Here is a 57,671-nt window from a genome sequence, read left to right on the forward strand (position 1 = left end):
GCATCCATTTGCGCATGCGCAAACAGGCCGGCCAGCCAGCTGCGCGACGGCAGGTCGGGACGGGGGGAGACATACACGCATTGCGCGATGCGTCCCTCGTCCAGGTGCACGGCGCGGTACACGCCGGCGCTGGCATCCGCGTAATCGAGCCAGTCGGCGTTGTCGTCCGTGACGCCGAGCAGCGCGCGCGCCCAGGCGCCGAGATCATCGATGCGCTGGCGGCCCGCCAGTTCGTAGCGCAGGAACTGCTCGCCCTGGATGCGCGTCCAGTGCGCCACGCCGTCCAGGGCCAAGGGCGTGCGGCTCAGGACAAACGCATGCCAGTGCACGCGGAACTGCTCGATGCGCACCGGCGTGTGCTTGAATTCCGGCTCGCCCGAGACGGGGTCGACGACCGGATTGACGACGGCGCCCACGCGCGCGTCGGACGCATTCGCGTCGCTCCAGTGGATGGGCACGAAGACCTGGCCGCGCGCGATGCCGCCGCCATGCACGACGCGCGCCACCATCGCGCCCCAGGCGCTGGTGATGCGCGCCAGTTCGCCTTCGCGCACGCCGTACAGCAGCGCATCCTGCGGGTGGATATCGATGAACGCTTCGGCGACATGGCCCGACAGTTTGGCCGCCTTGCCCGTGCGCGTCATCGTATGCCACTGGTCGCGCACCCGGCCCGTGTTCAGGATCAGCGGATAGTCCTCGCCGGGCATGTTGTGCGGCGCGCGCGGCGCCGTCGGCACGAAGCGCGCGCGCCCGTCCGCATGGGCGAAGCGGCCGTCGCCGAACAGGCGCGCCCGGCCCTGCGGCCACTGCTGTGGCGCCAGGGCGTCGTACTGCGCCGCATCCAGCTTGTCCAGGCCCGCCAGATTGAACAGCCGCGCCGTTTCCGCCCCGTTGCGGAAGGTCGACAGCCGTGCGTGTTCGGCAAAAATGGCTTGCGGCGCCGCGAAATCGAAGCCGTCATAACCCATGCGGCGCGCCACGTCGCACAGCACGTCCCAGTCGGCACGCGCCTCGCCCGGCGCCGGCAAGAACGCGCGCTGGCGCGAGATGCGGCGCTCGGAGTTCGTCACCGTGCCGTCCTTCTCGCCCCAGCCCAGGGCCGGCAGCAGCACGTCGGCATGGGCATTCGTGTCCGACTGCGCGCTGATGTCCGACACCACCACCAGCTCGCACTTGGCCAGCGCGCGGCGCACCTGGTCGGCGTCCGGCATGCTGACCAGGGGATTGGTGGCGATGATCCACACGGCTTTGACCTTGCCCGCCTCGATCGCGTGGAACAGGTCCACCGCCTTCAAGCCCGGTTTGGCGGCGATGCGCGGAGAGTCCCAGAAGGTTTGCACGGTGTCGCGGTGCAGCGGATTGTCCAGTTCAAGGTGCGCCGCCAGCATGTTGGCCAGCCCGCCCACTTCGCGCCCGCCCATCGCGTTCGGCTGGCCCGTGAGCGAAAACGGTCCCATGCCGGGCTGGCCGATGCGCCCCGTCGCCAGGTGGCAGTTGATGATGCTGTTGACCTTGTCCGTACCGGAGGACGACTGGTTCACGCCCTGCGAAAAGGCCGTGACGACCTTGCGCGTGGCGGCAAACGCCTGGTAAAACGCCAGCAGGGCTTGCGGGTCGACCTTGCAGATGCGCGCCACCTGCAGCGGGTCGCCGCAGTCCGCGTGGGCGGCCGCCAGCGCCTCGTCGAGGCCGCGGCTGTGCCGCGTGACGAACTCGCCGGCGATCACGCCCTCCTTCGCCAGATAGCACAGCAAGCCGTTGAACAGCCACACGTCGGTGCCCGGTTTCACGGGCAAATGCAGGTCGGCCAGCTCGCAGGTGGCCGTGCGGCGCGGGTCGATCACCACCAGCTTCATCTCCGGCCGGGTTTCGCGGATGCGGGCGATGCGCTGGAACAAAATCGGGTGGCACCAGGCCGTGTTCGAGCCCACCAGCACGACCATGTCGGCCAGCTCCAGGTCTTCATAGCAGCCGGGCACGATGTCTTCGCCGAACGCGCGCTTGTGGCCGGCGACGGCCGAGGACATGCACAGGCGCGAATTGGTGTCGATATTCGCGCTGCCCACATAGCCCTTCATGAATTTGTTGGCGATGTAATAGTCTTCCGTCAGCAGCTGGCCCGAGACATACAGGGCGACGGCGTCGGGGCCGTGCTCGTCGATGATGGCGCGCAGGCCGCCGGCCACCTGGCCCAGCGCGGCATCCCAGGAAGCGCGCCGCAGCACGCCGTCGGCGCGCACCTGCGGGTAGAGCAGGCGCTGTTCGAGGTCCAGGGTGTCGCCCAGGGCCGAACCTTTCACGCACAGGCGGCCCAGGTTGGCCGGGTGCGTTGTATCGCCGGCGATGCGGATGGCGCCGTCGGGCAGGCGTGTCGCTTCTACGCCGCAGCCGACGCCGCAGTACGGGCAAGTGGTTTTCACGGGCGTGCAGCTGGTCATGGGCGTATCCTGTTGGTCGCTGTCAGGCGGCCTGGGCGCACAGCGCCTGGCCAAACAATAAATGGGCGCGCAGCTTGCTGATGTCGCGGCGCTGCTGGATCAGGTCGAAATACCAGGGACCGTCCTGCACGTCGCCATACAGCACGGCGCCGGCCAAGCGGCTGCCCTGCACCACGAGCCGCTTGTAGACGCCACGCCTCGGATCGCGCAGCACCAGGTCTTCGCTGCCCTCGCCGCCGATGATGTCGCCGGCCGAATACAGGTCGATGCCCGTCACTTTCAATTTGGTGGCGCTGGCTTGCTGCACGTAGCGGCGGTGCCCGGCGCCGGCCAGATGCGCGCCGCACACGCGCGCCTGTTCCCAGATGGGCGCGACCAGACCGAAGGTGGCGCGCCGGTGCTGCACGCATTCGCCCACGGCGTACACGCGCGGGTCGTAGCTTTGCAGGCAGTCGTCGACGACGATGGCCCGTTCGCAGTGCAGGCCGGCCGCTTGCGCCAGCGCGATGTTGGGGCGCACGCCGGCCGTCATCACCACCAGGTCGGCGGGAATGCTGCTGCCGTCCGCAAACTGCACGCCTTCCACGCGGGTCCTGCCCATGATGGCGGAGGTTTGCGCCTGCATCAAAAATCGCAGACCGCGCGCTTCCAGCGCCGATTTCAGCAGCATCGATGCGGGCGCGTCGAGCTGCTGGTTCATCAGGGCGCCGCTCATGTGCACCACCGTCACGTCCATGCCCTGGCGCTGCAGGCCGTTGGCCGCTTCCAGTCCCAGCAAGCCGCCGCCGATGACGACCGCGTGGCGGTGCTGGCGCGCCGCCCGCAGCATGGTGTCGACATCGTCGATATCGCGAAAACCGATCACGCCGGGCAGTTCGTGGCCCGGCACGGGCACGATGAACGGGGTGGAACCGGTGGCCAGCAGCAGGCGGTCATAGCGCACCTCGATGCCCGACAGCGCCTGCACGGTGCGCGCCTGGCGGTCGATGCGCACCACGGGGTCGCCCGCGTGCAGGGTGATGCCGTGCTGCGCATACCAGTCGCGCGTGTGCAGCATGATGTCGTCCACCGTCTTTTCGCCGGCCAGCACGGGAGACAGCAGGATGCGGTTGTAATTGCCGTGCGGTTCGGCGCCGAAGACGGTGATGTCGTACAGGTCCGGCGCGAGTTTCAGCAATTCCTCGACCGTGCGCATGCCGGCCATGCCGTTGCCGACCACGACTAAAGACGGCCGTGCGGCGGTGTTCACAGGGCCACCCACACCATGCCGCCGAACACGCGCGCCGGCCAGGCGGCCACCGAGTGTTCAGGCGCTTCGATGCACTCGCCGCTGGCCAGGTCGAAGTGCTGCTTGTAGATGGGCGACGCCACCACGACGCGCTCGCCGATGCTGCCCACCAGCCCGCGCGAGAGCACGGAAGCAGCGGCGTTCGGGTCGACATTGTCGATGGCGTACACGCGCGGCGCGGCATCGCCGACGCGGAACACGGCCACGTGCCGGCCGCCCAGCAGCGCGCACACGCCCGTGTCGGGCACGATGTCCGTCAAGGGGCAGATGGCCACCCAGTTGTCGGCGCTGGCGCTGTTCAATTCATTCATCGCATTCATGGCTCACGCCTCCACGGCAAGGATGGGGATCACGGTGTTGCGGCGTTCAAGGGGCGTGGCGGGCCGGATCTGGCCCCGCTCTTCCACGAACACGACGTTTTCATCGTTCTTCCCGCTGTTGACGAAATGGCGGAAACGCTGGCGCACGGCGGGATTCGAGACGGCTTCCTTCCACTCGCAGGCATAGGTGTCGACCACGTGCTGCATGTCCGCTTCCAGCTCGTGGGCGATGCCCATGCGGTCGGCCACGACGACGGCTTTCAGGTAGTCGAGGCCTCCTTCCAGGTTGTCGCGCCACACGCTGGTGCGCTGCAGGCGGTCCGCCGTGCGCACGTAAAACATCAAAAAGCGGTCGACATAGCGCACCAGGGTCGCTTCATCGAGATCGGATGCCAGCAGTTCCGCGTGGCGCGGCTTCATGCCGCCGTTGCCGCACACGTACAAATTCCAGCCTTTTTCCGTGGCGATCAGGCCGATGTCCTTGCCCTGCGCCTCGGCGCATTCGCGCGTGCAGCCGGAGACGCCGAACTTGATCTTGTGCGGCGTGCGCAAGCCCTTGTAGCGGTTCTCCAGTTGAATCGCGAAGCCCACGCTGTCGGCCACGCCGTAGCGGCACCAGGTGGAGCCGACGCACGATTTCACCGTGCGCAGCGACTTGCCGTAGGCGTGGCCCGACTCGAAGCCGGCCGCGATCAGCTCTTCCCAGATGGCCGGCAACTGATCCACGCGCGCGCCGAACAGGTCGACCCGCTGTCCGCCCGTGATCTTCGTATAGAGACCGTATTTTTTCGCCACCATGCCCACGGCGATCAAGCCGTCGGCCGTCACTTCGCCGCCCGGCATGCGGGGCACGACGGAATACGTGCCATCCTTCTGGATATTACCGAGAAAATAATCGTTACTGTCCTGCAGGCTGGCGTGCACGGGCGACAGCACGAAATCGTTCCAGCAAGACGCGAGGATATTCGCCGCCACGGGCTTGCACACATCGCAGCCGAGACCCTGGCCATGCGCGGACAGCAGTTCGCCGAAGCTGCGGATTTTCCCCACGCGCACCAGATGGTGCAATTCCTGGCGCGAATACGCAAAGTGTTCGCACACGTGATTGTTGACGGCCAGGCCCTGCTTCTGCATTTCCGCCTTCATGATCTGCGTCACCAGCGGCACGCAGCCGCCGCAGGCCGTGCCGGCTTTCGTGCAGGATTTTAATGCGCCGATGCTGGTGGCGCCATCGGCGACGGCCGCGCACAGCGCGCCTTTCGACACGTCGTTGCACGAGCAGATTTGCGCCGACTCGGGCAAGGCGTCCACACCGAGTCCCGTCTTTTGCTGGCCGTCCGCCTGCGGCAGGATGAGGAATTCCGGCGATGCCGGCAGCTCGATCTTGTTGAGCATCATCTGCAAGAGCGTGCCGTATTCGCTGGCGTCGCCCACCATCACACCGCCCAGCAGGTACTTTCCGCAGTCGGAAACGACGATCTTCTTGTAGATCTGCTTGCGCTCGTCCATGAACTGGTAGGAGCGGCTGCCCGGCGCATTGCCGTGCGGGTCGCCCAGGCTGGCCACGTCCACGCCCATCAGTTTGAGCTTGGTGCTCATGTCGGCGCCCTTGAACGACGCTTCGCCCTCCTCCTGCAGCAGGTGGCGGGCAGCGATGCGGGCCATTTCGTAGCCGGGCGCCACCAGGCCGAACACCAGGCCGCCCCACAGCGCGCATTCGCCGATGGCATAGATGTCCGGGTCGGACGTGACGCAGCTGTCGTCGATGGCGATGCCGCCGCGCGGTCCCACCTCCAGGCCGCAGGCGCGCGCCAGCTCATCGCGCGGGCGGATGCCGGCCGAGAAGACGATCATGTCCGCTTCCAGGTGGCTGCCGTCGGCGAACTGCATGCGGTGCGTGGCAGCTTCGCCGTCGACGATGGCCAGCGTGTTCTTTTGCGTGTGCACGGTCACGCCCAGCTCCTCGATCTTGCGGCGCAAGACACGCGCGCCGCCCTCGTCCACCTGCACGGCCATCAGGCGCGGCGCGAATTCCACCACGTGGGTGTCGAGCTTCAGGTCGCGCAAGGCTTTCGCGCATTCGAGGCCCAGCAAGCCGCCGCCGATGACCACGCCCGTTTTCGACTTGGCACCCCAGGCCAGCATGGCTTCCAGGTCTTCGATGGTGCGGTAGACGAAGCAGCCATCGCGCTCCTTGCCCGGCAGCGGCGGCACGAACGGCGTCGAGCCGGTGGCGAATACGAGTTTGTCGTAGCTCAAGACCTCGCCCGTGCTGGCAGTGACGGTTTTCGCCGCGCGGTCGATGGACACGGCGCGTGCATTGAGCTTTAACACGACGTTGCCCTTGTCGAAGAAGCCGGGCGCCACCAGCGACAGGTCCTCGGCCGATTTGCCGCTGAAAAATTCGGACAGGTGCACCCGGTCGTAGGCGGGGCGCGGCTCTTCGCACAAGACCGTCACGGACAGGTGCGGCGCGTTGTCCAGGGCCAGGCGTTCGAGGAATTTATGCCCGACCATGCCATGGCCAAGGACGACGATGTTCAAGGGGTGGTTCATTGCGCTCTCCTCAGGCCGCGGCCATGTTCGGTTCGGCCGCCAGGCCCGTGAAACGGGCGGCGATGGCGCACAGGGCCGAAATCACCACCAGCGCGCTGAGGATGATCAAGGTCTGGCGGATGTCGCCCGTGCCTTTCATCAGGAAACCGGCCGCCACGGCGCCCACGTTGCCGCCCGCGCCGATGATGCCGGCCACGCCGCCGAGAGCCTTGCTGTCGATGAAGGGCACCAGCGCGTAGGTGGCGCCGCACGCCATGTGGGTGAACAGGCCGAAGACCAGCATGGCGATGACGGCCCAGGTGACGCTGTCGACCTTGGCAAACCACAGCAAGCCCACGCCTTCGCCTATCATCAGCATGAACAGCAGGGTCACGCGGCTGTTCAGGTTGCCGCGCAGGGCCAGTTTGTCGGACAGCCAGCCGCCCAAAGCGCGGGCAAACAGCGCCAGCAGGCCGAAGCTGCCGGCGGCCAGGCCCGCCGATTTCAACGACAGGCCGAAATGGTCGACGTAGTAGACGGCGGCGATGTTGTGGATGAAGATTTCTATGCCGAAGCAGGCGCCGTAGGTGACGAACAGCAGCCAGACGCGATAATTGCTGCTGGCGGCCTTGAAGCTGTCCCAGCCACCGCTTTTACCACCACCTTTACCGCCTTCGATGGCGGTGCCGGCGGCGCGCAAGTCCGAATAATTACCTTCAGGGCAATCCTGCGTATAACGCCAGTACAGCACGGCCATCACCAGCATCAGCACGCCCGGCACCAGCAGGGCCACGCGCCAGCCCAGCGATTCGGACACGCCCAGCATCAGCACGGCGCCGAGCAGCAGCGGCATCAGCGCCTGCGCCGCGCCGCCGCCCGCATTGCCCCAGCCGGCGGCGGCCGCGTTTGCCGTGCCGACAACACGCGGGGCGAACATCACGGAGGTGTGATATTGCGTGATGACAAAGCTGGCGCCGACGGCGCCGATGCCCAGGCGGAAGAACAGAAAGCTTTCATAGCTTTGCGACGCGGCCACGCCCAGCACGGGAATGGCGCCGAGCAGCAGCAAGCCCGTGTACGTCTTGCGGGGGCCGTAGCGGTCGCACAAGGGCCCGACGATCAGGCGCACGAGGATGGTGATGGCGACGGCCGCGATATTGATGTTTGCCACTTGCGCCAAAGAAAGGCCGAACTCGCCCTTGATGACAGGCATCAGCGGGGCGCAGGCGAACCAGGCGAAGAAACACACGAAAAATGCCATCCACGTGAGGTGGAATGCCCGCATGGGCGGCGTGGCGAGGGAGAAGAGCGCGATGCGCGTTGCTTTTTGGCTGGCCATGATGGTTTCCCGAAGTATCCCGAAAATAACAAAGATGCAAACAAAAACGGCGCCCGCCCCCGCCGATGAAAAAATCAGCCAGAGCGGACGCCGTTGTCCAGGTGGTCCGTCGTTGGACCGTTGTGCGTTTATTCAGGGGATCGCCGTTGATCCGTACCTTCTGTTTAGCAAGCCCCGTGCCAGGCCCGTCCCAGGGGCAGGGTGCCTATTTGTACGGACTTTGCGCCAGGTCATGGCACCTGGCGGTGCAGGCACGCCTCTTCTTGGTGCGTCGGGGAACTCGAAAGTGCAATGTTTGTCTAATTGATATTGAGTTCATGAAGCGGAGGCCGGCATGTTCGGGCAACTGCGGCAATGGCAGCCACGGCGCGGCTTGGCGCGCGCGCTGGCATGCGTCTGCGTGGGTGCGCTCTTGATCGCCTGGAGTAACACCGCCGCAGCGCAAGATGGCTCTCCCGAACCGAGGGAGCACAGCGAGCTGGACGCGACCGTGTTCGCACCGTTCCACGCGGCGCGCGGCGAACGGGTCACGCAGGCGCGCACATTCGTCGTGCGCCTCACGTATCCGGACGAAGGCCGCGCCCATGCCGTGCGCTGGACCCTGACCTTGTCCGGTCCCGGCCCGCAAGGCGCCGTGCTGCGGCGCTGGTCGGGCACGGAACAGGTGGGCGCCGGCGGCAAGCGCGTCAACTTGCCCTGGGATGGCCGCGCCGATGCCGATGCGCGCGAACGGCGCATGCTGGCGCCGGACGGCTTGTACGAGCTGCGCCTGCTGGCCGTGGCCAATGCCGGCACGCCGCGCGAAGCGCAGGTGGAACAGCAATGGCAAATCGCGGTGCAGCGGGGCGCCAGCACGGCGCCCCGGGTGCCCGCCTTCCAGGCCGGCCTGCAACAACTGTCTCGCCTGGATGAGGAGCCCGGCTACCGCATCGTCTACGCCAACCTGCACAGCCAGACGCGCCACAGCGACGGCGGCGCGGCGCTTGATGCCTGCCATGGCGCGCAGGAGCCGCAAACGGCGCCGTTCGGCCCCATCGACGCCTATAAATATGCGCAGGATCACGGCCTGGACGCCCTGCTGACATCCGAGCACAACCATATGTATGACGGTTCGGACGGAACCAATCCCGCAGCCACGCCTGCCGAAGCGAAGGCCTTGTACCAGACGGGGCTGGCCGAAGCGGCCGCCTATACAAACGCCCACCCCGGTTTCCTGGCCCTGTACGGCATGGAATGGGGCGTCATCAACAAGGGCGGCCACCTGAACATCTTCAATAGCGACCAATTGCTGGGCTGGGAAAGGAATGCCCGGGGCGAATTGCTGGCCGACCTGGAAACGCCGAAAAACGACTACGCCGCCCTGTATGCGCTGATGCGCGAACGGGGCTGGATCGGCCAGTTCAACCACCCTGCCTATGCGGGCCAGTTTCTCGTCGATGGCCAGCCGCTCGGCTACACGCCGGACGGCGATGCGGCCATGGTGCTGTGCGAAGTGATGAATACATCCGCGTTTTCCACCAACGACCAGGAAACGGAAACGCGGCGCAGCAATTACGAGGCGGCCTGCAACCGTGCCCTGGCGGCCGGCTACCACGTGGCCTTCAGCAGCAACCAGGACAACCACTGCGCCAACTGGGGCGCGTCGTACGGCAACCGCACGGCCGTGCTGGTGGCCAGCCCGGCCGCCGGCATGCCCGTGTCACGCGACAGCTTCCTCGACGCGCTGCGCGCGCGCCGCGTGTTTGCCACCATGGACAAGCACGCGCAGCTGCTGTTCACGGCCAATGGCAAGCTGATGGGCGAACGTTTCGACAACCACGGGCCGCTGCAACTGTCCACCCATTTCAGCAACAGCGCGGGACGCCAGGCGGCCGCCGTCGCCATTTTCCACGGCGTACCGGGCGGCAACGGCTCCGTTACGCAAGTATCGGACCAGGCTGAGCTCACCGTCACGCCCGCGCCCGGCCCCCATGTCTATTACGCGCGCCTGACGCAGGACGACGGCAACATCGTCTGGTCGGCGCCCGTGTGGGTCAATCAGCTGCCGTGAACGCCGCGCATCAGGGCACGGCAACGGCACGGACTGGTACACCAAGTGCCGCAGATTCTACGGCCCTGCTCTTTTCCAGCAAACAATATTGGAAAAGTAACTATTTTTTCAGGTAGCCGTCCATAGACACTGGTTCCTCACAGCAATCCATGGCACCATGGCTGCGCCGTTTTGCCTGCAACGCGGCCTCCACCGGACCAACCAGGAACCTTACATGTCGTCATATCGCACTCTCGCCGGCAGCATGCTGCTCGGCCTGGCCGCAGCGGGCCTCGCCCACGCGCAAGCCCCAGCCCCTGCCGCCGCCAACACCGATCCCCACCTGTGGCTGGAAGAAGTCCTCGGCGACAAGCCGCTGGCCTGGGTCAAGCAGCACAATGCCGTCACCACCAAAGAGCTGGAAGCCCAGCCCGGCTTCGCGGCCCTGCAGGCGCGCCTGAAAACCATCCTCAACTCGAAGGAACGCATTCCCTACGTCAGCAAGGAAGGCGCGTTTTACTACAATTTCTGGCGCGATGCCCAGCACGTGCGCGGCATCTGGCGCCGCACCACGCTGGCGCAGTACCAGCTGGCCGAACCCGCGTGGGAAACCGTGATCGACCTCGACCAGCTGGCCGCCGGCGAGCATGAAAACTGGGTCTGGGGCGGCGCCTCCTGCCTGTATCCGAAGGGCGAACGCTGCCTCATTTCCCTGTCGCGCGGCGGCGGCGACGCCAAGGTGGTGCGCGAATATGACGTGGCCAAGCGCGCCTTTGTCGATGGCGGCTTCACCCTGCCCGAAGCGAAGAGCAGCGCCAGCTGGATCGACCAGGACACCTTGTTCGTGTCCACCGATTTCGGCCCAGGCTCGATGACCAGCTCGGGCTACCCGCGCATCATCAAACAGTGGCAGCGCGGCACGCCGCTGGCGCAGGCGCACACCTTGTATGAAGCCAAACCCGACGACTTGAGCGCGGGCGCCTACAAGGACTTCACGCCCGGCCACGAACACCAGTTCATCGAGCGGCAAATCGATTTCTACAGCGGCGAAATGTTCCTGCGCGAAGGCGCCGATCTGAAAAAAGTGCCGAAGCCGGACGACGCGACGGCCTTCACCGTACGCGATCAATTGATCATCACCCTGCGCTCGGACTGGAAAGTGAACGGCAAGACCTACGTGCAAGGCTCGCTGCTGGCGTCCGACTTCAAGGCCTTCATGCAGGGCAAGCAGGAGCTGGAATTGCTGTACGCGCCCACGGCCACCTCGTCGCTGGACAATGTCACGGCCACCAAATCGGCCATCCTCGTCACCACCCTGGACAAGGTCAAGAACCGCCTGACGGAACTGCGCCACGTGAACGGCAAGTGGCAGCGCCGCGCCGTCGACGCGCCGAAGCTGGGCACCCTGGCCGTCAGCGCGCTCGACCCGGTCGATTCGGACCAGTACTTCCTGACGGTGACCGACTTCCTCAATCCGACCACCCTGTACCTGGCCACGGCGCAAAGCGACCAGCGCACGAAAATCAAGTCGCTGCCCGCCTACTACGATGCGGCGCCGTACAAGGTGGAGCAGTTCGAATCGACGTCGAAGGACGGCACCAAGGTGCCCTACTTCGCCATCATGAACAAGAAGACGAAGTTCGACGGCAGCAACCCCACCGTGCTGTATGGCTATGGCGGCTTTGAAGTGTCGCTCAAACCGAGCTACAGCGGCACCACGGGCGTGGCGTGGCTGGAAAAGGGCGGCGTGTATGTGCTGGCGAATATCCGCGGCGGCGGCGAATTCGGCCCCCGCTGGCACCAGGCGGCGCTGAAGGAAAACCGCCAGCGCGCGTATGACGATTTCATCTCGGTGGCGCAGGATTTGATCAAGCGCAAGGTCACCAGTCCGCGCCACCTGGGCATCATGGGCGGCAGCAATGGCGGCCTGCTGACGGGCGCCGTGCTGGTGCAGCGTCCCGATTTGTTCAACGCCGTCGTCAGCCAGGTGCCGCTGCTCGACATGCGCCGCTATAACAAGATGCTGGCGGGCGCTTCGTGGATGGGTGAGTACGGCGATCCGGACGTGCCGGAACAATGGGCCTACATCAGCAAGTACTCGCCGTATCAGAACGTCTTCAAGGACAAGAAATATCCGCGCGTGCTGTTTACCACCTCGACACGCGACGACCGCGTCCACCCAGGCCATGCGCGCAAGATGGTGGCGAAAATGGAAGAGCAAGGCCACGACGTGCTGTACTGGGAAAACACGGAAGGCGGCCACGCGGGTGCCGCCAACAACGACCAGCAGGCGCTGATGTGGGCGCTGACCTACACCTTCCTGCACGAGCAGCTGAAGTAAGTGGTGATGTCGGATGACGCGTTCCGCTAATCCGAACTACCGGGCTGTCGGTAAACGCAGGCCGGCGTAGGTCGGCGTAGGTCGGCTTAGCCCAACGGGCGTAAGCCGACAACATTGTTGGCCAGCCCGCGATGATGTTGGATTACGCGTCCCGCTAATCCAACCTACCGGGCGTAGGTCGGCTTAGCCCAACGGGCGTAAGCCGACAACATAGTTGACGAGGCCCGCACGCAAGGCCTACTTCGCCTGCGCGCTGGGCCGCTCGGCGATGCGGTCGCGGTAAGCCTGCAGGTTCGACAACCCTTCCGCTCCCGGCCGGTACTTCATCAGCCCGCGTACAAATTCCAGTGCGCAGAAGGCCGTGATGTCGGCAATCGTAAAGCGTTCGCCGGCGATGTAGGGCTGGTGGGCCAGCACCTGGTCCAGCCATTGCGCCGTCTCGCGCAGCTTGCCCGCCTGCGCCGTGGCGAAATCGGGAAACTGCGGGTTTTCCAGCGCCACCAAGGCCGGATGACCGTGACGCACCCAGTTGGCGGCGGCGCTGAACAAATGCAGTTCCACGCGGCGGTCGGCCATTTCAATGAAGGCGCGCTCATCGAATCCCTCGCCCATCAGGTTCGGCTGCGGCTGCAAGCCTTCCAGGTAGGTGCAGATGGCGCGCGTCTCGGTCAGCACGCGTCCGTCGTCCAGTTCCAGCACGGGCACGCGGCCCAGCGGGTTTTTCGCCAGGAAGGCGGGATCGCGGTGATGGCCGGCCATCAGGTCGAGCGCCACTTCCTCGATGCCGGTGATGCCCTTCTCGGCGATGAACATGGTGACGCGGCGCGGATTGGGCGTGCGGGGGCTGATAGTGAGTTTCATGTGCAGGTCTCGTCTCGTTATGGTGGTGGCCAATCAGGCGCGGCACCAGCCTGTGGCAATGCAGTCAGACGCCCATCATACCAGCGCACCGGCATGGTGCGGCGCCCCTGGCGCGTTGACTTTGCCCCCGTTTCGCCTTAGATTGCTGTACGGGAACGCTGGCCGCCAGTTCCAGCGATGTCCCCCACACGTCATCAACGCCCGCAGCCTATCCGGCTGGCGGGCGTTTTATCCATGAACCAAGGGCATACCATGCATCGCACACCGACTCCGCGCTTCCGGCGCAGCCAACTGGCCGCCGCCGTCCTGGCACTGGCTTCCATCACCGCAGCCCATGCAGACAATGCAGCTCCCGCCGCCAGGTACGTCTCGGCCAGCCATGCGCCCGGCACCACCACGCAGCTGCCGCGCGGCGTCACGCCTTTGCACTATATCGTGTCGATCACGCCGGACGCCGCCGCCTCTACCTTCAAGGGCGAGGTGGCCATCAAGGTGGCGGTCGACGCGCCGACCGCCAGCATCACCTTCAATGCCTTGAACCTGACGTTTGCGGCCGCCGCCATCGAAGGCGCGGGCGGCAGCAAGCAGGTGACGCGCAAGATCGCGTTCGATGCGGACAAGCAGACGGCCACCGTGCATTTCGCCGAACCCGTGGCGAAGGGCGAGTACCTGCTGCGCATCGATTACAGCGGCAAGATCGGCACGCAGGCCACGGGCCTGTTCTCGCTCGACTACGACACGCCGCAAGGCCGCCAGCGCGCGCTGTACACGCAGTTCGAAAATTCGGACGCGCGCAGCATGCTGCCATCGTGGGATGAACCGGACTACAAGGCCACCTTCGATCTCAACGTGGTCGTGCCGAGCAACCAGATGGCCGTCGGCAACATGCCGATCGCCAGCAGCGAGGAACTGGGCAATGGCATGAAGCACGTGTACTTCGCCACCACGCCGCGCATGTCGACGTATCTGCTGTTCTTCGGCCTGGGCGACTTCGAGCGGGCCACAACGATGGCCGACGGTACGGAGATCGGCGTCATCACGAAGAAAGGCGCGCTGGCGCAAAGCCGCTTCGCGCTCGACGAGTCAAGCGCCCTGCTGCGCGAATACAACGATTATTTCGGCGTGCGCTATCCGCTGCCCAAGCTCGACAACATCGCCGCGCCGGGCCGCAGCCAGTTCTTCGGCGCCATGGAAAACTGGGGCGCCGTCTTCACTTTCGAATATGGCCTGCTGCTTGACCCGGCCATCTCGACCCAGGCCGACAAGGAAAACATCTACACCACCCTGTCGCATGAAATGGCGCACCAGTGGTTCGGCGACCTGGTCACCATGCGCTGGTGGGACGACCTGTGGCTCAACGAAGGTTTTGCGTCGTGGATGGAAAGCCGCACCACGGAGCGTCTGCACCCCGAGTGGAACACGGCCCTGTCCAGCGTGGGCGGGCGCGAGTCGGCCATGAGCCAGGACGCGCTGCGCACCACGCATCCGGTGGTGCAGCGCATCGCCACCGTGGAGCAGGCCAGCCAGGCCTTCGACGGCATCACCTATCAAAAGGGCGAGGCGGTGATCCGCATGCTCGAAGCGTATGTCGGCGCCGACACGTGGCGCACGGCCGTGCGCAGCTATATGCGCAAGCATGCGTATGGCAATACGGTGTCCGACGACCTGTGGCGCGAAGTCGATGCGGCCGCCGGCAAGCCGGTCAGCGCCATCGCCCATGATTTCACGTTGCAGCCGGGCGTGCCGATGATCACGGTGGACAACGCCGTGTGCCGGAACGGCAATACGCGCGTGCGCCTGACGCAGACGGAATTTTCCAAGGACCAGCCGAACAAGAAACCGCTGTCGTGGAAAGTGCCCGTCATCGCCTCGACGGTCGGCAACGGCAAGCTGGCCACGGTGCTGGTCAGGAATGGCAAGGCGACCTTGAACGTGCCCGGCTGCGGCGCCCTGCTGGTGAACGCGGGCCAGAGCGGCTACTACCGCACCGTGTACGCGCCCGCCAACACGCGCGCGCTGGCGCGCAGCTTCGCGCGCCTGGCGCCGATCGACCAATTGGGCTTGCTGGCGGACAGCCAGTCGCTGGGCCTGGCGGGCGCGCAAAACCTGGCCGACTTCCTGGAACTGGTGAAAGCGACGCCGCTGTCGGCCGATCCGCAGGTACTGGGCAAGGTGGCCGCCTCCCTGGGCAGCCTGTACGAACAATATGCGGGCGATAGCGCGGAAAGCAAAGCGCGCCAGCAGGCCTTCGGCCGCTTCGCCATGGCGCGCCTGGCGCCGATGATGGCGCAGACGGGCTGGGAAGCGCGCGCGGGCGAAGCGTCGAGCGTGGCGACCCTGCGCGGCCAGCTGATCGCCATCCTCGGCGACATGGGCGAACCGGGCGTGATCGCCGAGGCGCGCCGCCGCCATGCGGCCAGCGAGCAAGACCCCGCCGCCATGCCCGCGCCCCTGCGCCGCACCATCCTGGGCGTGGTGGCGCAGCATGCGGACGCCGCCACTTGGGAGCAGCTGCACGCCCGCGCGCAGCAGGAAAAGACGCCGCTGGTGAAAAACCAGCTGTACGACCTGCTGGCCTCGAGCGACGATCCCGCCCTGGCGCGGCGCGCATTGGCGCTGGCGCTGACGGATGAACCGGGCGTGACCAACAGCCCGGCCATGATCTCGCGCGTGTCGCGCACGCATCCGGAACTGGCCTTCGACTTTGCGCTGGCGCACCTGGAGCAAGTCAATGCGCGCATCGACGCCAGCTCGCGCAGCCGCTACTTCCCGCGCCTGGCCGCCGGTTCGGCGCAGCCGGACATGATCGCCAAGCTGGAAGCATACGCGCAGGCGCACCTGCCGGCCGGCGCGCGCGGCGACGCCGACAGTTCCGTGGCCGGTATCAAGTATCGCATCAAGCTGCGCGCCGAACGGCTGCCGGCCGTCGATGCATGGCTGGCGAAACAGGCGGGCTAATCGGCTTTCCCGGCGCCGCGGCGCCGGGAACGGATGAAAACGCAGGCAAAAAAAACCGGCTTCGCAAAGTGCGGTAGCCGGTTGAAACGCTGTTTCAGAGCGCAGGGATAAAACGGGAAAAACACATGAAGAAGTGGAAATCGTGCCGGTCATTGAGGTGTCCGGCAACCTTGCGCCCGGGGTCTCCGTGCGCCATGTATCCACTATGCCAGTCCTTCCCTCGGGCAGGCTTAGGACTTCATTAAAGCCCCGCCCGATTCCTGCATTTCCCCTGCCCCACCCTGCAAATACTGCCATAAAACAATTTTTACATGTCTGGTGCCGATGGTTGAGCTCACCGGCTAAGCTGTTGAGTCATGCCTGCATCCTATCGCTCCCGGAGCGTAGTGATCTGCGCAATGCATGCTGTGTGCCAACGAAAGCATCATAACAGCGGCATATGACCGCCTTATGACGCAGGCTAAACTTTCATACTTTCATCGGCATTTCCGGCGCCGCCGGCATCATGCGTGAAACTGGTGCCGCTGTCCCGCGCCGCGCACGGCGTCCACCAGCGCCAGCACGGCCGGCGTATTGTTGCGTGGAAAGGCATAAAAACGGGCATCGGGTAATGGCGGCAAGCCCTCTTCCGCTCCCAGGATGCGCAAGCCGTCGCGCAACTGGCTGCGCGCCACGGGCGTCACGGCAAAGCCGGCCAGCGCCGCCGCCACGCAGCCGGCCATGCTGCCGCTGTCAAACGCCAGCCGCCAGGCACGGCCCGCCTGCGCCAAAGCGGCCAGCGCCGCTTCGCGGTACACGCACGGCGAGGGAAACAGCGCCAGCGGCACGGGCAGTTGCGGATCGGGCAGGCGGCCGGCCGCATACGCCCATACCAGCGGCTCGGCCCACAGCAATTCGCCGGCCCCTTCCGTGCGGCTGCATTGCTTGCCGAAAATGACATCGATCTGCTCGTGCGCCTGGCGCCGCAGCAGGTCGGCCGTGATGCCCACCTTCAACTCGATCGACGCTTGCGGATGCCAGCGCTGGAACGTCTGCAGCACTTGCGGCAGCCACGTGCCCGCGAAATCTTCCGACGCGCCCAGGACCAGCCGCCCCTGCACCGATGCACCGCTGAGCCTGGCCCGCGCCTCGCGTTCCAGGTCGACGATATTGCGCGCATACATGTACAGCAGTTCGCCGGCCGCCGTCAGCTCCAGGCTGCGCGTCGTGCGCGCCAGCAACTGTTTGCCGGCGCTGTGTTCCAGGCGCTTGATATGCCCGCTGACAGCCGACGGCGTCAGCGCCAGGTTTTGCGCGGCCAGCGCGAAACCGCCCGTATCGACCACTTCCAGCAGGCTGCGCAAGAGGACGATGTCCAGGGTTATTGCCGGCAAGGCGTGCATGGTACGCTCCAATTCATCAAGATATGATCATAATATCGATGAATTGCTCACGAATCAAATGCATTGCCGGCGCTACCATGACGCTCTCCCCTCACCTTCGTCAGGAATGCCATGCAAGACTATCACTACATCGCCACCCCGCTGCTGGACGTGGCCTACCTGGAATGGAACGCCGCCGGCAGCCGCTGCGCCGTGCTGGTACACGGCTGGCCCGACAGCCCGGAAAGCTGGGCCAAAACGGCGACGGCGCTGGCCGCCGCTGGCTACCGCGTGCTGGCGCCCGCCCTGCGCGGCTTCGCGCCCACGCGCTTTCGCCATGCGGACACGCCGCGCAGCGGCCAGCTGGCCGCGCTGGGACGCGACTTGCTCGACTTTATCGATGCGATGCAACTGGATCAGCCCTTGCTGGTGGGCCACGACTGGGGCGCGCGCGCCGTCGCCAATGCCTGCGGCTTGCGCCACGATGCGGCATCCGGCCTCGTCATGCTGTCGGTAGGCTATGGCACGAATGACCCACGGCAAGAACTGTCTTACCAGCAGGCGCGCAACTACTGGTACCACTGGTTCATGGCCACGCCGCGGGGCCAGCATGCGGTCGAGCATGACCGCCACGCGTTTGCCCGCATGATGTGGGACAGCTGGTCGCCCGCCGGCTGGTATGGCGAAGCCGATTTCGGGCAGGCCAGCCGCGCTTTCGACGGTCCCGACTGGGCCGAGGTGGTGCTGCATTCCTACCGTCACCGCTGGGCGTTTGCCGAGGGCGACCCCGCGTACGCGGCCGACGAAGCGCGGCTGCACCCGGCGCCCGTCTTGCCGGTGCCCACCCTGGTGCTGCATGGCGCGGCCGACACCTGCAACCATCCGGACAGCTCGGCTGGACGCGAACGCCATTTCAGCGGCGCCTACCAGCGCGTGCTGCTCGAAGGCATCGGCCACTTCCCGCAGCGCGAAGCGCCGCAGGTGGTCGCCAGCGCCATCCTCCTGTTTGTCGACGGACAGGCGCGGTAAACGCTATCCCTGTACTCCGTCCTTGCGCGGCCGCCTGCGAAGGGGCTAGCGCCGGGCAGGCTGGATCGCTTACTATCGCCCCATCGCGCCTTGCGCCTCTGCACGCGCAGTCCATGTCCAGCCAGGAGTTTTCATCGATGCACACTGTTCACCGCCGCATGCTGCTGGCCGGCGCCTGCGCCGTGCTGCTATCCTGCACGCCCTTGCCGCCCGCGCCGGCCCCCGCTTCCGCGCCGGCCGCCCCTGCCGCCGTGCCGGCGCCCGCGTGGCAGCGGCAAGGCGTGCAGCTGCTGCACATCGCGCCCGACGAGTCCCTGCTGACCATCACCGTGCGCCGTGGCGGCGCGCTGGCGCGGCTCGGGCATGATCACGTGGTGGCCAGCCGCAGCCTGCAGGGCATCGTGGCGCCCGCGCCGGGGCGCGCGCAGTTGCGCTTCCGGCTCGACGAGATGACTGTGGATGAAGAAAGCTTGCGCCAGGCGGCGGGCCTGGCGACGACGCCGTCGGCCGACGCCATCGCCGGCACGCGCCACAACATGCTGGTGCGCGTGCTCGAGGCGGAACGCTATCCGTGGGTCAGCATCGAGGCGCGCCGCACGGGCGACAAGCAGGTGTTTGATGCGGACATCACCCTGCATGGCGTGACGCGCACGGTGCGGCTGCCGGTGCGCGTCGAGCAAGCGGCCGACGGGCGCAGCCTGCAGGCCAGCGGCAGCCTGCTGCTGAAACAAAGCGACTTCGGCATCGTGCCGTTCGCCATCCTGGGCGGCGCCATGGCCGTGCAGGACCAGATGGAACTGGCGTTCCGCATCACCGCCCGGCAAGAGGTCAGCGCGCCAGGATCAGGCGCAAGCCCAGGCCGATGAAGATGGTGCCGGCCACGCGGTCCAGCCACAGGCCGGCGCGCGGGCGGCGGTTGAGCCACAGGCCGACAGCGCCGGAAAAATAGCCGAGCAGGCCGAACAACACGCACGCCTGCGCCGTGAAGACCAGGCCCAGCTGCGCCGTCTGCCAGCTGGCACTGCCCTGGCCCGCGACGATGAACTGCGGCAGGAACGAGAGGAAAAACAATACGACTTTCGGATTGATACTGTTGGCAAACAGTCCCTTGCCGAACAGGCGCAGCAAGGATTCGTCGGGCAAGGCGGCCGCGCCATCGACTCTGGCGCCGCCACGGCTGCGCAGGGCGCCGATGCCCAGCCATACGAGGTACAGCCCGCCGGCCACTTTCAGCGCCGTAAAGGCCGTGGGCGAAGCGGCCAGCAGGGCCGACACGCCGATGGTCGCCAGCACGGTGTGCGTGAGGCAGCCAAGGGCGCAGCCCAGGCCGAACGCCATGCCCTGGCGGCGCCCGCGCGACATGCCCACGCCCAGCACCATCAGGTTGTCGGGGCCAGGACTGGCGGTGATCAAGACGGCGGCGGCCAGGAAGGCCAGGAACTGGTCGGGACTGAGCATGAATATCTCGCGGGCAAAAGCGCCATGATACCGGAGCGGGCGCCAGGCGGACAGGACATGAATTTGCCCGTGTGTCACCGAGAGTCGATTAAAATGGACACTCCACAGCAAACGGCGTTGCCGCCAATTCCCGCGCGACCATCACCCACTCCATCGATGCCAGCCCACTCGCTCCCTCCCTGCCACCGCGCTTCCAGCTCCCGCGTCAGCGCCTGGCTATGCAGCTGGCCGCTCGTGCTCAGCCTGCTGTTCGGCCTGCTGGGTCTGGCGGGCGCGGCGCAGGCGACTCCCTTGCCTCTGAGCAAACAAGGCATCGCTCACCTGGGCAAGGGCGGACAACTATTTCTTGCCGAAAATGAAGCCGCGCCTGCCGATGCCGCCGCCCTGCCCGCCTGGCTGGCGCGCCAGCGCCCGGCCGACCAGGTCGACCTGTTCGGCGGCGCCTACTGGCTGCATGCGCAGGTGCGCAACGACAGCAGCGAATCGGCCTGGGTCATCGACCCGAACGACACCCTGATCGACCTGGTCGACGTCTACGTGTATGGCCCGGGGCCGCACGCGGCGCCGAGTACCTTGCTGACGGGCTACCAGCGGCCGCACGACTATTTGCTGCACTACGGCATGAACGTGCAGCTGGCGCCGGGCGCCACGTACGACATCCTGATCCGCTTTTCCAGCCCCTACTACGCGCGCGCGCCCCTGTTCGGCGTGAAGACGCAGCACGACTACCGCAAGCTGGTGGGCAAGGAAAACTTCCTGATGGTGGCCTCCATCGGCGCCCTGCTGGCGCTGGGCCTGTTCAATTTCTTCATCTTTTCCATCACCCTGGAAAAGGCGTCGGCGTATTACACGCTGTACGTGCTGACGTACGGCCTGGCCTGGGCCATGACCTTCCACGTGTTTGCCGACCTGTTCGACTGGCACCAGCTGCAGCTGCATTACGTGCCGTTTTTCCTGCTGCCCGTCTTCAGCACCCTGTTCTACATGCATTTCCTGCGCCTGCGCGACTACTCCCTGCTGCTGTACCGTCTCAGCAAGGTCAACCTGGCATTGCCCTTGCTGCTCCTGCCCAGCTGCTTTTTCGCCCTGTCGTATGCGCACACGCTGGCCACCATCGCCATCAGCATCTGGATGCTGCTGGCGCTCATCTGCGGCATCGTCGTCTGGCGCCGCGGCTACCAGCCGGCGCGCTTCTTCGTGCTGGCCTTCGTCGCGCTGATGCTGCCCGGCTTTCTGATCCTGCCGGCCAACCTGGGGCTGATGCCGGCCATGGTGGCCAACGCCCAGCTGGTGACCCTGCTCGGCGGCACCTTCGACGGCTTGCTGCTGGCCTTTGCCCTGGCCGACCAGATCCGCCTGCTGCGCAACAACCTGGAACAGCGGGTGCAGGAACGCACCCTGGCGCTCACCCTCAGCAACGACGCCCTGCTGAAGGCCAAGGAGCATGCGGAAGTGGTCAGCCGCCACCGCATCGATTTTCTGTCCGCCATGAGCCACGACATCCGCACGCCGCTGGCCGGCGTGATCGGCATGCTGAAATTCGCCCTGCGCGACCAGTCCGTGCGTGGCCGTACGCAGGAATACTTGCGCATCGGCCTGCACAATGGCGTCTCGCTCCTGACCATCCTCAATGACATCCTAGACTTTTCCAAGATCGACGCGGGCAAGCTGACCCTGGAAACCGTGGACTTCGACCTGCTGGCGCTGATCGGCGACGCGGCCGGCATCGTGCAAGGCCAGGCCGACGCCAAGAGCCTGCTGCTGCGCCGCGAACTGGCGCTGGACCTGCCCCGCTACGTGCGCGCCGACCCCACGCGCCTGCGGCAGATCCTCATCAACCTGCTGGGCAACGCGCTGAAATTCACGGCCAATGGCGAAGTGCTGCTGGAAGTGCGGCGCGCCCGCACGCCGCCGCGCCGCGATGGCCGCAGCGAGATCGAATTCATCATCAGCGATACGGGTCCCGGCATCGACGCGGACACCTTGCCGCGCCTGTTCCAGAAATTCGAGCAGGCCGACCATTCCACCACGCGCCGCTACGGCGGCACGGGCCTGGGCCTGGCCATTTGCAAGGAACTGGTCGAACTGATGGGTGGCACGATCGGCGTGGAAAGCCGGGTCGGCATCGGTTCGCGCTTCCACTTCACCTTGCCGCTGGAAGACGGCAGCGCGCCGGCGGCCGACGCGCGCCGGCCGGTGCGCCAGGCGCGCCACGCCTGCCGCCTGCGCATCCTGTGCGCCGAAGACGTGCGCACCAACCAGATCATCATCGGCACCCTGCTCGAAAGCATGGGCCATGAGATCACCATCGTGGAAAACGGCGAACAGGCGCTGCGCGCGCTGGGATCGGGCCCCTACGACTGCGTGCTGATGGATGGCCGCATGCCGGAAATGGATGGCGAACAGGCCGCGCGCCTGATCCGCGACGGCGGCAACGCCCAGTTCCCCATTCCCGACGCGCAGATTCCCATCCTCGCGCTGACGGCCAACGCCAGCGAACATGACCGGCAACGCTACCTGGCCGCCGGCATGGACGACTTCCTCAGCAAGCCCGTCGACGAAGCGCTGCTGTTCGAGAAAATCGACGCCATCATCGACCTGCTGCTGGCGCGCGGCCACGCGCTGCCGCAGGCCGCACCCATCGACGACGACACCCTGGCGCGCCAGTTCGGCCTGGACGATGCCGACGACGCGCAGGCGCAAACGCCGGCGCCGGCCGATCCCATGACGGCGCCCGTGCACATCCTGCCGCTGGCAGGCTTGTCGCCGCAGCACTTGCAGCGCATCGCGCAAGCGTTCCTGACGGAAGCGCCGCGGCGCCTGGACCTGGCTTGCCATGCCGTGCGCGACGGCAATGCCAGCGCGGCGGCGGCCGCTTTCCACGCCTTGAAAGGCAGCGCCGGCTACTTGAGCCGCCCCACCCTGCACGGCCTGTGCCACCAGATGGAAACCCTGGCCTCGAACGGCCAGCTCGATAACGTGGAACAGTTCCTGCCGCAGCTGCGGGCGGCGCTGGACGTGGCGCGGCGGGATCTGGAAACTCAGCCCGAAGGCTGAGGCATCCAGCCCCGCGATTGCAGCCACGCCAGCAGCAGTTGCGGCCACACGGCCGGTTCGCTACCCGGCTTGCCCAGGCCCCAGCCATGGCCGCCGTGCCGGAACTGGTGCAGTTCAACAGGCACGCCGGCGCGGTCCAGGGCAGCGCCCATCAAGCGGCTGTTGTCGGGCGGTGAAATCGGGTCGTCCAGCGCCTGCGCGATGAACATGGGCGGCGTGCGCGCATCGACGTGGCGTTCCACCGACAGCGCATCGCGCGCCGCCTGCGTGGGGTGGCTTCCCAGCAGCTCTTTCTTCGCATGCGTCGTGTCGAACGGCGGCTGCATGGTCAGCACGGGGTATAGCAGCACGACGAAATCGGGCCGCGCGGAGACGCCATCGATCGCATCGACGGACGCATACAGGGCGGCGTCCGGCTGGACGGCCGTCATGCCGGCCAGGTGCGCGCCGGCGGAAAAACCCAGCATGCCGATGCGCGCCGGATCGATGCCCCACTCGGCCGCACGCGCCCGGATCACGCGCATGGCCCGCTGGCCGTCCTGGAACGGCGCGGCCACCCCGCCGCCTTCCTGCGGCAGACGGTACACGAGTTCAAACGCCGTGACGCCCTGTGCTTGCAGCCAGGCGGCGGCGGGACCGCTTTCCTTGCCCGCCTCGATATGCGCATAGCCGCCGCCGCTGACCAGCAGGACGGCCGTGCCGTCCGGCCGCGTCGGGCGGTGTGCGATCAGGTAAGGCTGCGCCACCTGCGTGATGGAGCCTTTGGCGCTGTCGCGCTGCGGACCCGGCGCCGCGCCGCCGGGCGGAGCGCCGGGCCACAGCACAATGGCGCCCGGCGGCGCGGCGCCCGCGTGCAGGTGGATCAGGACAAGGCACAGCAGCATCAGGCCTTGCATGCCTAGAAATCCGTCTCGCCCTGGATCACGGCCGGATAGCCCGTCATGGCGCGCGAAGTCTGCATGCCGGCCATCACGGCCGCCTCGACGCAGCCCGCGTTCAGGCCCGTCCTGATCCAGTCGCCCGTGAGGAACAGGTTGCTGAAGCCCGACTGGTCGGTCGCCAGCCGGTACTGCGTGCTGCCCACCACCGACATCACGTAGCGCTCGGACGGGTCGACGTTGGCGCGCCAGTACTGGCTGTCGAAGCGCGCCGGTCCCGTGCCGGCCTTCGCATCGACCAGCCATTGCCACGGAAACGCGCCCGGCCCGCCCGCCTCGGGCCACAGCGCGCCGATCTCGCGTTCCAGCTGATGCAGCGCGCCCTGTTTCGCCTTGGCCGCGCAGCGGGCGGGAAAGCCCGTGTCGGTGACGGGCGGATAGCTGTCGACAGGGAAGGCGCTGCAAAAGTACGAAACGTTTTTCGGTTCCAGCCCCGCCGGCCAATCCTCGTGCGCCAATAACTGGTCCATCGGCGCCCACGTGTCGTACGGCTCCGTGAAGGCCGACAGCACCGGTTGCTGGCCCTTCGGCTGCGTGGTCCAGCCCATCTGAGACAAATCCTTGTTGAGCCAAACCTGGTAAGCCTGCGTGGCCACCGTTTTCACCTTGTCGGCCGCCAGTTGCAGGGCCGGACTTTGCGCCAGCAGTTGCGGGCACAGGGCTTGCAGCGAGCCGATGGAAATGCCGAACACCACCTTGTCGAAATCGACGCCCTTCTTCAATACCGTGGCGGGCAGCGCGCGGCCGAACGCCTGCGCATACTGCTGCGGCCAGTCGCTCCAGTACGATTCCAGGTTGACTTCCTGCGCCTGCAGCAGCGCCGCCTGGGCCGGTTCGATCTGCGCGTAATCGGGCGCGCTGGGCCAGCACGGCAAGCCTTTCACGTCCACCAGCGGCGCGTAACCGGCGGCCGGGTCCTTCAATTGCACCTGCTGCGTGATGCGGATGCTGTCGATGTCGCCCGCGCCCGGCACCAGTTCTTCCACGCGCTGGAAGAACTTGAATTCCACGCCGCGCTTGCGCAGCACCTCGTACAGCGGTGTGAAAATCGTGTCGCCCATGCCGGCCTGCATCTTGAACATGATGCCGCCCTTGTAGGCCAGGCCGATGCGCGCCATCGAACGCAGCAAGGTGCCCGCCTCGATGTTCGGCTTGGAAAAATCGCCGTCCTCGTAGGCAAACACCAGGTCGTAAAAGCCGCGCACGGGCGCCGAATTGACGCTGAACTGCTCGTCGCCGCCATGCTTGCGCAGCCAGGCGCGGAAATCGATGTCGTTGATGACGTCAAAGCCGTTCTTGAACACGCCATCCTCGAACATGCCCTTCATGACCGTGATGCCCAGGTCCAGGCAGGTGAACAGGCGGCGCAATTCATCGTCGCCATCGATCAGCGCGCGGTAGCGCAGGCGCAGCCAGGCGCGGATGCCGTTCAGGGTGCTGGCCAGCAGCTGGTGGCGGGCCTGGTCGTGGCGCGTGGAGTCCGGCGCCAGGTCGGCCACCAGCGCCGCCAGCGCGCCCACGGACAAGCCCACGTCCAGCCCCAGTTCATCGGCCTGCCCCACCACTTCGTCGGCCAGGCGGCGCAACCAGCCCGGCCACACGCCTTCGCCCTGCGATGCGCTGGCGCGCACGATGCGCGCGTCGGCGTCCGCCACCTGGCGGATCTGGCGTATCCACTGCTCGATCCAGCCCACCATGGCGATGGCCATCTGCCACAGGGTGACGTCTTCGCCGCCCTCGCCCGGCTCGCCCGGCAAGGTGGGAAAGACAATGGACCAGTTGCGCCATTGTCCCTTGACGTCTTCCGACAGGGCCACGTAATCGTGTTGTTTAAAAGCGTCGCGCCAGGTGGCCAGCGGCGCGCCGGGCGGGCGTTCCAGGCTGGCGTATGCTTCCTTGATCATCCTGAAGGCGTTCGCGTAGAAGCCGAACCAGATGTGCAGGCCGTGCTCCTCGATGCGCTGGCCCGCCTGCGCATTGCGCCCGCTGGCGCCCTTGCCGCCCAGGCGCCAGCCCAGCTGGTAGACGGTGATGGCATGCCGGTTTTGCCAGCCCGGCTGGTTCGTCAAATAATACGCGGTGGTCATGGCCGCCACGCCGCCGCCGAGGATGGCGATCTTTTCCGGCGCGATGCGGGAATTGTCGACCAGTTCCTCGCCCGGCATGGCCGTGAAATCGAAGTTCACATTGAAGGGCAAAATGGCCGCCTGCGGTCCCAGCTGCAAACCCAGGGTCTGGTCCAGCGGGAAGCTGTCGAAGGCGTGCACCGTGCATTCGTATTCATAGCCGAGCAGGCGCGCGCTGTGCAGGCGGTTGATTTCGGCCGGCGCAGCCACCAGGGCCTGGTACACGGCTTTCACGCCCGCGCTGTCGGGGAATTGCTTGAGGAAAATCTGATCGATGCGCGGGTTGCGCAGCAAGGACAAAATATCGGCCCAGCCAGCCTGGTCCATGTCGAAGAAATCGGGAATGGAGAGAAAAATCTCGAATGCCTGCTCGATGAGTTCCAGGAAACTGTTGACGGGTTTGTGCGGCCCCGTCTGCACGGTGGCATTGACTTCCAGCAGCGGGTGCAGGGCCAGCTTCGTTTCCGGCGAAAAATGCTGGAAGCCCTTGGCGGCGACGGAGCAGCGCAGCGGCTCGCTGCCGGCGGCGGGAATTTCGTAGTCGCACAGGTATTTCGGATAGCCGAACAGTTCGCGCCCGTTGATCAGGGCCATGGCGTCATCCACAAAAATGTGGCACGGATACCAGTAGATATGCGCGAGCTTGCCGCGTTCATCCATCTGGCCGACCATGATCCAGGTGACGATGTCGACTTCCGTGATCCAGCCCTTGGCCTGGTCAACGGGGTTGGCCGAGTCCGCATGGTTGACGCGCGTAAACGTCAGCATCACATACGGCGACAGGGCTTTCAGAGTCATCTTGCTGCCGGCCACCTGGTTCAGCGTGGTATTCACGGTGGCCTGCAGCTTGGCCAGGTCGCCCCTGACGAAATAGCCGTACATTTCCGACTGTTTCAATTGCAGCGGCGAGTGCATCATCACCGAACCGCCCTGATAGATATACGAAGGTCTTGCCGAAGGTATCGCCGTCATTGCCCTGCCCCTAAATGAAGTTTCAGACAAACAAGATTGCTATAGTGTATTTGAGAAAGAACAATGAATGATATGAAATAAATTAAAGGCTTTGCCAAGATGCATAGGCTCAGCAGCCCGACGCCTGTGCACCGCAGCCGGGGCAAGCCCATGCCATCGGGTGTACGATGAAGCATCTTGAGCGTTCCGAGCACCGTGCCATGGCAATGATTACCACCGACTACGTTTCCACTTATTCAGGCAACCGTTTTTATCCCTTGCGCCCGCATATCGACAAGGTAGCCATCGAGGACATTGCCCACGGCCTCGCCTACCAGTGCCGCTTCAATGGACAGACGCAAGTGTTTTACTCGGTCGCCCAGCACAGCCTGATCGTCGCCGAACTGGTGCCGCCCCATTTGCGCCTGGCCGCCCTGCTGCACGACGCGGCCGAAGCCTACCTGGGCGACATGGTGAAACCCTTGAAAGTATTGCTGCCCGAGTTTGCCGTGCTGGAAGACAAGGTCAGCGCCATCATCGCCGCCACGTATGGGCTGGATTTTTCCGATTACGCACCGATCAAGCGGGCCGACCTGATCGCGCTGGCCACGGAAAAGCGCGACCTGATGCCGCACTCGGCCGAACGCTGGGCTTACCTTGACGGCATCGCCCCCTTGCCCGGTATAATCGACGCCATGGGTCCCGCCGAAGCCAAGCAGCGCTTCCTGCACGCCTTTGCCCAGCTGGGCGGGCTTGGGCTGGCCGCATGAATGCTGTCACCTTGCCGCATGAACGGGCGCTAAGCCCCGGTTTTTGCACGGCTTTTTTAGATATCCACAGCAACTGTGGATAAAGTTGTTGATAAGCCCCTCTTGACAAGCCGCAACACCAGTATTGATGCGGGTTTCAACAATTTGCTGATTTCACAGGCAATTTTTTACCCCAATGAAATCAATGACTTGCAATCACGAATTTGCGCTCGAACAAAGTTACTTTGCCACAATGAAAATATATTTTGCTGTGCATAAGCAACCCTGGCCCAGGCCGTCTTGCTTGAACAGCATTGTTTTGACAAACCCCGTAGACTGGCATAGTGTGGAGTAGCAAGCACGATCAACGGTGGATAAACGCATGAACATGGATAGCGACAACGCCGCCAAGGGAGCGGACGAACCGGACTGGCTGGTCGACGAACCGCTGGAACGGGCAGACGCGGCGGCAGAGCCTGCCACTGCGGCGCCATGGCGCGTGCTGATCGTCGATGACGATGTCGACGTGCACGTGGTGACCAAGTTCGCCCTCAGCCAAGCCAGCTTCCAGGGCCGCAGGCTGAGCTTTTTGCACGCGTACTCGGGCGCCGAGGCGCTCACCTTGCTGCGCGGCACTTCCGATATCGCCGTGGTGCTGCTCGATGTGATCATGGAAACTCAGGATGCCGGACTGCAAGTGGCACGCCAGATCCGCGAAGAGCTGCACAACAGCGCCGTGCGCATCATCCTGCGCACGGGCCAGCCCGGCCAGGCGCTGGAACACCGCATCATCATCGATTACGACATCAACGATTTCTGGTGCAAGACGGACCTGACCACGCGCAAGTTGTTTACCACTGTGATCGCCTCACTGCGCACCTATGCCACCTTGCGCGAAGCGGAGCAGCAAGTCGCCGAACTGGCTGCCGCCCTGGCCCAGTGCGGCGACACCCCAGCGGCGCCGGCCGGCGGCACGCCCTGAACGGGGCCGCTACTTTCAGTCATAAAAACAAGAGCACTGGATAGGCATACAGGCTTGTGGCATGCCCCATTTTGGCCCATCTCGCGCGCCGATAGCAGGCGCTGGCCCGCCCCTTTTTCCTAAGTGGCGGATTGTTAAGCGCTTTTTCAGATATCCACACGGACTGTGGATATCTTTGTGGATAAGGGCCTATTGACAGCCTTCAAAGCCACAGCCCGTGCGGCTTTCAATAAACTGCTCAATCAAACAGCAAAAATAAAATCCATTAAAATCAAACACTTAGAAAGTCACACATAATCACAAGAAAATTATTTCGCCAATTTCGTTAGCCCATCATTTGTGCATAACTGAGCCGTAATGATCAATCCGACAACACCGGGCCAACGCTGCCGGCAATACAGTTGCCGCGAGGATACTCAGTGCACGGTCTGGCGGCGCTGCTCCGGATGCAGCAGCACGCGCTCGATCAGGTCGGGGGCGACATTGTATGACTTCAGGTATTCCAGCGCGCACAAGGTGCTGAAGGCTGCCTGCACGGCGATGCCCAGATTGACGATATCGGACATCTTCTGGTCGACGCGGGTATGCAGCACCACGGTTTTGGCGGGCATATGCAGCGTTTCTGTGGAATGAGGCATGATCGATGACTCCTGAAGAAAGCGACGATGGCGGGATGCAGCAGCGGGGACCGGCACCAGCATGGCCAGCGCGGAAGGCGACAGCGAAAGTATTGCTGAAAAACGCGCGATGTCAATGCCAGCCAGCTATTGCAATGCAGTTTTTTTCGGGGATGCAAGGCCGCGCACCTTAAGGCAGGTCAAACGCCTCATGCGGCGCCGGCCTACCATGGGATTTGGCCGCCATCGCGCAGCTCCCGCCCTGCATGCAAAGGAGACACGACATGAATACAACACCGGATTCTGAGCAACATCCTGGCGACATCGCCCCGCCCGGCACGCCCGGCACGGGAGAAAACGTCTGCACGCATTGCATGGGCAGGGGCAACACGGACAATGGCCAGCCTTGCGTCATGTGCGGCGGCACGGGCGTGGTCATCGCCGGCGTGGGCGGCGGCTAGACGGCATGGAGATAGGCATGGACAAGGCGGAGCAGGCACGGCCATAATCGTGCATGCCCGCCGCCTCATCCACTCCCCAACCCGACCAGCCCCGTCCGCAACCGGCCTCGCTTGCCGACCTGTTCTTCTCGTTCACCTGGCTGGCCCTGCAAGGCTTTGGCGGCGTGCTGGCCGTGATTCAGCGCGAGATGGTCGAGCGCAAGCGCTGGCTGACGCAGGAGGAATTCCTCGAGGACTGGGCCGTGGCGCAGATCATGCCCGGGCCGAATGTCGTCAACCTGTCGCTGATGGTGGGCGGGCGCTATTTCGGTTTGAAAGGCGCGCTGACGGCGCTGGCCGGCATGCTGACCGCCCCCCTCGTCATCGTGCTCGTGCTGGGCGTGCTGTACACGCGCTTTGGCGACAATCCGCAGATGGCGGGCGCACTGCGCGGCATGGCCGCTGTCTCGGCCGGCATGATCGCCGCCACGGGTGTGAAGCTGGCGACGGCGCTGGCCAGGCATCCGCTGCCCCTGTGGCTGACCTTGTCCATCACCGTGCTGGGCGTGCTGATGGTGGCCGTGCTGCGCTGGCCCCTGCTGTACATCCTGCTGGGTCTGGGCGGCATCGGCTGCCTGCTCACCTATCGAAAGCTGTCCACATGAATCCGCCCCTGCAACTGGTGTTAAGCGCGGGCGACTGGCTGAACCTGTTCGGCCACTACCTGATGCTGTCGCTGATGTCGATCGGCGGCGCCATTTCCACCACTTCCGAAATGCACCGCTTCCTCGTCGAACAGCATGGCTGGCTGACACAGGCGCAATTCAACGAGTCGATCGCCATCGCCCAGGCCGCTCCCGGCCCCAATGTGCTGTTCGTCGCCCTGATGGGCTGGAACGTGGGCATGAATGCGGGCAGCTACACGGCCGCCTATCTCGGCGTGTTCATCACGATGGTGGGCATCATGCTGCCCAGCACCACCCTCACCTACGTGGCGGCCCAGTGGGGCTACCGCAACCGCGACCTGCGCCCCGTGCGCGCCTTCAAGCAAGGCATGGCGCCCATCGTCGTCGCCCTCCTGATTTCCACGGGCATGATACTGGGCGGCGCCAACCATGACATCCGCACCGACTGGCCCCTGTGGAGCCTGTCGATCGTAGCCGGCCTGATCATCTGGCGCACGAAGATCCATTTATTGTGGCTGCTGGCGGCCGGCGCCGTGCTGGGCTGGTACCAGCTCGTCTGACCTTACACGGCCAGGTGCCGCTTCACCTCGTCGCCATCCATCTGCGCCGCCACTCCGCTGGCCACCACCTGCCCCCGCGACAGCACGATGAACTCGTCGGCAAGTTCGCGGGCGAAATCGAAATACTGTTCGCACAGCACGATGGCCATGTCGCCCCGCTGTTTCAACAAGGAAATGACCCTGCCGATATCCTTGATGACGGAGGGCTGGATACCCTCCGTCGGCTCGTCAAAGATGATCAATTGCGGCTCTGCCAGCAGGGCGCGGGCGATGGCCAGTTGCTGCTGTTGCCCGCCGGACAAATCGCCGCCGCGTCGCTGCAGCATCTCCTTGAGCACGGGAAACAGCTCATACACGTGGGGATCGATGCGCGTGGCCAGCCTGCCCCGCTTCACCGCCATGCCCATCAGCAAGTTTTCCTCGACCGTCAGGCGCGCAAAGATGTCGCGCCCCTGCGGCACGTAGGCCATGCCCAGCCTGGCGCGCGCATGCGGCGCCAATCTCGTGATGTCATGCCCGTTGAAGAGCACCTTGCCCTGCGCCACGGGCAGCACGCCCATCAGGCATTTGAGCAAGGTCGTCTTGCCCACGCCATTACGCCCTAGCAAGGCCAGGCATTCGCCCTTGCGCGCCGACAGGTCGATGCCGCGCAAGGTGTGCGAGGAGCCATAGTATTGATTTAATTGTTGCACTTCGAGCATGGCCTGCGATCCCCCCTTATTATCTTCCCAGATAGACTTCGATGACCCGCTCGTCCGCTTGCACTTCGTCCATGCGCCCCTGTGCCAGCACGGAACCCTCATGCAGCACGGTAACGATGCCTTGCTGCGCGATCTCCGTGACGAAACCCATGTCGTGCTCGACGACCATGATCGAATGCTTGCCGCGCAATTCATTGAGGAGTTCCGCCGTGCGCGCCGTTTCCGCGTCGGACATGCCGGCCACCGGTTCGTCCAGCAGGATCAGCTGCGGCTCCTGCATCAGGAGCATGCCGATTTCCAGCCATTGCTTTTGCCCGTGCGACAGCAAGCCGGCCGGCCGCGCTTCGTGGCCGTTCAAGCGGATCAGGCGCAAGATCGCTTCGATCCTGCCCGCCTGCTCGGACGTCAGGCGCGCAAACAGGGTGGGCGCCACGCGCTTGTCCATCTTCATCGCCAGTTCCAGGTTGTCGAACACCGTGTGCTGCTCGAATACGGTGGGGCGCTGGAACTTGCGGCCGATGCCCGCATGGGCGATTTGCGCTTCCGTCATGGTGGCCAGGTTCATGGTCTGGCCAAACCAGGCCGTGCCGGACGTGGGCCGCGTCTTGCCCGTGATGACATCCATCATCGTCGTCTTGCCCGCGCCATTCGGGCCGATAATGCAGCGCAGCTCGCCCACGGAAATATCGAGGCTCAGTTTATTAATGGCCTTGAAGCCGTCAAACGACACGCTGATGTCTTCCAGATACAAAATGGCGCCATGCGTCGTATCGACGCCCTCGCCTTTTACGCGCGCATACGTGGGGCCAGCCTCGGTGCCGGCCATGCCGGACAACATGCGGATGCTCATGCGGCCTCCTCTGCCACGATGGCGACTTTTTTACGTTTGAGCTTGTTCAACACACCGAGCATGCCCTGCTGCATGAACAGGGTGACGCCGATGAACAGCAAACCCAGCGCGAACAGCCACAATTCCGGCAGGACGGCCGTGAACCAGCTTTTCAAGCCGTTCACGGTAAAGGCGCCCAGAATCGGACCGAGCAAGGTACCGCGCCCGCCCACCGCCACCCACACGACCATCTCGATGGAGTTGGCGGGCGACATTTCGGACGGGTTGATGATGCCCACCTGGGGCACGTACAGGGCGCCGGCGATGCCGCACAGCACGGCCGACAAGGTCCAGACGAACAGCTTGAACCACAGCGGGTTGTAGCCGAGGAACATCAGCCGCGCTTCGCTGTCGCGCACGCCCTGCAGCACCCTGCCCAGTTTCGAGCGGACGATGGCGCGCGCGCCGATCAAGGCCGCCAGCAGGAAGGCCAGGGTCAGCAGGAACAGCACGGCCCGGGTGGCGGGTGCCGTGATGCTGTGGCCCAATATCGTCTTGAAATCCGTGAAACCGTTGTTGCCGCCAAAGCCGGTGTCATTGCGGAAGAACAAGAGCATGAAGGCATACGTCATCGCTTGCGTGATGATGGAAAAATACACGCCCTTGATGCGCGAGCGAAAGGCGAAATAACCAAACACGAAGGCCAGCACGCCCGGCACCAGCACGACGAGGGCCATGCAATACCAGAAGTGTTCCGTGAAGGCCCAGTACCACGGGTAGGTCTTCCAGTCGAGAAAGACCATGAAGTCGGGCAAGCTGCTGCGGTACTGGCCCTGGTCGCCGATGGCGCGCATCAGATACATGCCGTGCGCATACGCGCCCAAGGCAAAGAACACGCCGTGTCCTAGTGACAAGATACCCGTATAGCCCCAGACGAGGTCCAGCGCCAGCGCGGCCAGCGCGTAGCACATGAACTTGCCCACCAGCGCCACCGTGTAGGCGGAGACGTGCAAGGCATGGCCTTCGGCAAACGCCAGATTAAAAATCGGCAGCAGCGCCGCCAGCACGCTGCAGGCGGCGATGACCAGCCAGACGGGCCGCGTGAACAGGCCCTGTTTGATCGGGTAGGAGGTAGTCATTCGACGCTGCGTCCCTTCATGGCAAACAGGCCCTGCGGCCGGCGCTGGATGAAAATGATGATGAATACCAGGATGGCGATCTTCGCCAGCACGGCGCCCGCCACCGGTTCGAGGAATTTGTTGACTTCGCCCAGGCCCAACGCGGCGATCACGGTGCCGGCCAGCTGGCCCACGCCGCCGAGCACCACCACCATGAAGGAATCGACGATGTAGCTTTGGCCCAGGTCCGGCCCCACGTTGCCCAGCTGCGACAGGGCCACGCCGCCCAGGCCCGCGATGCCGGAACCGAGGCCGAAGGTGAGCATGTCGACCTTGCCCGTGGCCACGCCCACGCAATCGGCCATGCGGCGGTTTTGCGTAACGGCCCGCACGAACAGTCCCAGCCGCGTCTTGTTGAGGATCAACCACACGGCCACCACCACGACGATGGCAAAGCCGATGATGGCCAGGCGGTTGTACGGCAGCACGAGACCGCCCAGCACGGTGACGCCGCCCGACATCCAGGCCGGGTTGGCCACTTCCACGTTTTGCGCGCCGAAGATCGTGCGGACCAGCTGCATGAGGATCAGGCTGATGCCCCAGGTGGCCAGCAGGGTTTCCAGCGGCCGCCCGTACAACCAGCGGATCACCGTGCGTTCCAGTGCCACGCCCACCAGGCCGGCAACAAAAAACGCGGCCGGCAAGGCGGCCAGCAGATACGCATCCTGCAGGCCAGGCAGATAGGTGCGGAAAAACAGCTGGCACAGATAGGTCGTGTAAGCGCCTATCATCAGCAATTCGCCATGCGCCATATTGATGATGCCCATCAGGCCGAAGGTGATGGCCAGGCCCAGCGCGGCCAACAGCAGCACGCTGCCCAGCGAGATGCCGTAAAACACATTGCCGGCCAATTCCATGCGCGACACTCGTCCCTTGATCTGGCGCATGGTGTCGATGGCGGCCAGCTGCACGGCTTCGTCCGGCTCGCCAGCCTTGCCGTCCGGCCCCTGCTCCAGCATGGCTTGCAGCACCGGCAGCAGGCGCGCATCGCTGCTGCCCGCCAGCGCCTGCACGGCGGCCTTGCGCGTGGCGGCGTCGGGTGCATGCAGGTTGGCGCTGGCGATCAGCACTTGCAATAGTTGTTGAATTTCAGCGTCGCTTTCCCGCGCCAGCGCGGTGCGGATCAGGGGGAGCTGCGCGGGGTCGACCGCCTTTTGCAAGGCTTGCGCGGCGGCCAGGCGGGCGCTGCGCTCCGGCGCCAGCAGCTGCAAACCCGACAAGGCGCCTGCCACAGCCGCGCGCAAGCGGTTGTTGACCATCACGCCGTCGATGCCGTCGGGCATCGGCACGTTCCGGCCAATTGCCGGGTCAACCGCCTGCTCGCCGTCAACGATGTACACCTTGCCGTCGGGCGCGGCGTACAAGGCGTCGTCCTGCAGCGCTTGCAGCACCTTGGCAGCCTCGGGCGTGGCCAGGGCGGCGATCTGCGCCACGGCGGCGACCCTGGCGTCGGGATCGTCGCCGGCCAGCGGCTTGAGCAGGTCGGGAGGGATGGCGGCCTGCGCCAGCGAGGATAGCAACAGGCAGGCGAGGACCAGCAGTTTGGGGAGAAGCTGCATGTGCATGGATTCCATGTAGTAAAGCCGATGTCTTGATAGGTATCCTTCCCCCAAGACAAGGACAGGGGTCAGACCCGCCGGGTCTGACCCCAGCTCTTTGCCTGGGGTTGCGGCGACGAATCGACGCGCAAGCTTTTTACAGCTTCTGCTTGCCCTCATTGCCCTTGATATACGGGCTCCACGGCTGGGCGCGTATCGGTTCCTTGGTTTTCCACACGACATTGAATTGCCCATCGGCCTTGATCTCGCCGACCATCACGGGCTTGTGCAAGTGGTGGTTCGTTGCATCCATGGTCAGGGTGAAGCCCGATGGCGCCTTGACGCTCTGGCCCGCCATGGCGGCGATCACCTTGTCCGTGTCCGTCGATTTCGCTTTTTCCACGGCTTGCGCCCACATGTGGATGCCAACATAGGTCGCTTCCATCGGGTCGTTCGTCACCACCGAACCCGCGTTCGGCAGCTTTTGCGCCACGGCGTACGCCTTCCACTGCTTGATGAAAGCGGTATTCACGGGGTTCTTGACGGATTCAAAGTAATTCCACGCCGCCAGATGGCCGAGCAAGGGTTTGGTATCGATGCCGCGCAGCTCTTCCTCGCCCACGGAAAACGCGACGACGGGCACGTCCGTCGCTTTCAAGCCCGCATTGCCCAGCTCCTTGTAGAAAGGCACGTTGGAATCGCCATTGATGGTGGAAATGACGGCAGTCTTGCCGCCCGTGGAAAACTTCTTGATATTGGCGACGATGGTTTGATAGTCGGCGTGGCCGAACGGCGTGTAGACCTCGCTGATATCGCTATCCTTGACTCCCTTGCTTTTCAGGAAGGCGCGCAGGATCTTGTTGGTGGTGCGCGGGTATACATAATCCGTGCCCAGCAGCACGAAGCGCTTGGCCCCGCCCCCATCCTTGCTCATCAGGTATTCGACGGCGGGGATCGCCTGCTGGTTGGGCGCGGCGCCCGTATAAAACACATTCTTTTCCAGCTCCTCGCCCTCGTATTGCACCGGGTAAAACAGCAGGCTGTTGAGTTCCTTGAACACGGGCAAAACCGACTTGCGCGACACGGACGTCCAGCAGCCGAACACCACGGCCACCTTATCCTGCGCCACCAATTGTCTCGCTTTTTCCGCGAACAAAGGCCAGTTCGACGCGGGGTCAACGACGACGGCTTCCAGCTTCTTGCCCAGCACGCCGCCTTTGGCATTGATCTCGGCGATCGTCATCAGGGCCACATCCTTGAGCGACGTTTCTGAAATGGCCATGGTGCCCGACAGGGAGTGCAAGATGCCGACCTTGATCGTATCGGCGGCCAGGGCTGCCTGCATATAAGTGGACGTGGCCAGGGCGAATGCGCCGGCGGCGGCCGCTTTCAGGATGATGCGTCGTGACATGGGGACTCCTGTGATGGGTTCGTGGGGTCGAGCTGGGCCTGCCATGTTGTTAAAGCAGAATGCGTGCCAGCGCCTACAGCTGTCCGCCATGGTGCACGCGGCGCTCGCCGCACGAAAAAAAACCTGGCTGCACAAGGACTGTGCAGCCAGGTTTCAAATTGCCGTAAAACGGTGCGCCGGAGGCTTTAATCCTTGCGCGGCAAGCCTCTCAAGCGGCGCCAGCCCTTGCGGCCCAGCGGGAACAGCAGCACGAAAGCGATCAGCCACGGCAGGATGTAAGCCATGGCCGTGATGGCGTTGGCCACGCCTTCCGACAGGTTGTCCGTGAAATTGCCCAGCGCACGCTTGACGGGGCGCCAGAACGATTGCTTGCCTTCAGCGCTGATCATTACGTTCAGCAAGTCCGTGTCGATGCGCTGCATTAATAGCGCATTGGCCGCCGTCGCCTGCTCCAGCTCCACTTGCACGGTGGCCAGCTCCTTGGTGACCTTGATCAGGGCGTCGACGTTCGCGCCAGAGCGCTTTTCCAGGTCTTGCAACTGCGCCTGGTACTGTTTCAGCATCTCCAGGCGCTTCTTGCTGTCGAGCACAGGACGGCCCAGGTCTTCCACCTTGGTGCCCTGGCTGGTGACGTCGCCTTCGGCCGCGACCAGCGCGACGAGCTTTTTGATGCCGGCCGGCTTGGCCCGCATGCTGATGCGCGCATGCACGTAGCGGCCGCTGTCGAGGCTGGAATCGAGCAGCAAACAGCCGTTTTCCGTATCGGCCTTGCAGGCGGCGACGACTTTTTCATACAGGGGCCGCACTTGCGCCTCGCTCGTATCGACGCTGACATTGTGTTCATAGGCAAGAAACTCGCTGCCTTTTTCCTTGCCGTCGAGACGCGCGGCGCTCGATTGCCCGCCGCTCTCGCCCTTGCCGCCGCAACCGGCCAGCAGCAACAGGCCGAACAGACCAAGATACACTTTTTTCATGATTTCTTTCTTGAGATTATTTTTGCAGCGGCAACAATTCGATATCGGGCAAGTGCGCCGCCACATCCTGCACGGTCGCATGGCCGGTCAGCGATGCGATCACCTGCGGCAGCGGTGCCGGCCAGATTTCCGGCAGATCGCGCTCTTCCGGCGCCAGCACGGGAAAGGCCAGTTGCTCCTGCGGCGGCGCGAAGGCGGCCGAGACGCCAGGCTTGTTGCCGCGCGCATCGATGCGATACCAGCCAAAATCCTGCAGATACACGGCGTTCAAGCCATGCAGGCAAAACGGCGGGCCCGCTTCCCCCACAGCCAGGCGCTGGTAGCACAGGCCAGCGGGGATGCCGTTGGCGCGCAGCAGCGCGGCCAGCAGATGGCTCTTCGCATAACAATATCCCGTGCCATGCTGCAAGACGTCGGACGCGCGGCAGGTGACGGGATTGCGCTGGTAGTCCCAGCTGTGAGCGACTTCGTCGCGCACGAAGGCAAAGCAGCGGGCCGCGATGGCGGCGTCGCCCACAGCGCCTGCCGCCAGTTCGGCCGCCTTGGCGCGCACGGCCGGATGGTCGCTGTCGATGTAAGTGCTGCTGGCTAAATACAGGGAAAAGTCGGTAGACATGGCATCCAGGTCATGCAAAAAGATAATGCGCGATTCTAGTCGAAGCGGCACGAAATCGAACGTTTCCTTGCGCAGGAACAAAGAAAATCCACGCCACAGGCAGGCGGGAACGGGGGCGGCGGCTTTGGCGCCGGCCCCGTAGCTGGTATCATGCGGGCAAACGCAGCCGGCCCTGTTGGCCCCGCACATGGCACTACCTTGCGAAGCGGCCCCCGCCGCCGACGCCACCCTACAGATCAGAGAAACGAGTTCCTATGAGCACACCATCGTCCCACCCATCGCTCTGGCGCCGCGTCCCGCTGGCTTTCGGCGCCTTCTTCAGCACCCTGTCGGACGCCGCCTATGCGGCCCGCGTGGAAAAGCTGTCCCTGCCCGAGGCCGCCCCCGTGGCACCCGTGGCCCCGGCTCCGGCGCCAGCCCCCGTGCCGGCAGCCGCCCCCGTCATTTTGAAAGAAGCGACGCCGGACGCGGCCCTGCAATTGCTGGCCCTGCTGCAACGCGAAGCGCGCTTGATCGACTTCACCCAGGAAAACCTGGGCAGCCATGCCGATGCCGACATCGGCGCGGCCGCCCGCGTCGTGCATGAAGGCTGCGCCAAGGTCATGCGTGAATACTTCACCATCGACGCCGTGCGCCAGGAAGTCGAGGGCAGCCGCATCGTGCTGCAGGAAGGCTTTGATTCGGCCAGCGTGCGCCTGACGGGCAACGTGGTCGGTTCCGCGCCGTTCACGGGCACCCTGAGCCACCGCGGCTGGCGCGCCTCGAGCGTGCGCCTGCCGAAGCTGAGCGAGCAGCACGACGCCGCCATCCTGGCACCGGCCGAGGTGGAACTGTGAGCGATCAAGCCAACAACACCCCGCGCTACGCCATCGGCATCGACCTGGGCACCACCCACAGCGCCCTGTCATATGTGAACCTGGTCGAGAGCGACGGCGAAAAGTCCAGCCACGGCGTGCTGAAAGTGCCGCAACTGTCGGCACCGGGCACCGTCGAAGAATTGTCGCTGCTGCCGTCCTTCGTTTACCTGCCGCACGCCGACGAAGTGGCGGCGGGCGACCTGGCCCTGCCCTGGGTCACCGAGGAAGCCGAAGCGCCGTTTGTCGTGGGCGAAATGGCTCGCAGCCGCGGCGCCACCACGCCGATCCGTTTAGTGTCGAGCGCGAAAAGCTGGCTGTGCCACCCGGGCGTGGACCGCCGCGCAGCTATCCTGCCGAACGACGCGCCAGCGGAAGTGGCGCGCATCTCCCCGATCACGGCCGCCACGCGCTACCTGACGCATTTGCGCCAGGCCTGGGACAACGCCCACCCGCAAGCGCCGTTCGCCGAGCAGGAAATCACGGTGACGATACCCGCCTCGTTCGACCCGGCCGCGCGCGAGCTGACGATGGAAGCGGCGCAGGCGGCCGGCTACACCTCGCTGACCCTGCTGGAAGAGCCGCAGGCGGCCCTGTACAGCTGGATACAGACCAGCGAAGGCCGCTGGCGCAAGGAAGTCAAACCGGGCGACATCATTTTAGTGGTCGACGTGGGCGGCGGCACCAGCGACTTTTCGCTGATCGCCGTGCTCGAGCGCGACGGCGTGCTGGAACCGCACCGCGTGGCCGTCGGCGAGCACATCCTGCTCGGCGGCGACAATATGGACCTGGCCCTGGCCCATCTGGTGGCGCGCAAGCTCGCCGCCAACGGCACCCAACTCGATGCCTGGCAAATGCGCGCGCTGACCTACGGCTGCCGCAGCGCCAAGGAAAGCCTGCTGGCCGACAGCGGCCTCGATGTGGCACCGATCGTCGTGCCGAGCCGCGGTTCGAAGCTGATCGGCGGCTCCATCCGCACGGAACTGACGCGCGCGGAAGTGTCGACCTTCATTCTCGACGGCTTCTTCCCGCAGGTGGAAGCATCGAGCCGCCCCGCCGTGCGCACGCGCGCCGGCCTGACGCAACTGGGCTTGCCGTATGCGCAGGACGCGGCCATCACGCGCCACCTGGCCGCCTTTCTGGGCCGCCAAGTGATGGCGACCAGCGAACTGGAAGGTTTCGCCGGCCGCCAGGCGGAAGGCGCCAGCTTTTTGCATCCGACGGCCGTGCTGTTCAACGGCGGCGTCTTCAAGTCCGACCTGCTGGTCCAACGCATCATGGCGACCGTCAACGACTGGCTGTACATGGAAGGCGCGGAGCCGGCGCGCATGCTGGCCGGGGCCGACCTGGACCTGGCCGTCGCCCGTGGCGCCGCCTACTACAGCTACGTGCGGCGCGGCCACGGCGTGCGCATCCGCGGCGGCACGGCCAGCGCCTTTTATGTGGCCATCGAATCGGCCATGCCCGCCATTCCGGGCATGGAACCGCCTATCCAGGCCCTGTGCGTGGCGCCGTTCGGCATGGAAGAAGGCAGCGAGCTGGAACTGCCGGGCCAGCAATTCGGCCTCGTCGTGGGCGAACCCGTGCATTTCCGCTTCTTCGCCTCGTCCACGCGCCGCAACGACCTGATCGGCGACTTGCTCGACTTCTGGGGTCCCGATGAATTGCAGGAGCTGAGCGAAATCCAGGCGACGCTGTCCGCCGAAGGCCGTCAGGCCGGCGACGTGGTGCAAGTCATGCTGCACGCCAGAGTGACGGAAGCGGGCACCCTGGAGCTGCTGGCCGTTTCCCCTGACGGCGCCGAGCGCTGGAAGGTGGAATTCGACGTGCGCGGCACGCCGCAGCAATAAACATGGGCAGCGCTGCGGGCAAGCCGGCCTACCTGGTCGGCATCGACCTGGGCACCACCAACACGGTGGTGGCGTACGCCAATGCGGCCAAAGCGGCAGATGGGCAGGCGGACATCGAGCTGTTCGCCATCGAGCAGCTGGTCGCTCCCGGCGAAGTGGGCGCACGCCCCCTGCTGCCCTCCCTGCGCTACCACCCCGCCGCCGGCGAACTGGCGGCGGGCGACTTGCCGCTGCCGTGGCCCCAGCAGGAGGTGGAACATGCCGTGCTGGGCGTACTGGCGCGTCAGCTCGGCGCCCAGGTGCCGGGCCGGCTGGTCACCAGCGCAAAGAGCTGGCTGTCGCATGCAAACGTGGACCGCCAGGCGCCGATTTTGCCGTGGGGCGCCGATGCCGACGTGGCCAAGGTCTCGCCCGTGGCGGCCAGCGCCAGCTACCTCGCCTACGTGCGCGCCGCGTGGAATCACCGCTTCCCCGACGCGCCCCTGGAGGAGCAGGAACTGGTGCTGACCATCCCCGCCTCGTTCGACGAGGGTGCGCGCGCACTCACCCTGGAAGCGGCGCGCATGGCGGGCTTGCCCGCGCTGCGCCTGGTGGAAGAACCGCAAGCGGCCTTTTATGACTTCCTGCAGCGCCGGCGCGCCACCCTGCGCGCAGACTTGTCCAATACGCGCCGCATTTTGATCTGCGACGTGGGCGGCGGCACCACGGATTTCAGCCTGATCGACGTGGCCTTCGATGACGATGGCGCACCGCAGCTCACGCGCAGCAGCGTGGGCAACCACCTGATCCTCGGCGGCGACAATATGGACCTGGCGCTGGCCCACCTGGTGGAAACGCGCATGGCGGCAGGCAGCGAAGGCGGCATGAAGCTGTCCGCCGCGCGCTTGTCGCAACTGATGGAGCGCTGCCGCGCCGCCAAGGAACTGCTGCTGTCGAACGACGCGCCCGACAGCGTCAACGTGACCCTGCTGGGCGCGGGATCGCGTTTGATCGGCGGCAGCCGTTCCGCCGACGTCACGCGCGAGGAAGTTGCGGCCATGGTGGTCGACGGCTTCTTTCCGAAGGTGGAACTGGGCGACACGGCGAAAAAAGGCCGTGCCGGCATCGTTGCATTCGGCCTGCCGTATGCGCAGGACGCGGCCATCACGCGCCACCTGGCCAGCTTTTTGCAGCAGCATCAAGGGGCACTGCCCGACACCCTGCTGCTCAATGGCGGCGTGTTCCGCGCCGACGCGCTGGCGCGCCGCCTGGCCGAGACGCTGGAACACTGGCGAGGCCAACCCCTCACCATCCTGCACAACGATAACCCCGACGTGGCCGTGGCCCGTGGCGCCGTCGCCTACGCGCTGGCCCGGCGCGGCCAGGCGCCGCGCATCGGCGGCGGCTCGCCGCGCAGCTATTTCCTCGTGCTGGGCGAGGCGGGGAAGGACCATCGCGCCGTGTGCATCCTGCCGCGCGGCAGCGCCAGCGGCGAGGAAATCCGCCTGACGGAGCGCCTGTTCGCGCTGCGCCTGGGCCGGCCCGTGCGCTTCCACCTGGCCACTTCCCTCTTTGAGTCGGGCACGCCGCCCAAGCTGGGCGAGATCGTCGACCTGAACGCCGGAGAATACTTGCGCCTGCCGCCGCTGGCCAGCGTGCTGCACGCCAGCGACGGCAATGACAAGCGCGAGATCACCGTGCAGCTGGCCACCGTGATGACGGAAGTGGGCACCTTAGAAGTGCACTGCGTGGCCGAAGCCGATGCCGACCAGCGGTGGCTGCTGGAATTCCAGTTGCGTGGCGAGGAGGAAACGCAGGCCGAAACGTCCAGCGTGCCGCCGCGCGTGAAGGAAGCGGCCGAGAAGATCGAGCGCATCTTCGGCGGCAAGGCGCAAAAGGTCGAGACCAAAGAAGTGCGCCAGCTGCGCCAGCACCTGGAACGGGGACTGGGCGGGCGCGAAAGCTGGGATACGCCCCTGCTGCGCCAGCTGTTCGACGCCCTCCTGCTGCGCGCCCGTGGCCGGCGCCGCTCCGCCGAGCATGAACGGGGGTGGCTGAACCTGGCCGGCTACTGTTTGCGGCCCGGCTATGGCGATGCGCTCGACCCGTGGCGTATCGAGCAGCTGTGGGCCCTGTTCGACGCAGGCATCCAGCATCACAAGGACAACCAGGTGTGCGCCGAATGGTGGACCCTGTGGCGCCGCGTCGCCGGCGGCTTGAGCGCGGAGCAGCAGCTGCGCCTGCTCGACGACTTCGCCTTCAACCTGCAAGCCGATGCGGCCCAGCGCGGCAGCCGCCCCGTCACCCTGGTCAACGGCAGCGACGACGACATGCTGCGCCTGGGCGCATCGCTCGAGCGCATTCCCGGCGCCTACAAGGCGGAAGTGGGCGCCTGGCTGCTGAAACGCCTGCAAAAGGCGGGCAAGAAGGAAGAAACGGCGGACACGAACACGCTATGGGCGCTGGCCAGGGTCGGCGCGCGCCAGCCCTTCCACGGCAGCGCGCACGAAGTGGTCGACAGCGCCACCGTGGCAGACTGGCTGGCCGTGCTGCTGGCGCAGGACTGGAAAAAAGTGGAACCGGCGGCGTTTGCCGCCGCCCACCTGGCGCGCATGACGGGCGACCGCTCACGCGACATCGCCGACGACCTGCGGGCCACCATCCTCGCCCGCCTGAAAGCGGTGGGCGCGCCGCCCCTGTGGCAAACGATGGTCAGCGAAGTGACACAGCTGGATGAAACAGCTACCCGGCGCATGCTGGGCGAAGCGCTGCCGCCGGGCTTGAAGCTGATCGGCTGAAACCATGGGTCACGTAGGTCGGATTAGCGTAGCGTAATCCGACAATGCCACTATCATCCAAAAATAGGGCAATGGCGCGGCAGTGCGCTCGCCGACAGAATGCCGCGTCCTTGAGCGGCAACGACACGTCGGATTACGCCCGCTGGGCTAATCCGACCTGCTCGCCTTCCCTCCAGGCTCCTCCTCCTCGCTGCGCGAGCCCCGATAGCGCGGCAAGCCATCGTCGAGCTTCACCCACTCCAGCTGCGTGCCCGTATAGATATGGCTGTGCGGCGGCAGCTGTTCGGGATTGTCCAGGCTGCAGGTAGTCACGTCGACTTCATCGGGATAGGCACTGTCTTCAAAGGTCAGCTGCGTGCCGCAGCGGGGACAAAAGCTGCGCGTGCCATGGACGCTGGACGCATACGACATGGCTTGCCCCTGCCGCCAGCGAAAGTTCGCCCGTGGCACGCTGAACCAGGCGACAAACGGCGCGCCCGACGCGCGGCGGCACACGGAACAGTGGCAGGCGCTTTGATGAAAGCTGTCCGCGCCGGCGTCATAGCGGACCTCGCCACATAAACATCCTCCCGTCAGCATGGCATCCTCCTGCGATATGAAAAAGGCGCCCAGTTTAGCGCCGCCGCGGCGCCACGGTTTGCGCTAGATCAGGGCGACGATCAACAGCAGCAGCGCCAGCGGCGCCTGCACCAGCACGATGCCCGGATGCGTGCGGCGCAGCTGGGCCCACACGGACAGGCCCGGCACTTCCTCGTGCGGGTGGTGGGCTTCGTCGCGCAGCGACATCGCGTGCAGGAACATGCCGGCGATCAGGGGCCCGGGATTGACCCACCAACCCTGCTCGAGCAAGCCGCGCGACAGGTAGATGGCCAGCGCGCCGATGGCGAACGGCGAAGCCCACACCAGCGCCAGCATCAGGCGGATGCCATAGAATTCCGCCAGGGTGCCCACGCGGTGCAGGCGGCTGAAATCGTGGTCTTCCATGCGCTTGTCGATGGCCAGCTCGGCGCGGCCGTACAGGGTCCACAGGCCGCCGAACAGGCAGCCCAGCAGCACGCCCATGACGATGTCGGCCGCGAACACCACGTATTTATTCACGTCGGCCGTGCCGATGCCCAGCGACGTGTGGGCGGCCGCGTGCAGGTGCAGGCCGGCCTGCTCACCTTCGGCCGTCGTATAGCGGTCGCGCACGTCATAGGTGCCGCCGATATACACGACATTCTTGCGTAGTGCATTCGCCGCCACGCCGGCCTGCCCATCGATCAGTTGTACGCGCGTGCGCGTGGGGTTCAGGAAGGCCGGCGCCACGGCGGCCGGGTGAAACGGCGCGGTGACGGCGTTCTGTTCGGCCGCCGCCCTGGCGTCGCCGTGGATGACGGGTTCGAACGCCCAGCGCGCCAATTCCTTTTCGCTGCCCGTGCGCCGCGCCAGCTGACACACGCGGCCGGCCAGCGCCAGCCCTTCCTTTTGCTCGGACAGGACGGCCGGCATGGGCTGCTGTTGCTCCTGCTCGTCGGCGCCATGCGCCAGCTCGAAGGCCACTGCCGCCAGCACGGGACTTTTCAGTTCGATACGCGTGACGGCGCCCATGCGCTCGCGGATCCGCGGGCTGGCGAAGTGGATGCCGGCAGCGCAGCGCGCGCGTATCCACGCCAGGTTCGCATTCTGATCCGATTGTTCGGGCAGGATCAGCACCAGTTTCCGGCCCTCGGCGGCCAGCCGGTCGAGCAGGCGGTCGAGCGGCCGCTCGCCATCCTTGTGTTGTTCATACACGGCCGGCGCCAGGTCCAGGTCGATGGCCAGCACCTTGCTGCCGCGCGCTGCGGCGCTGGCGATCACTTGTTCCAGGCGCGTGCGTTCCAGCGGTTCGCGCTCGTCGAACACCTGTTCGAACGCGGGCTGGTCTATTTCGATGATGCCGGGCCGGTAGGCGGCGCCCGGGTCCTTGCCCCGGTTCAGCAGTTGCCCCTGTTCCGCGCTGGCGCGCAGCATGGCCGCATCGAGCCATTCGAGCACGTGAAAACCTTCCAGCACCAGCATCAGCGCGGCGATCAGGCTGGCGCCGATCACGTGATGCAGCAGATGCGTGCCCGTCAGCTTGAAGGCCGAGCCCAGCTGGGCGACCGGCCACAGCAGGCGCCGCCACAGCGGGGGGCGCAGTTGGTCCGGCTGGCTGGTTTCCACGGTGCGTTCCCTTCGCGTGCGTTGCATGAATTATCATTCAAGCAACAAATGATGACGAAAGGATAGTATATTGCAGTTGTGCCCGTTCAGCCGCACTGCTGGCAACCTACTTCGGCTTGGCCAGCAGCAGCTTGCCCAGCGCTTCGAAGGCCGGCGTGGTGGTCGGGTCGTTCGCCGCATTGGCCGCCGTCGGCGTCGAGGAGAAGCGCACGATCACCATTTCCGCCTTCGGATCGACATAGATGCGCTGGCCGTACACGCCGCGCGCCATGTAGGCGCCATGGTCGTTATGCGTGACCCACCACATGTCGCGGTAGCTCCAGCCCTTGAGCAAATCGTAGCCGCCCTTGGCGAACAGCTGCTTGTCGCCGCCGCGGCGGATATCGTCGACGGCCGCCTTGGGCAAAATCTGCTGGCCGTTGTAGCGGCCATCGTTGCGCAGCATTTCGCCGAAGCGCGCCAGATCGCGCAAGCCCGCATTCAGGCCGCCGCCGGCAAACGGCGTGCCCGTCGAATCGACCGTCATGTAGGCATCCTGCTCGGCGCCCAGCTTTTGCCAGACATGCTCGGACAGGTAGTCGTTGACGTTCTGCCCCGTGACACGGGCGATGATCCAGCCCAGCACGTCGGAATTGACCGTGCGGTAGCCGAACGCCTCGCCATGCCGGCCCTCGTGCCGCACCGTCTGCAGGTACTCGAAATAGCTGCGCGGCCCCGTGTAATCCTTGGGCTTGGGCAGCGGGCTGCCGGCCGCCGCGTGCTGCCACACTTCCGCTTTCGGGTCCGCGTAATCTTCGCTGAATTGCAGGCCCGTGGTCATGTCGAGCACCTGGCGCACGGTGGCGTCGCCAAACGCGGACTTGGCCAGTTCCGGCACGTAATCGGCCACTTTTTTGTCCGGATCGAGCTTGCCTTCGGCCACCAGCGCCGCGCCCAGGGTGCCCATCACGGACTTCGTCACGGACATGGCGCCGTGCTGGCCGCTTTCCTTCAGCACGCCGAGGTAACGCTCATACACGATGCGGCCCCGGTGCAGCACCACGATGCCGTCCGTGTAGTTGGCGCCCAGCGACTGCTCCCAGGTCATCGTTTCCTTCGCGCCCAGAGGCGTGAAGCGCAGGCTGTCGATATCCGTGCGCAGCGCGCGTTTCAGGGGCACGGGTGCCTTCAAGCCGCGCGAGACATCCACCGTCGGCATCAGCTGGCGGAAGTGCGACACGCTCCAGCGCAGCTGCGGGAAATTGAAATAGCTGCCATCGTCGAAACGGATGATCTTGTCGGCCGGCGGCGGCGCGCCCACCATCCATTGCAATGCGGCCGGATCGCTGGCGGCGGCCGACAGCGGCGCCGTCGCCTCTGCCGCGTGGGCGCCGGCGGACAGCGCCAGGCAGGCGGCGGCCAGGGCCAGGCGTTTCATGCTGGGAAAATCGTTCATGCGATGCTCTCCTTGATAGACAGAATATTTAATAAACCCATACCACGTTCGCCAGCCATCCCCTCCAGGTCCTGGCCTGCCCGTTCACCAGCTGGTTCACGCCCGACTGCGCGAACGAGGCGCTGAAGCCCAGGGTCAGGTAGGTATTCGGGTTCACCACGCGCACGTATTTGACGAAGACGTCGTTGGCCAGCATCGGGCGCAGCACGCCGGCGATCACCAAGGGCGCGCCGCCCGGCACGTCGAGGCGCGTGGCCTGGCCGAACTGCAGCGGGCTGCCCATCTGGTTGGCCCGCACCTGGGCCAGGTAGGCGGTCACGGTGTCCTTCGGCGTCGGGTGCAGCTCGATGGTGGCCTGCAGCGCATTCACGTTGGCATTGACGAAGACCCAGGTCGCCTTGCTGCCCGAAGCCCAGGCGCCCGGCGTGCCTTCGAAGAACAGCGGATCGAAGCGCTCATTGCGCGCCGTGCGCGGATCGTCACCGGAAAAGCTCTGGTAGCCAAGCGTGAACTTCGGCGTCCACGCCACGTCGGGCAGGGAAAAGCCCCCTTCCGTGCGCCAGCCCCAGGCCCGCATCGGCTCGCGCGTATTCCACTCGCGCGCGGCATCGACGCCGAACCAGCCTTTCGACAGCACGGTGGGCAGCACGGGAACGCGCGCGTAGCCATACACGAACTGCAAGTCCTTGCGGCCGTCAGGCACGGCCAGCGGTGCGCCGATGCCGCCTGGCGCCGCCTGCGGATACGCCGCATGCGAACGGGGCACCTTGCCATACGCGACGCCGGCCTTGCGGTCGTTCGCGGGCGCGTAGCTGACGTCAACGCCGACGACGCGCGTGCCGCTATCGTTGTCGGGATTTTCATTCGGGTCCAGATAAAACGCCTGGGCGCTGAACGCGTCCTGGCTTATTCTGGCCACCACGGAATTCTGGAAGGCCTTGCGCGGCCCCAGTTTCAGCGCGCCGCGGTCAAAGCCGTTCGAGCCGCCATTGGCGATCAGCATGCCGGTACCCAGCGTGAAATTCTGCGCGCCGGCCGACACATCGACCATGGCGCGCGTGCCGCCGAGCGGCATGCGGATGCCGGCGACGAATTCCTCGATCGAGATGCGGCCCGTGTCGCCCGCGCCGAAAGGATCGTGGCGCAAGGTGCCCGAGCCGACGGCGGACACGCGCGCATACAGCTGCTTGCCGTCGCCCAGCTTGCGCTTGAAACCGAGCGCCGGCTTGACATAGAACTCGTACCAGTAGGGATTGAAATCGAAGCCGGGATTGCGCGCCGGCGTATTCGACAGCTTCCAGAACAGATTGCTCTCGCCGGCCACCTGCACGCCCGCTTCCACGGAACGCATCATGTGCCAGCCGGCGGCCATGGCCGGTTCAACGGCGGCGCGCCGGGCTACCTCTTTTTCCAGGCTGCTCTGGCCATCGGGATCGAGCTGGCCGGCGGCGCCGCAGGCGGCGCTCCAGCCCAGCAGGGCCAGGACGAGTGAGCTGCGCACGGGGAACATCGCTTGCGTTGTCATAGGTATCCCTTGCGATAGCTGACCTCAGATTTGAACGGATGTTATCAGAGATGCTCTTTTTTATTGTTGTAAAGCATCCTACTGTGCGGCGCCAGGCGCTGAGACGAACGTCTCACGCACGCGCCATGCTGCAGCGCAGGATGCGCCATCCGGGGCTTCGTGCTACAAACGAAATACCATAAAGCAGATACCGAGATACCGGAGAGCGCCATGCCCTACGTCCGCCAGACCAGCCATATCGAGCGCGTGCGCGACCTGATCGCCGGCCGCGTCGTCAATCCTGGCGCCGATACGGCCAGGCTGGCGTCGTCGTACCGGCGCTCGCTGGACGACTACCGGCTCGATCCCGCGTCCACCACGGGGCCGCGCATCCTGACGGGCGCCGAACTGCGCGCCATCCAGCAGTCCGAGGAAAATTTTCTGCGCTCCACGGGCCAGTGCCTGCCGCGCCTGCACGCCATGGTGCGCGAAGCGGGCTACTGCGTCATCCTCGCCAACGCGCGCGGCGTGACGATCGACTACGCGGCCGACACGGACCAGCGCAAGGAATTCAAGAAGGCGGGCCTGTACCCGGGCTCGTGCTGGTCGGAGGAGGAAGAAGGCACGTGCGGCATCGCCTCCGTGCTGCTCGACCAGGAAGCCATCACCGTGCACAAGACCGACCACTTCCGCGCCGCCTTCACGGGCCTGACCTGCAGCGCCGCGCCGATCTTTTCACCGCACGGCGACTTGATCGGCGTGCTCGATGCCTCGGCCTTGAATTCGCCCGATGCGCGCGACAGCCAGCGCCTGGTCAAACAGCTGGTGCGCCAGGGCGCGACCCTGATCGAGGACGGCTTTTTTCTCACCTCCTATGGCCATTGCTGCATCCTGCTGGCGCACCGCAACCGCCACTTCGTGGAAGTGCAGCCGGAGATGCTGCTCGCCATCGACGAGCATGGCGACATCGTCGCCGCCAACCGCTGCGCGCGCGACGTCATCGGGGGCCTGGACGCCCTTCCCCGCCCCGTCGCCGAGGTGCTGGAAGTGCGCGCCGAACGGCTGTTCGATGCGCGTACGGGACACAATCTGCTGTCGCTGCGCCTGGCCGGCGGCAGCACCTGGCTGCACGCGCGCGTGCGCGCGCCGCTGCGCCAGGCCAGCGCGCGGGTACGCATCAAGAACGCCGCTCCCGTGACGCAGGACGCGCCGGCCTGCACGCCGCCGGATCTGGCCGAGCGCACGCGCATCGTCAACGCCATGAACGCCGCCAAGTGGCGCCCGCTGCAGGCGGCCGCCATGCTGGGCGTCTCGCGCGCCACCCTGTACCGGCGCATCAAGCAGCTGCACATCGTGCCGCCGCACCGCCAGTAAGGCATCCGGCACGCTGAGATTTCCGTCTCACATTCCGCCATGCTGCGCTGCGGAATGCGGGGCTGGAACGCCAGTGTTACAACATCGTCAGCGGCAACACAGCCGCATCCCATCATAAAGTCAGCAGACTTGGAGGAGACACGATGCAAACCGAAATCAACCCGCACGACTTGGCCGTGGCCGGCATCCTGGAGCAGCTCGAAGGCTGTCTTCGCGCCAGCGACGGCACGGGCGCCGCACAGCTGTTCGAACAGGATGGCTACTGGCGCGACCTGGTGCTGTTTACCTGGAACCTGAAAACCCTGGAAGGCCGCGGGCAGATCGCCGCCATGCTGGCCGCCCAGCTGGGCGCCGTGCAGCCGGTTGCCATCCGCATCGCCGACGGCGAACATGCGGTGGAAGCGGGCGGCGTGGTGCAAAGCTGGATCACGGTGGAAACGAACGTGGCGCGCGGCGTGGGCTTCATCCGCATCCGCGACGGCAAGATCTGGACCCTGCTCACCACCATGAGCGAATTGAAGGGTTTTGAGGAAGCCAAGGGCCGCCGGCGGGCCATGGGCGCCGAACACGGGGCGCGCACCAACCGCAGCAGCTGGCTGGAGCACCGCGAACAGGAAGCGGCCGAACTGGGCTACGCGCGCCAGCCCTACTGCGTCATCATCGGCGGCGGCCAGGGCGGCATCGCGCTGGGCGCGCGCCTGCGGCAATTGAACGTCCCCACCATCATCATCGAGAAAAACGCCCGTCCCGGCGACAGCTGGCGCAAGCGCTACAAATCGCTGTGCCTGCACGACCCCGTCTGGTACGACCACATGCCGTACATCCCTTTCCCGGATAACTGGCCCGTCTTCACACCGAAGGACAAGGTCGGCGACTGGCTGGAGATGTACACCAAGGTGATGGAACTGAACTACTGGGGCTCGACGTCATGCGAATCGGCCAGCTTCAACGAAGCCAGCGGCGAGTGGACGGTGCAGGTGCTGCGCGATGGCCAGCCCGTCACCCTGAAGCCGCAGCAGCTGGTGCTGGCGACGGGCATGTCGGGCAAGGCGAACATGCCGAAGTTCAAGGGCATGGACGTGTTCCAGGGCGAGCAGCAGCACTCGTCGCAGCATCCGGGACCGGACGCGTATGCCGGCAAGAAGGTGGTCGTCATCGGCGCGAACAATTCCGCGCACGATATCTGCGCCGCCCTGTGGGAAGCGGGCGTGGACGTGACCATGGTGCAGCGCTCGTCGACGCACATCGTCAAGTCCGATTCCTTGATGGACCTGGCGCTGGGCGACCTGTATTCGGAACGGGCGCTGGCGGCCGGCATGACCACAAACAAGGCCGACCTGACGTTCGCCTCGATCCCATACAAGATTTTGGCCGACTTCCAGAAGCCCGTCTTCAAGGCCATCCGCGAGCGCGATGCGGACTTTTATGCGCGCCTGGAAGAACGCGGCTTCATGCTCGATTTCGGCGACGACGATTCGGGCCTGTTCATGAAATACCTGCGCCGCGGCTCCGGCTACTACATCGACGTGGGCGCCTCCGAGCTGGTCGCCGAGGGCAAGATCAAGCTGAAAAGCGGGGTCGGCGTGCAGGAACTGAAAGCCCATTCCATCGTGCTGTCCGACGGCACGGAGCTGCCCGCCGACCTCGTGGTGTACGCCACCGGCTACGGCTCCATGAACGGCTGGGCGGCCGACCTGATCTCGCCCGAGGTGGCGAATAAAGTGGGCAAGGTGTGGGGCCTCGGTTCGGCCACGACGAAGGACCCGGGCCCGTGGGAGGGCGAGCAGCGCAATATGTGGAAACCCACGCAGCAGCAAGCGCTGTGGTTCCACGGCGGTAACCTGCACCAGTCGCGCCATTATTCCCAGTACCTGTCGCTGCAGCTGAAGGCGCGCATGGAAGGGTTGAACACGCCCGTATATGGGCAGCAGGAAGTGCATCACCTGGCGTAAAGGCGATGCAACCCATGTAGGTCGGATTAGCGCGGGAAGCGCGTAATCCGACACCTTGTTGGCGGCTCATGTCGGATTACGCGCGGCGTTGCCGCACTAATCCGACCTACCGCCACCACCCACTCAAAAAAAATGGCGGCGGACCGAAGTCCGCCGCCATTTTTACGTCATGCAGCCAACGATTACTGCTTGATGGCTTCGATCGCAAACGTCAAAGTGACGTCATCGCTGACGGCCGGCGCATATTTGCCGGCGTTGAATTCCGAGCGCTTGATCTTGGCCGTGGCGTTGGCGCCGCAGGCGTCTTTTTTCAGCATCGGGTGCGGTGCGCAGGTGAACGAGGTGACGGTCAGGGTGACTGGCTTGGTCACGCCTTTCAGGGTCAGGTTGCCTTCCACGGAGGCCAGCTTGTCGCCGTCGAAATTGAACTTGGTCGATTTGTACGTGGCGACGGGATACTTGGCCGTGTCGAGGAAGTCTTCGCCCTGGATGTGCGAGTTGAACAGGGTCGAACCCGTATCGACGGACTTGGTGTCGATCAGCACTTCGACGGCGCCCGTCCTGGCGGCGCGGTCCAGGGTGACCTTGCCGGTGGTGTTATTGAAACGGCTTTGCTGCGTCGAGAAACCCATGTGGGTGTATTCGAAACGGGGGAAAGTATGGCTGCCATCGATGACATAGACTTCCGGAGCGGCAAAGGCGGACAGCGAGAAGCCGGCGGCGGCGATAAAAGCGAGCAGTTTTTTCATTGTAAATTCCTGTTTGGAGTGGAGGATGTCAAAACCGCAACCGGCGGCAGGCGGGAAGCGCTGCGGCTGATTGTCTGGCTTCAGTTGCAACAGATTATGCATGGCATGAAGATCGATGTAAAACGGAAAATATACCTAGTTAGCATCGAAAAAATCGATAATAACGGTAAGGATGTCCACGACAACGTCTTCTGTTGCCGATTATTGTCTGCATTGCCAAAAATATCCAGCGTTATCCGGCGCCTCAGACCAGGCCGCAAATGAGAATGATTCTTGTTATTACCCTACAGGATTGTTATCATTGCGGCCCCGGCAAGCCTGCAGCTTCGCCTTGATTCCTCCATAATAGCGCAGCACATACGGCAGAAAAACATGACGGCCACCCGCCACGATACGCACACCTTGAACGCACAGCCCATCGTTTCCCCTCCCCGCAGCCAGGGCCTGACAGCCGGCGCCCTCGCCTGATGGGCGAGCCGCACGCCCAGGCCTCCCTGCGCGAAGCGCACGGCGCGCGCCTGCGCCGCTGGGCCTGGACCGCTGCCGGCGCCCTGATGGTGCTGCTGGGGATCATCGGCGCCATGCTGCCCGTCATGCCGACGACGATTTTCCTGATCCTCGCCCTGGCCTGCTTCAGCCGCGCCTCGCCGCGCCTCGAGCACTGGCTGCTGCACCATCCGCGCTTCGGCCCGCCGCTGCGCCAGTGGCGCGAACACCGCGCCGTGTCGCGGCGCGGCAAGGCCATGGCTTGCCTGGGCATGGCCATCGGCTTCGTCGCCATGTGCCTCGGCCATCCGCCGTGGTGGGTCATCGCCATGGTGGGCGCCATGGAGCTCGCCGTGCTCATCTACCTGTTGCGCCGTCCCGAAGGTCCTGCGGCCAGCGGAGCAGAATCTGCCCGTGAAGAGGACAATCGCAGGCAGTAAACGGCCCTGCCCGCGGCGAAAAAACGGCAACTGAGCCGAACCGCACATAAAATCACCGCGATGCCTGCACAGGGCGCGTCGAACTTTTCACCAAGATGCGGCTCCGCCACGCCAGTCCACGCGATTAAATTCGGCAAGAACGCCGCTTTCCCGCTTTTTTCACTTGAAAACAGTCGCATAGACATTATTTGCATATTCAAAGCAAGATTCTGTCGTAGGAGTAATAACACGATCGGAGGTATACTACGCAACCGACGTAACAGGCTGGGCGATTTGGCCCCTGCAAGCAAGCCTGTGACGGTCCAATAAAAAAGGAAACACTGCATGACCACACCACACCGTACGCCGGTGATTCGCATCGATGGCGCGAACAAGACCTTCGCGCTGCCCAAAGGCGAACAATTCCACGCGGTCAAATCGGTCACGCTGGAAGTCTATCCCGGTGATATTTTCGGCCTGATCGGCAAGAGCGGCGCCGGCAAATCGACCCTGCTGCGCCTGATTAACCTGCTCGAGCGCCCCGACAGCGGCACCATTACCGTGGCCGGGCGCGAACTGACCCGCCTGGGCAAGAGCGAACTGCGCGACGCGCGCCAGAATATCGGCATGATTTTCCAGCAATTCAACCTGCTGCAAAACGCCAGCGTCTTCGACAACGTCGCCTTCCCCCTGAAAATCCATGGCACGACCAAGGGCGAGCAGATCGCCGCCAGAGTCGAGGAATGCCTGGCGCTCGTCGGCCTGTCCGACAAGCTGCACAGCTATCCGGCGCAATTGTCCGGCGGGCAGAAGCAGCGCGTGGCGATCGCCCGCGCCCTGGCCAGCCACCCCGACGTGCTGCTGTGCGACGAGCCGACGTCCGCGCTGGACGCGGAAACGACGCGCGCCCTGCTCGACACCCTGCGCGACATCAATGCGCGCCTCGGCGTGACCATCGTCATCGTCAGCCACGAGCTGTCGGTGCTGGGCGCCATCTGCAACCGCGTGGCCGTCGTGGAAAACGGCGCCATCGCCGAACAATTCGACTTGAGCGACACGGCCACTCCGCGCAAGACGGCGCTGGGACGCGAGCTGGCGTATTACGGCACCGAGGCGTTTGAAGCCACTGCATGGAAGGATGCAACACATGTTTGAAGAATCGATCAATAACGTCATCAAGCTGCTGCCGGAAATCTGGGTAGCGCTGGGCCAGACCATGACCATGCTGGGCATCGGCTTGACCGCCGCCATCCTGATCGGCGGCCCGCTGGGCATTTTGCTGTTCCTCGTCTCGGAAGGCCAGTCGCTGGAAAACCGTCCCCTGTCGACGATCCTGGGCTGGCTGGTGAATACCGTGCGCAGCTTCCCCTTCATCATCCTGCTCGTCGCCCTGACGCCGTTTACGCGCATCATCGCGGGCACCTCGATCGGCCCGCTGGCGGCTGCCGTGCCGCTGTCGTTCGCCGCCATTCCCTACCTGGCGCGCCTGGTGGAACAGAACCTGCGCGAAGTGCCGCGCGGCGTGATCGAAGCGGCGCACGCCATGGGCGCGTCGGAAATGCAGATCATCTTCCGCGTGCTGCTGGTCGAAGCGCGCTCCGGCCTCGTGCTGGCGCTGACCGTGCTGTCGATCAGCTTCCTGTCGTATTCGGCCGTGGCCGGCGTGGTGGGCGGCGGCGGTATCGGCGACCTGGCCATCCGTTACGGCTACTACCGCTTCGAGACGGACATCATGGTCGCCACCGTGGCCATCCTGATCGTGCTGGTGCAAACCATCCAGTTCGCCGGCACGCGCATCGCCAAGCGCCTCGACAAACGTTAATTCAAATTCAGAAACAAGGACCTGCATGAACCACCTTCGCCGTAATTTGCTCCTGGCCGCCGCCAGCCTGGCCTTCGCCACCGCCGCCCATGCCAAGGACCCGAAAGAACTCGTCATCGGCACCAGCTCCGGCCCGTATTCCGACCAGCTGAAGCTGGGCATCAAGCCTATCCTGGAAAAACAGGGTTACAAGGTCAAGATCGTGGAATTCAACGACTACGTGCAGCCGAACTACGCGCTGGCCGAAGGCTCGCTGGACGCCAACGTGTTCCAGCACATCGTCTACCTGACCAAATTCGCCACCGATAACAAGCTGCCATTGAGCGCCCTGATCACCGTGCCGACCATGCCGATCGGCCTGTACGGCGGCAAGCAGAAAACCCTGGCCGAAGTCAAGAACGGCGCCACCATCACCATGCCGAACGATCCTACCAACCAGGCGCGCGCGCTGGTGATGCTGGCCAAGATGGGCTGGATCAAGCTCAAACCGAACGTCGATCCGCTGCGCGCGTCCGAACGCGACGTGCTGGAGAACCCGAAGAAGCTGAAACTGGTGCCGCTGGAAGCGGCGCAGCTGCCACGTTCGCTGGCCGATGCCGACTACGCTTTTGTGAACGGTAACTTCGCCCTGGCCGCCGGCATGAAGCTGACCTCGGCCCTGAGCGTGGAAAAGATCTCGGACAGCTACATCAACCTGGTCGCCATCCGCACGGCCGACAAGGGTAAACCATGGGTGAAGGACCTGGAAGCGGCCTACCGCTCGCGCGCCTTCCTCGACGCGACGAACAAATACCTGGCCGGTTACGAAAAGACGGACTACCAGCTGGCGCTGGAAAAGACGCTGAAAAAATAAACAGCGTGCACCAAACGTAAAAAGGACGGCCAAGGCCGTCCTTTTTTATTGTCCGCGCCTTGCGGGCGCCATCACTATTTAGAAGCGGTAGCCCACGCCTACGCCGATCAGGATAGGATCGACTTTGACTTCGCTGATCTTGGCGCCGCCGGCCAGTACGTCGCTGCGGATCTGTACTTTCTTGATGTCGAAGTTCAGCGACCAGTTTTTGTCCAGTTTGTAATCGACACCGGCTTGCAGCGAGTAGCCCCAGCTGTCATGCTCCAGGCGGCCTGCGCCGTTCAGCAATTTCACGTCCGAGATATTCGTGTAGTTCACGCCGGCACCTACGTATGGGCTGAACTGTTTTTCAGGCATGAAGTGGTATTGCAGCGACAGGGTCGGCGGCAAATGCTTGAAAGTACCGATCTTCGTGCCGGACAAGGTAACGTCATGCTTTTGCGGATACGTCAGGATCAGCTCGGCAGCGATGTTAGGCGTGAAGAAATACGAAATATCGATTTCAGGAATCGTCTTGCTGCTGACGTGAATAAGGTCGGATGCGCCGACGCCACCAACAGGAGCAGATTTGTTGGCCGGATCGATGTGCACGGCGCGGGCACGGACCAGCCATGGGCTTTCCTGTGCCATTGCGTTGCCGGCGAAGGCGCCGATGGCGGCCAGGACGATTGCTGCTGCAGTTGCGGACTTTTTCATTCTAGTTCCCTCTTTTTGTCGTTAAGTAACGCTGCGAAGTCTAAGAGTGCAGTGCAACAAAAACTTTGATCCACATCAAATAGTGCTAGATGGCATCACTAGACGGATTTTTTCCTTTGCCCAAGTCAAGAAAATGCGGCAATGCAGCGTGACCGGATGCAAGGTCCCCTATTTCAGCGGCCAGCCAGCCGCGCAATGCTGAGACAAGTTGCGCGCCGCGCAATGGTTACTTGCGCCGATGTCACTGGATTGCCGCCGGCCCCTGCAGCATACTATTTCCAGTGCACACATGATAATGGTAATGATTATCATTTGCGATATAATGGCTTACCTCGCTCAGCGACTACAAAAAGGAATGGGAGACATGGATATATTGAGGGAACTGCGTGAATCGGGCTTGAAAGTG

The 57,671-nt window shown here is 64.8% G+C and carries 45 protein-coding genes (2 of these 45 running past the window's edge); 21 read left to right on the forward strand and 24 right to left on the reverse strand.

Going from position 1 to position 57,671, the window contains the following annotated elements:
• The 5 genes in view from AC3RCG_RS19095 to AC3RCG_RS19115 are tightly spaced (at most 22 nt apart) and all read right to left on the reverse strand, a layout consistent with a single transcriptional unit that may run on beyond the window.
• Positions 1–2,438: the 5' portion of a molybdopterin-dependent oxidoreductase gene (locus AC3RCG_RS19095; RefSeq protein WP_492405403.1), read on the reverse strand. It extends 232 nt beyond the left edge of the window; the window shows 2,438 of its 2,670 coding nt (coding positions 1–2,438); it begins with the start codon at positions 2,436–2,438; its stop codon lies beyond the left edge, outside the window.
• 22 nt (positions 2,439–2,460) lie between these two features.
• Positions 2,461–3,687, reverse strand: a complete 1,227-nt coding sequence (locus AC3RCG_RS19100) for an NAD(P)/FAD-dependent oxidoreductase (RefSeq protein WP_492405401.1) — start codon at positions 3,685–3,687, stop codon at positions 2,461–2,463.
• Positions 3,684–4,046: a nitrite reductase small subunit NirD gene (gene nirD, locus AC3RCG_RS19105; protein ID WP_492405399.1), complete on the reverse strand. Its 363-nt coding sequence runs from the start codon at positions 4,044–4,046 to the stop codon at positions 3,684–3,686. Before nirD ends, AC3RCG_RS19100 begins: the two co-directional genes overlap by 4 nt.
• A gap of 3 nt (positions 4,047–4,049) precedes the next feature.
• Positions 4,050–6,602 (reverse strand): nitrite reductase large subunit NirB, encoded by a 2,553-nt coding sequence (gene nirB / locus AC3RCG_RS19110; RefSeq protein ID WP_492405397.1) that lies wholly within the window; start codon positions 6,600–6,602, stop codon positions 4,050–4,052.
• Positions 6,603–6,612: 10 nt separating this feature from the next.
• Positions 6,613–7,920, reverse strand: a complete 1,308-nt coding sequence (locus AC3RCG_RS19115) for an MFS transporter (protein WP_070222231.1) — start codon at positions 7,918–7,920, stop codon at positions 6,613–6,615.
• A 334-nt stretch (positions 7,921–8,254) separates the two neighbouring features.
• Between AC3RCG_RS19115 and AC3RCG_RS19120 the strand changes: the two genes are divergently transcribed.
• Positions 8,255–9,970 carry a CehA/McbA family metallohydrolase gene (locus tag AC3RCG_RS19120; RefSeq protein ID WP_492405395.1) on the forward strand — a complete coding sequence of 572 codons (1,716 nt, stop codon included), beginning with the start codon at positions 8,255–8,257 and terminating at the stop codon, positions 9,968–9,970.
• Between the two features lie 214 nt (positions 9,971–10,184).
• A complete protein-coding gene (locus AC3RCG_RS19125; protein WP_492405393.1) occupies positions 10,185–12,290 on the forward strand; it encodes a prolyl oligopeptidase family serine peptidase in 2,106 nt (701 codons plus the stop codon).
• Between the two features lie 237 nt (positions 12,291–12,527).
• Here the strand turns inward: AC3RCG_RS19125 and AC3RCG_RS19130 are convergent, their stop codons facing one another.
• On the reverse strand, positions 12,528–13,151 hold the full coding sequence (locus AC3RCG_RS19130) for a glutathione S-transferase family protein (protein ID WP_492405391.1): 624 nt from the start codon (positions 13,149–13,151) through the stop codon (positions 12,528–12,530).
• Positions 13,152–13,403: 252 nt separating this feature from the next.
• Between AC3RCG_RS19130 and AC3RCG_RS19135 the strand changes: the two genes are divergently transcribed.
• Positions 13,404–16,109: a M1 family metallopeptidase gene (locus AC3RCG_RS19135; RefSeq protein WP_492405389.1), complete on the forward strand. Its 2,706-nt coding sequence runs from the start codon at positions 13,404–13,406 to the stop codon at positions 16,107–16,109.
• Between the two features lie 503 nt (positions 16,110–16,612).
• Here AC3RCG_RS19135 and AC3RCG_RS19140 read toward each other — a convergent pair.
• Positions 16,613–17,491: a LysR substrate-binding domain-containing protein gene (locus AC3RCG_RS19140; RefSeq protein ID WP_492405387.1), complete on the reverse strand. Its 879-nt coding sequence runs from the start codon at positions 17,489–17,491 to the stop codon at positions 16,613–16,615.
• Between the two features lie 111 nt (positions 17,492–17,602).
• Here AC3RCG_RS19140 and AC3RCG_RS19145 point away from each other — a divergent pair, with 111 nt between their 5' ends.
• Together AC3RCG_RS19145 and AC3RCG_RS19150 are read left to right on the forward strand one after the other, a co-directional pair.
• Positions 17,603–18,499: an alpha/beta fold hydrolase gene (locus AC3RCG_RS19145; RefSeq protein WP_492405385.1), complete on the forward strand. Its 897-nt coding sequence runs from the start codon at positions 17,603–17,605 to the stop codon at positions 18,497–18,499.
• A 137-nt stretch (positions 18,500–18,636) separates the two neighbouring features.
• On the forward strand, positions 18,637–19,365 hold the full coding sequence (locus AC3RCG_RS19150; RefSeq protein WP_492405384.1) for a YceI family protein: 729 nt from the start codon (positions 18,637–18,639) through the stop codon (positions 19,363–19,365).
• Here AC3RCG_RS19150 and AC3RCG_RS19155 read toward each other — a convergent pair.
• On the reverse strand, positions 19,328–19,957 hold the full coding sequence (locus AC3RCG_RS19155) for a LysE family translocator (protein ID WP_326456293.1): 630 nt from the start codon (positions 19,955–19,957) through the stop codon (positions 19,328–19,330). The two genes, AC3RCG_RS19150 and AC3RCG_RS19155, sit on opposite strands and share 38 nt — an antisense overlap.
• A gap of 234 nt (positions 19,958–20,191) precedes the next feature.
• Between AC3RCG_RS19155 and AC3RCG_RS19160 the strand changes: the two genes are divergently transcribed.
• On the forward strand, positions 20,192–23,014 hold the full coding sequence (locus tag AC3RCG_RS19160) for a hybrid sensor histidine kinase/response regulator (RefSeq protein WP_492405381.1): 2,823 nt from the start codon (positions 20,192–20,194) through the stop codon (positions 23,012–23,014).
• Here the strand turns inward: AC3RCG_RS19160 and AC3RCG_RS19165 are convergent.
• Complete coding sequence (locus AC3RCG_RS19165) at positions 22,999–23,910, reverse strand: alpha/beta hydrolase (protein WP_492490368.1); 912 nt, start codon at positions 23,908–23,910, stop codon at positions 22,999–23,001. The two genes, AC3RCG_RS19160 and AC3RCG_RS19165, sit on opposite strands and share 16 nt — an antisense overlap.
• 2 nt (positions 23,911–23,912) lie before the next feature.
• A complete protein-coding gene (locus AC3RCG_RS19170; protein ID WP_492403007.1) occupies positions 23,913–27,050 on the reverse strand; it encodes an NAD(P)-binding protein in 3,138 nt (1,045 codons plus the stop codon).
• A 200-nt stretch (positions 27,051–27,250) separates the two neighbouring features.
• Between AC3RCG_RS19170 and AC3RCG_RS19175 the strand changes: the two genes are divergently transcribed.
• A complete protein-coding gene (locus AC3RCG_RS19175) occupies positions 27,251–27,799 on the forward strand; it encodes a phosphohydrolase (protein WP_083293695.1) in 549 nt (182 codons plus the stop codon).
• A gap of 361 nt (positions 27,800–28,160) precedes the next feature.
• On the forward strand, positions 28,161–28,760 hold the full coding sequence (locus tag AC3RCG_RS19180; protein WP_227742005.1) for a response regulator: 600 nt from the start codon (positions 28,161–28,163) through the stop codon (positions 28,758–28,760).
• A gap of 416 nt (positions 28,761–29,176) precedes the next feature.
• Here AC3RCG_RS19180 and AC3RCG_RS19185 read toward each other — a convergent pair whose 3' ends face one another.
• The gene (locus AC3RCG_RS19185) at positions 29,177–29,398 is read right to left on the reverse strand and encodes a hypothetical protein (protein WP_492403010.1); all 222 of its coding nucleotides are present in this window, start codon (positions 29,396–29,398) and stop codon (positions 29,177–29,179) included.
• Positions 29,399–29,661: 263 nt separating this feature from the next.
• On the opposite strand from AC3RCG_RS19185, the gene AC3RCG_RS19190 reads away from it, so the two are divergent.
• From AC3RCG_RS19190 to AC3RCG_RS19200, 3 genes are read left to right on the forward strand one after another with little or no spacing between them, the layout of a single operon-like run.
• A complete protein-coding gene (locus tag AC3RCG_RS19190) occupies positions 29,662–29,838 on the forward strand; it encodes a hypothetical protein (protein WP_175444697.1) in 177 nt (58 codons plus the stop codon).
• A gap of 53 nt (positions 29,839–29,891) precedes the next feature.
• Positions 29,892–30,482, forward strand: coding sequence for a chromate transporter (locus tag AC3RCG_RS19195; RefSeq protein WP_070313195.1), 591 nt, complete (start codon positions 29,892–29,894; stop codon positions 30,480–30,482).
• Positions 30,479–31,063: a chromate transporter gene (locus AC3RCG_RS19200; protein ID WP_492403013.1), complete on the forward strand. Its 585-nt coding sequence runs from the start codon at positions 30,479–30,481 to the stop codon at positions 31,061–31,063. Before AC3RCG_RS19195 ends, AC3RCG_RS19200 begins: the two co-directional genes overlap by 4 nt.
• A gap of 2 nt (positions 31,064–31,065) precedes the next feature.
• On the opposite strand, the gene urtE is transcribed toward AC3RCG_RS19200, so the two are convergent.
• The 7 genes from urtE to AC3RCG_RS19235 all read right to left on the reverse strand — a co-directional run bounded on the left by urtE (position 31,066) and on the right by AC3RCG_RS19235 (position 38,310).
• On the reverse strand, positions 31,066–31,764 hold the full coding sequence (urtE, locus tag AC3RCG_RS19205; RefSeq protein WP_492403015.1) for an urea ABC transporter ATP-binding subunit UrtE: 699 nt from the start codon (positions 31,762–31,764) through the stop codon (positions 31,066–31,068).
• A 19-nt stretch (positions 31,765–31,783) separates the two neighbouring features.
• On the reverse strand, positions 31,784–32,614 hold the full coding sequence (urtD, locus tag AC3RCG_RS19210; RefSeq protein WP_492403017.1) for an urea ABC transporter ATP-binding protein UrtD: 831 nt from the start codon (positions 32,612–32,614) through the stop codon (positions 31,784–31,786).
• Positions 32,611–33,732, reverse strand: coding sequence for an urea ABC transporter permease subunit UrtC (gene urtC, locus AC3RCG_RS19215; RefSeq protein ID WP_492403019.1), 1,122 nt, complete (start codon positions 33,730–33,732; stop codon positions 32,611–32,613). Before urtC ends, urtD begins: the two co-directional genes overlap by 4 nt.
• Complete coding sequence (urtB, locus tag AC3RCG_RS19220; RefSeq protein WP_492403021.1) at positions 33,729–35,330, reverse strand: urea ABC transporter permease subunit UrtB; 1,602 nt, start codon at positions 35,328–35,330, stop codon at positions 33,729–33,731. Before urtB ends, urtC begins: the two co-directional genes overlap by 4 nt.
• Positions 35,331–35,466: 136 nt before the next feature.
• On the reverse strand, positions 35,467–36,720 hold the full coding sequence (gene urtA, locus AC3RCG_RS19225) for an urea ABC transporter substrate-binding protein (RefSeq protein WP_492403022.1): 1,254 nt from the start codon (positions 36,718–36,720) through the stop codon (positions 35,467–35,469).
• A 185-nt stretch (positions 36,721–36,905) separates the two neighbouring features.
• Positions 36,906–37,694: a DUF4349 domain-containing protein gene (locus tag AC3RCG_RS19230; RefSeq protein ID WP_070222269.1), complete on the reverse strand. Its 789-nt coding sequence runs from the start codon at positions 37,692–37,694 to the stop codon at positions 36,906–36,908.
• A gap of 16 nt (positions 37,695–37,710) precedes the next feature.
• Entirely contained in the window at positions 37,711–38,310 is a 600-nt protein-coding gene (locus tag AC3RCG_RS19235; RefSeq protein WP_492403024.1) for a transglutaminase-like domain-containing protein, read from the reverse strand.
• Positions 38,311–38,564: 254 nt separating this feature from the next.
• Between AC3RCG_RS19235 and AC3RCG_RS19240 the strand changes: the two genes are divergently transcribed.
• Genes AC3RCG_RS19240 through AC3RCG_RS19250 form a run of 3 tightly spaced genes read left to right on the forward strand, consistent with a single transcriptional unit; the run spans position 38,565 to position 43,791 of the window.
• A complete protein-coding gene (locus tag AC3RCG_RS19240; protein ID WP_409028290.1) occupies positions 38,565–39,146 on the forward strand; it encodes a DUF2760 domain-containing protein in 582 nt (193 codons plus the stop codon).
• On the forward strand, positions 39,143–41,014 hold the full coding sequence (locus AC3RCG_RS19245; RefSeq protein WP_492403027.1) for an Hsp70 family protein: 1,872 nt from the start codon (positions 39,143–39,145) through the stop codon (positions 41,012–41,014). Before AC3RCG_RS19240 ends, AC3RCG_RS19245 begins: the two co-directional genes overlap by 4 nt.
• 2 nt (positions 41,015–41,016) lie before the next feature.
• A complete protein-coding gene (locus AC3RCG_RS19250) occupies positions 41,017–43,791 on the forward strand; it encodes an Hsp70 family protein (RefSeq protein WP_492403029.1) in 2,775 nt (924 codons plus the stop codon).
• A 147-nt stretch (positions 43,792–43,938) separates the two neighbouring features.
• On the opposite strand, the gene AC3RCG_RS19255 is transcribed toward AC3RCG_RS19250, so the two are convergent.
• The 4 genes from AC3RCG_RS19255 to AC3RCG_RS19270 form a co-directional block, all read right to left on the reverse strand.
• On the reverse strand, positions 43,939–44,370 hold the full coding sequence (locus AC3RCG_RS19255) for a GFA family protein (RefSeq protein ID WP_070313205.1): 432 nt from the start codon (positions 44,368–44,370) through the stop codon (positions 43,939–43,941).
• Between the two features lie 63 nt (positions 44,371–44,433).
• Positions 44,434–46,002, reverse strand: a complete 1,569-nt coding sequence (locus AC3RCG_RS19260; protein WP_492403030.1) for a CHASE2 domain-containing protein — start codon at positions 46,000–46,002, stop codon at positions 44,434–44,436.
• A gap of 79 nt (positions 46,003–46,081) precedes the next feature.
• Positions 46,082–47,410: a serine hydrolase domain-containing protein gene (locus tag AC3RCG_RS19265; protein ID WP_121669986.1), complete on the reverse strand. Its 1,329-nt coding sequence runs from the start codon at positions 47,408–47,410 to the stop codon at positions 46,082–46,084.
• Positions 47,411–47,438: 28 nt separating this feature from the next.
• On the reverse strand, positions 47,439–48,935 hold the full coding sequence (locus AC3RCG_RS19270) for an alginate export family protein (RefSeq protein WP_492403031.1): 1,497 nt from the start codon (positions 48,933–48,935) through the stop codon (positions 47,439–47,441).
• A gap of 210 nt (positions 48,936–49,145) precedes the next feature.
• Here AC3RCG_RS19270 and AC3RCG_RS19275 point away from each other — a divergent pair, with 210 nt between their 5' ends.
• Positions 49,146–50,288 carry a sigma-54-dependent Fis family transcriptional regulator gene (locus AC3RCG_RS19275; RefSeq protein WP_409028284.1) on the forward strand — a complete coding sequence of 381 codons (1,143 nt, stop codon included), beginning with the start codon at positions 49,146–49,148 and terminating at the stop codon, positions 50,286–50,288.
• Between the two features lie 143 nt (positions 50,289–50,431).
• Positions 50,432–52,240, forward strand: a complete 1,809-nt coding sequence (locus AC3RCG_RS19280) for an NAD(P)-binding domain-containing protein (RefSeq protein ID WP_409028283.1) — start codon at positions 50,432–50,434, stop codon at positions 52,238–52,240.
• Positions 52,241–52,422: 182 nt separating this feature from the next.
• On the opposite strand, the gene AC3RCG_RS19285 is transcribed toward AC3RCG_RS19280, so the two are convergent.
• A complete protein-coding gene (locus AC3RCG_RS19285; protein WP_070222354.1) occupies positions 52,423–52,989 on the reverse strand; it encodes a YceI family protein in 567 nt (188 codons plus the stop codon).
• Positions 52,990–53,456: 467 nt separating this feature from the next.
• Here AC3RCG_RS19285 and AC3RCG_RS19290 point away from each other — a divergent pair, with 467 nt between their 5' ends.
• The 4 genes from AC3RCG_RS19290 (at position 53,457) to AC3RCG_RS19305 (ending at position 56,569) form a co-directional block, all read left to right on the forward strand.
• Positions 53,457–53,915, forward strand: coding sequence for a YbaN family protein (locus tag AC3RCG_RS19290; RefSeq protein WP_268994098.1), 459 nt, complete (start codon positions 53,457–53,459; stop codon positions 53,913–53,915).
• A gap of 324 nt (positions 53,916–54,239) precedes the next feature.
• Positions 54,240–55,049: a methionine ABC transporter ATP-binding protein gene (locus tag AC3RCG_RS19295; protein WP_070222288.1), complete on the forward strand. Its 810-nt coding sequence runs from the start codon at positions 54,240–54,242 to the stop codon at positions 55,047–55,049.
• Positions 55,042–55,716, forward strand: coding sequence for a methionine ABC transporter permease (locus tag AC3RCG_RS19300; RefSeq protein WP_099380715.1), 675 nt, complete (start codon positions 55,042–55,044; stop codon positions 55,714–55,716). Before AC3RCG_RS19295 ends, AC3RCG_RS19300 begins: the two co-directional genes overlap by 8 nt.
• Before the next feature lie 25 nt (positions 55,717–55,741).
• Complete coding sequence (locus AC3RCG_RS19305; protein ID WP_230505316.1) at positions 55,742–56,569, forward strand: MetQ/NlpA family ABC transporter substrate-binding protein; 828 nt, start codon at positions 55,742–55,744, stop codon at positions 56,567–56,569.
• A 78-nt stretch (positions 56,570–56,647) separates the two neighbouring features.
• Here AC3RCG_RS19305 and AC3RCG_RS19310 read toward each other — a convergent pair whose 3' ends face one another.
• Positions 56,648–57,265 carry an OmpW/AlkL family protein gene (locus tag AC3RCG_RS19310; protein ID WP_070222294.1) on the reverse strand — a complete coding sequence of 206 codons (618 nt, stop codon included), beginning with the start codon at positions 57,263–57,265 and terminating at the stop codon, positions 56,648–56,650.
• Between the two features lie 364 nt (positions 57,266–57,629).
• Here AC3RCG_RS19310 and fur point away from each other — a divergent pair, with 364 nt between their 5' ends.
• Positions 57,630–57,671, forward strand: the start of a protein-coding gene (fur, locus tag AC3RCG_RS19315) for a ferric iron uptake transcriptional regulator (protein WP_034756687.1). Its footprint extends 399 nt past the window's final position; the window shows 42 of its 441 coding nt (coding positions 1–42); its start codon is at positions 57,630–57,632; the stop codon falls past the right edge of the window.

This window comes from Janthinobacterium sp. GW823-FHT01H08 (assembly GCF_058797855.1).

Coding starts and splice junctions, on each gene's coding strand:
- nirD (WP_492405399.1), bottom strand. CDS start 4,046: ATGAATGCGATGAATGAATTGAACAGCGCCAGCGCCGACAACTGGGTG.
- nirB (WP_492405397.1), bottom strand. CDS start 6,602: ATGAACCACCCCTTGAACATCGTCGTCCTTGGCCATGGCATGGTCGGG.
- AC3RCG_RS19115 (WP_070222231.1), bottom strand. CDS start 7,920: ATGGCCAGCCAAAAAGCAACGCGCATCGCGCTCTTCTCCCTCGCCACG.
- AC3RCG_RS19120 (WP_492405395.1), top strand. CDS start 8,255: ATGTTCGGGCAACTGCGGCAATGGCAGCCACGGCGCGGCTTGGCGCGC.
- AC3RCG_RS19125 (WP_492405393.1), top strand. CDS start 10,185: ATGTCGTCATATCGCACTCTCGCCGGCAGCATGCTGCTCGGCCTGGCC.
- AC3RCG_RS19130 (WP_492405391.1), bottom strand. CDS start 13,151: ATGAAACTCACTATCAGCCCCCGCACGCCCAATCCGCGCCGCGTCACC.
- AC3RCG_RS19135 (WP_492405389.1), top strand. CDS start 13,404: ATGCATCGCACACCGACTCCGCGCTTCCGGCGCAGCCAACTGGCCGCC.
- AC3RCG_RS19140 (WP_492405387.1), bottom strand. CDS start 17,491: ATGCACGCCTTGCCGGCAATAACCCTGGACATCGTCCTCTTGCGCAGC.
- AC3RCG_RS19145 (WP_492405385.1), top strand. CDS start 17,603: ATGCAAGACTATCACTACATCGCCACCCCGCTGCTGGACGTGGCCTAC.
- AC3RCG_RS19150 (WP_492405384.1), top strand. CDS start 18,637: ATGCACACTGTTCACCGCCGCATGCTGCTGGCCGGCGCCTGCGCCGTG.
- AC3RCG_RS19155 (WP_326456293.1), bottom strand. CDS start 19,957: ATGCTCAGTCCCGACCAGTTCCTGGCCTTCCTGGCCGCCGCCGTCTTG.
- AC3RCG_RS19165 (WP_492490368.1), bottom strand. CDS start 23,910: ATGCAAGGCCTGATGCTGCTGTGCCTTGTCCTGATCCACCTGCACGCG.
- AC3RCG_RS19170 (WP_492403007.1), bottom strand. CDS start 27,050: ATGACGGCGATACCTTCGGCAAGACCTTCGTATATCTATCAGGGCGGT.
- AC3RCG_RS19175 (WP_083293695.1), top strand. CDS start 27,251: ATGGCAATGATTACCACCGACTACGTTTCCACTTATTCAGGCAACCGT.
- AC3RCG_RS19180 (WP_227742005.1), top strand. CDS start 28,161: ATGAACATGGATAGCGACAACGCCGCCAAGGGAGCGGACGAACCGGAC.
- AC3RCG_RS19185 (WP_492403010.1), bottom strand. CDS start 29,398: ATGCCTCATTCCACAGAAACGCTGCATATGCCCGCCAAAACCGTGGTG.
- AC3RCG_RS19190 (WP_175444697.1), top strand. CDS start 29,662: ATGAATACAACACCGGATTCTGAGCAACATCCTGGCGACATCGCCCCG.
- AC3RCG_RS19195 (WP_070313195.1), top strand. CDS start 29,892: ATGCCCGCCGCCTCATCCACTCCCCAACCCGACCAGCCCCGTCCGCAA.
- AC3RCG_RS19200 (WP_492403013.1), top strand. CDS start 30,479: ATGAATCCGCCCCTGCAACTGGTGTTAAGCGCGGGCGACTGGCTGAAC.
- urtE (WP_492403015.1), bottom strand. CDS start 31,764: ATGCTCGAAGTGCAACAATTAAATCAATACTATGGCTCCTCGCACACC.
- urtD (WP_492403017.1), bottom strand. CDS start 32,614: ATGAGCATCCGCATGTTGTCCGGCATGGCCGGCACCGAGGCTGGCCCC.
- urtC (WP_492403019.1), bottom strand. CDS start 33,732: ATGACTACCTCCTACCCGATCAAACAGGGCCTGTTCACGCGGCCCGTC.
- urtB (WP_492403021.1), bottom strand. CDS start 35,330: ATGCAGCTTCTCCCCAAACTGCTGGTCCTCGCCTGCCTGTTGCTATCC.
- urtA (WP_492403022.1), bottom strand. CDS start 36,720: ATGTCACGACGCATCATCCTGAAAGCGGCCGCCGCCGGCGCATTCGCC.
- AC3RCG_RS19230 (WP_070222269.1), bottom strand. CDS start 37,694: ATGAAAAAAGTGTATCTTGGTCTGTTCGGCCTGTTGCTGCTGGCCGGT.
- AC3RCG_RS19235 (WP_492403024.1), bottom strand. CDS start 38,310: ATGTCTACCGACTTTTCCCTGTATTTAGCCAGCAGCACTTACATCGAC.
- AC3RCG_RS19240 (WP_409028290.1), top strand. CDS start 38,565: ATGAGCACACCATCGTCCCACCCATCGCTCTGGCGCCGCGTCCCGCTG.
- AC3RCG_RS19250 (WP_492403029.1), top strand. CDS start 41,017: ATGGGCAGCGCTGCGGGCAAGCCGGCCTACCTGGTCGGCATCGACCTG.
- AC3RCG_RS19255 (WP_070313205.1), bottom strand. CDS start 44,370: ATGCTGACGGGAGGATGTTTATGTGGCGAGGTCCGCTATGACGCCGGC.
- AC3RCG_RS19260 (WP_492403030.1), bottom strand. CDS start 46,002: ATGCAACGCACGCGAAGGGAACGCACCGTGGAAACCAGCCAGCCGGAC.
- AC3RCG_RS19265 (WP_121669986.1), bottom strand. CDS start 47,410: ATGAACGATTTTCCCAGCATGAAACGCCTGGCCCTGGCCGCCGCCTGC.
- AC3RCG_RS19270 (WP_492403031.1), bottom strand. CDS start 48,935: ATGACAACGCAAGCGATGTTCCCCGTGCGCAGCTCACTCGTCCTGGCC.
- AC3RCG_RS19275 (WP_409028284.1), top strand. CDS start 49,146: ATGCCCTACGTCCGCCAGACCAGCCATATCGAGCGCGTGCGCGACCTG.
- AC3RCG_RS19280 (WP_409028283.1), top strand. CDS start 50,432: ATGCAAACCGAAATCAACCCGCACGACTTGGCCGTGGCCGGCATCCTG.
- AC3RCG_RS19285 (WP_070222354.1), bottom strand. CDS start 52,989: ATGAAAAAACTGCTCGCTTTTATCGCCGCCGCCGGCTTCTCGCTGTCC.
- AC3RCG_RS19290 (WP_268994098.1), top strand. CDS start 53,457: ATGGGCGAGCCGCACGCCCAGGCCTCCCTGCGCGAAGCGCACGGCGCG.
- AC3RCG_RS19295 (WP_070222288.1), top strand. CDS start 54,240: ATGACCACACCACACCGTACGCCGGTGATTCGCATCGATGGCGCGAAC.
- AC3RCG_RS19300 (WP_099380715.1), top strand. CDS start 55,042: ATGTTTGAAGAATCGATCAATAACGTCATCAAGCTGCTGCCGGAAATC.
- AC3RCG_RS19305 (WP_230505316.1), top strand. CDS start 55,742: ATGAACCACCTTCGCCGTAATTTGCTCCTGGCCGCCGCCAGCCTGGCC.
- AC3RCG_RS19310 (WP_070222294.1), bottom strand. CDS start 57,265: ATGAAAAAGTCCGCAACTGCAGCAGCAATCGTCCTGGCCGCCATCGGC.